Genomic DNA, 57077 nt, shown 5'->3' on the forward strand with positions numbered 1-57077 from the left:
CGAAACCAGCGTCGGCAACTGGCTGGCCTGGCACTGGCTGGCCTTTGTCGTCCTCTTTTTGCGAAAAATCAACCCAAAACCGACTTTCTAAACAGCTTCAATACCGCAACAGTCTGATGTCTGTTCATTATCTTTAACCAGCAAAAAATTGTATTTCCTCCCAACCACACCTTTCAACTCACTGTTATGCGTCTATTCTTACTAGGTTTTTTTACCCTGTGCGCCCTGGCCGGCCAGGCTCAAACCACTGCCCTAGCCGTTCCCGAAAAGGCAACTGCCAAACTGGAAAAGCTGCTGAAACAAACCCGGACCGCAGTGGAAGCTGGCAAGCGCGCCAGCACGCTGCCGGCTGAGACCCGGCCAGTACTCAACCAGATTCTGGTGCAGTCGACCAGGGAATTTCTGGCCATCACGGCCGGCAAGCCCACCAAAGACGCGTACCTGCAAAGCCTGGACGCCGGGCTGGCCCGCCTTGCGCCCCTGGTTCCCCATACCGATGACCGCGCCCAGGTAGCCGAGCACTACCAGGACCTGCTCGACATTGTGGGGCTGGAAAGCTCCGAGGGTCGGTTGACTGCCTTTATGGAAGGCAGCACCATGGCCGCGCGCTAGCCCACCGTTGAACTTTTATGGCAAGGCCAGGCGGATATTCCGCCTGGCCTTGCTGCGATGTATCTTTAGGGGTCACTTACTCCTCCTGCTCCATGCCCTGGCTCACTATTGCACTGCTCTTGCTGTTCGGCCTGCTCTTCATAGCGGTCGAAGTTATTTTTATTCCCGGTACCACCATCGTGGGTTTTGTCGGCTTTGCGCTGCTGGTGGTGGGCGTGTGGATGGGCTACCGCGACCTTGGGAACGAGGTGGGGCACTACGCCCTGCTGACCGTGGCCGTGCTGGCCAGCTTGATAGTGTACGTGGGGCTTCGACCGAAAAACCTGGCCAAAGTGGCCCTAAATACCGTGAACAACGCCACGGTGCGCGACGTGCGCCGGGCCGATGTGGCCTTGGGCACGGTGGGCCGCACGCTGTCGGCGCTGCGGCCGGCGGGCACGGCGCTGTTTGGCGACGAGCGCCGGGAAGTGGTAACGCGGGGCGAATTTGTAGCCTCGGGCAGCGACGTGCGCGTGCTCAGCATCGAGCAAAACCGCATAATAGTAGCGGCCGCATAAGGCGGCGTTAAATTACCTGTTACTTTACGCCATGAATTTCCCCTTTGCTCCCTTGATAATAGCAGCCGTTGTGCTGCTGGTCTTTCTGTACTTTTTCCCGATTAGCCTGTGGGTCACGGCTATCTTTTCGGGGGTGCGCGTCAGCCTGTTTCAGCTGGCCTTCATGCGGGTTCGGAAAGTGCCGCCGTCCCTCATCGTCAACTCGATGATTACGTCGACCAAAGCCGGCCTGCAGCTCACGGCCAACGATTTGGAAACCCACTTTCTGGCTGGGGGCAACGTACCCAACGTTATCAAAGCGTTGATTTCGGCCGATAAGGCCAACATTCCGCTCACCTTCAAGCAGGCCACGGCCATCGACCTGGCCGGCCGGAACGTGTTTGAAGCCGTGACTACCAGCGTAAACCCCAAGGTGATTAACACGCCCAACGTGGCGGCTGTGTCGCAGGATGGCATTCAGCTCATCGTTATTGCCCGCGTCACGGTGCGGGCCAACATTGCCCAGCTGGTGGGCGGCGCCGGCGAAGAAACCATTCTGGCGCGGGTAGGCGAGGGCATCGTGAGCACCATCGGCTCGTCGAAATCGCACAAAGAAGTACTGGAAAACCCCGATAAGATTTCCAAGCTGGTGCTCTCGAAAGGGCTGGACGCGGGCACCGCCTTCGAAATCCTGTCCATTGACATCGCCGACGTCGACATCGGAGAGAACATTGGCGCCAAGCTGCAAATCGACCAGGCCGCTGCCGACCTGCGCGTGGCCGAGGCCCGCGCCGAAGAGCGCCGCGCCATGGCCGTGGCCGTAGAGCAGGAAAACCGCGCCAAAACCCAGGACGCCAAAGCCCGCGTGGTGGAAGCCGAAGCCGAAATCCCCAAAGCCATTGCCGAAGCCTTCCGCAGCGGCAACCTGGGCGTGATGGATTACTACAAAATGCGCAACGTGCAGGCTGACACCGAAATGCGCGACTCAATCGCCAACCCCGGCGGCGGCGGTAATGTGAAGCCCGGCGGCAGCAACCTTACTCCCTGATTATAGTTTCGTGACGCCGGTTGACGCGAAAAGAGGAAGCCGGAATACAATAAAAAAAGCCCCTTGCTGCAAGCAAAGGGCTTTTTTGTTTTAACCTCACCCCCGGCCCCCTCTCCAAAAAAGAGGGGAGTATGACGCCTCTCTTCGGAAATGGCTCCCCTCTTTTTTGGAGAGGGGCCGGGGGTGAGGTTGCTGGCCTTACGGTTACTTCTTGGTGATGGTGAACTCCACGCGCCGGTTCTTGGAGCGGGTGTCTTCCTGGTCGTTGCTGGCAATGGGCTTGCTGCCGCCAAAGCCCTCGGTGGTGATGCGGCCGCCGTTGACGCCGTGGCTGCTGAGGTATTTTTTTACCTCGTTCACCCGGTCCTGGCTCAGCTTCAGGTTGAGGGCGGGGTCGCCCTGGTTGTCGGTGTGGCCCGAAATCTTAATTTCTACCGATGGATACTCTTTCATGATGCGGATGAGGCGGGCCAGCTCCGGATAGGAAGTAGTGTTGAGGTAGTACTTGCTCTGCTGGAAGAAGATGTTGTTCAGCTTCACCGTCTGGCCCACGTTGAAGGGCACCAGGAACAGGTCTTCTTTCTGCTCAGAGTACTTATCCTTGACCGTTACGTCGAGGTTGGTGTTCTCGGCAATGTAGCCTTTGGCTTCGGCGCGCATGCCGTATTGCACGCCGCTGGGCAGCACAATGGTATAGGAGCCATCCACGGGGTCGGTTTCCGTCACGCCGATTTCCTCGCCCGTCAGCAGGTTTTCGTAGTGAATAATGGCACGAATGGGCTTTTTGGTGTTCACGTCGAGCACGCGGCCGGTTACCAGCGTCACTACTTCGGGCTGGAACGCGGGAGCCAGCGAGATGCGGAAAATGTCTTTCGACCCGCCCGTGCCGTTGCGCGACGACACGAGGTAGGCATCCTGGCCCGCAGCCGAAATGGTGTAATAAGCGTCGAAATCGGGCGAGTTCACCACCGGGCCCAGGTTGCGGGGCGTGGTCCAGTTGGTCCAGGTATCGTCGAGGCGCTTGCTGTAAAAAATATCCGACTTGCCGTAGCCGCCGCGGCCTTCGCTGGCAAAGTACAGCGTCTTTTCATCAGCCGCCAGAAAGGGCGCGAAGTCTGACTTGTCGGTGTTAACGTTGGTTCCCAGGTTCTTGGGCTTGGTCCAGGTATTAGGCGAATCCGGCACGGGGAAGCTCACGAACAGGTCCTGCCCGCCCTTGCCTTCCGGGCGTTCCACGGCCATGAGCAGGGCCTTGCCGGAAGTAGCCAGGAAGAAGTCGACGTGCTCCTTGTCTAGGTTCACGAAGTCCTTGATAACCTGCGGCACGGGCGTTGTCCAGCCCATGCGGGTGCGTTTGGTGAGGCTGCAGCCCAGCGGGTCAATGGTGCCGTCGCGGTTGTAGATATTGATGAGGATAGCGCTCTGGCCATTAGCCGACACGGAGGCAATGCCGTTGGGGTCGTCGGGGGTATTCACGGGGCCGCCCAGGTTTTTGGCGGGTCCCCAGGTTTTGTTTTTACCACTGATGAGCGACGAAGCAAAAACGTCCTGCGGGTCGCGGCTGCCGCCCACGTTGAGCGGGTTGCTTTCGCGGGCAAAGTACAGCGTGCGGCCGTCGGGCGAGATGACGGGGTGCGTGTCCACGTAGCGGGTGTTCACATTCGGGCCCAGGTTCACCAGCGTCGAGTCGAACTGCGTGGACAGGACCGCATCGGGGCCTTTGGGCGCGTCAAACTCCTGCTTCACCATGGTAGCGGCCACGTCGGAAATGCCAATGGCATCAATCTGGTTCACCCCTTCCACCTTGGCCGTGTTCATGTACACTTTCACGCCCAGGGTGCGGTACTCGGCCACCGGAAAGCGGATTTCAAGTGTGCGGAAGGCTTCGGGAAGCGGGCCGGGCTTTTCGTTGGTGTACACCTCGTGGCGTCCGCCCTTGGTATCTATCAGCTCCACTTTGGTCACCGAGCCGGGGTTGAAGTTCTCAACAATCGTGACCTGCTGCGCGGCGATGGAACGAGCAAAGCGTACTTCGATAAACTCGTTGGGCCCCTCCTTGCGCGGAATCCAAGCATCGTTGCTGATTTGGCCCAGTGGCAGGGCGTTGGGCGTGCTCAGCACCTGCGAAGGAGCAAACGGGTCTTTGCCGTCGGCTTTTTGCGAAGACACAGCAACCAGCCGAGCAGCCCAGAGAACCCGCTGGGCATGAGCCGCAGGAGCTGCCAGCAGCAGGAGTATAACCACCGGCCCAATAGCCAACAGGCGGGATGCAAAAGAATTAATCATAGAACCAATAGTAGAAAACGTAAACTATCACAGGCACGAGTGAGCCTTGGCGTAAGCAGGGTAGAGGCCCAAACGGCATCACACACAGCTAACCTAATGAAAAAGTATTTCCCGACCTACTCCGGGCCGTGCCGAGCTTTTTCGTTGAGCCCCCGCAAAGTTAAAGTTTTTGAAGCCATTGCCCGCGACAAGGCAATGGGTGTTGGGGTGTTTGGGCAGCAGTCCGGTCCCTTGTTTTGTTTGGCAGCGGCACAGAACAAGGACCAAATTTTGCTGGTAACAGGGGGGGCGTAAGCCCGGCGTATGGGCTGGCAGGTACCATTACCTGGCTTCCGCTTGCGGCGCGGGCCTGGCGGACTGAGCACCTTTAGCGCAAAAAGCCCTTGCGGACGCGACCACCTCGGTAGGGCCGCGCTCGCAAGGGCTTTTTTTGTGCTTGAGGGCCGTTACGGGGCCGAAATTTCCCTTGGCAGCACGGCCAGCAGGTCTTCCAGGCCGGTCAGCAATTCGGAGGTAGCTGCTTTCCGTTCGGTTTCGTTCGAGGTCTGGGATTCTAAATGCTCAAGGAAAGGCACCAAGCCAGCCGCGCCCAGCAGACGCAATGATGGCCGCAGCTTGTGCGCTACTGCGGCGGCGTTGGTCCAGTCGGCCCCCACCAGGGCAGCGCGCAGGTCGCTGATGCTGGCCGGGGTATTGGTGTGGAAGGAGGCCAGAATCCGATTCATAAAGGCGGTCTTGCCATGGGCTGTTTGGTGCAGCAGGGCCAGGTCGTAGAGCGGCGAGGGTTCCATTGAAGTAGCTGCCGGCGCCTCGTGGCTGGCGGCTGCGGGTGGTGCGGCCGCTTCGGGAGCAGCGGCGTCAGCCGTTGCTGCTGTCTCGGGCGCGGCGGTTGCCACGCGGGGCACATCGATGCCGGCAATCAGGGATGTCAGTTTACTCAGTAACTCACTTTCGTCGAAGGGCTTGGGCAGGGTGTCGTTCATGCCCGCGGCGGCGTATTTCTCGGCATCGGCCCGGAAGGCATTGGCCGTGAGGGCCAGAATGGGCGTGGCCGCCCGGAGCGGGTCGACGTGGGCCCGAATGCGTGCGGTGGCTTCCAGGCCGTTCATGCCGGGCATTTGGATGTCCATCAGCACGGCATGGTAGCGGTACTCTTCGAACAGTTCCAGGGCTTCGAGGCCACTGGCGGCCTCGTCTACCACCACGCCGTGGCTTTCGAGCAGCAGCTGGGCTACTTCGCGGTTCACGGGGTTGTCCTCAACCAGCAGCACCCGGCAGCCGCGCACCGCCGCTTCCTGCACCGGCGTCACGGGCGCCATTGCCTGTTGGCGCGCTTCCAGGCTGGCTTTGGGCAGGGTGGTGACGAAGGAAAACGAGCTGCCCTGGCCGGGCTGGCTTTGCACCGAGAGCCGGCCGCCCATCTGGGCCACCAGCGCCTGGCTGATGCTCAGGCCCAGGCCCGTGCCGCCAAACTGCCGGGTAGTATCGGCATAGGCCTGGGTAAACTCCTGGAAGATACTTTCCAGCTTGTCCGGCGCGATGCCGATGCCCGTGTCCGTCACCCGAAACTCAGTGGTGAGGGTGTTCTCGGTTTCGCTCACAAAGTAGCCGCCCACGGCCACCGTGCCGCCCGCTGGCGTAAACTTGATGGCATTCGAGAGCAGATTGAGCAAAATCTGGTTGAGCCGGTAGGAGTCGCCCACTACCCAGGGCAAGGGGCAGGAGTCGCGCAGCAGCGTGCCCACCACCCGAATGCCTTTTTCCCGGGCCTGCACCACAAGGGGCTCAGCGGCCTGGCCCATGGAGTCGCAGAGGTTGAAAACCGACTTGTCCAGTTCCAAGTTGCCAGAAGTGATTTTGGCCATGTCCAGCACGTCGTTCACCACGCTCAGCAAGTGGCGCCCCGAGTGCTGAATGACGGCAGTATAGTTGCGCTGCTGCTCGTTGAGGTTGGTTTTGGCCAGCAGGTTGGTCATGCCCAGCACGCCGTTGAGGGGCGTGCGGATTTCGTGGCTCATGTTGGCCAGGAAGTTCTCGCGGGCAGTAGCTGCTGCTTCCGCCGCGTGCTGGGCGCGCTTGAGGGCGGTTATGTCGGTGCTCACGCCCAGCACCTGGGCGTTGCCGTCGGCCATCACCAGCGGGCAGCGCACGGTCTGGTACCAGCGCTCCTCGCCATTGGGCAACATGACGGAAATTTGAATGGTGAGCGGCTGGCCGCTTTCCAGCACTTGCTGGTCGGCCTGGACCGAGATTTTGAGCTCCTCCTTGTCAATGGCCGCCTCCATCGTCGCGGTGTTGGCCACCGTGCTGACGTGGTGGCGCAGGGCTTTCATTTCCGCGTTTTCAAATACGGTGTGCCCTTCGGCATCGCGCACCCAAATAAGGTTGGGGTTGAGGTCGAGAACTAGGTTGGTGAAGACTTGCTGGGCTTTTACTTCCGATTCGCTCTGGCGGGCGCGGTCCTCGGCCTGGCGCCGGTTGGTGATGTCGTGGCCGTAGCACATCACCTTGCGCAGCACCCCATCGGCCCCAAATACGGGCTGGTAGTAGCACTGCCAGTAGTTGGAGACTTCACCGTTGGCCCCCGGCCACTGCTCTTCCCAGCTCACTACCGCCCGGGTGCTCACCGCGCGGTCAAACAAGCGCCGCCGGCGTACCGCCAGCGCCGGGGGTAGTTTTTTGGCCTCGCAGCGCTCGGCGAAGGTGGTCCCGATGCGCGTCTGTCGTTCCGTGGGGCTGTCGTCGGCATAGGGGTTGATGTAGAGGTAGCGCTGGTCGGGGTCGAGCACTGTTGCCACGGCTGGCAAGTGGTTCAGAATGGTTTCGTAGAACTCACGCATTTCCTGCGCCTCCTGCTCGGCTTGCCACAGGGAGGTCACATCCGTGAGGTAGAGCACGGCGTAGTCGTCCTCTACCATCGGCACTGTGCAAAGATGGTAGTGTATGCCACCGGCCACTATTTGGCTATAGGTAACCTCGCCAGCCCGCAGGGCTTGGGCAACCGCCTTCACCAGCAGCGGCCGCGCGCGCGACGGTCCGGTGGTTTCCAGCTCGTGGGCCAGCACACTAGCTGCCGCGTTGGCAAAAAGCAGCTCTCCCACCATACTCACCCGTAGCACCGGGTTGGGATTGAAGAGCGGGATGCGGCTCAACACCTGCAAACGCGCTGTTTCGGCTTCGGCCTGTTCGCGGCGGGCGCGCTCAGCCAAAAGAAGTTCACGCAGCTCCGTTGGGTCGGTGGGTAGGGCGTCGGCAGTCATAGCACTACAAAGATGTTCGACAAAGAGCAGAGGATAGAGTTTTCTTCCCAAAAAGGGAGCGAAGCAAGCAAGACTTCGTTCCCCGACCGCAAAGACGCTGTTATAGAGCGGACTTCTTGGCCAGCCGCCGCCGCTCCTGGTAGGTGGAAAAGCCAAAAGCCCTCCTTCGGCCAGAAAGGGGGCTTTTAGTTGCTTTTGGCACCAAAGAATTAGTAGCCTCCGTGTGGAGCAGTCCCAAAGCGCTTCAGCGGTACTGATAAAAAACACCAACGCGGCGGAAGAACACCGCCTGAATCCGGTTTTACAGCTCCTTGCGCAGCCGGGCCACCGGAATATTGAGCTGCTCGCGGTACTTGGCCACCGTGCGGCGGGCAATGTTGTAGCCGCGGGCGTTGAGCATTTTTTCCAGCTTGTCGTCGCTCAGCGGCCGTTCCTTGCTTTCGTTGCCGATAAGGTCTTTCAGAATACTCTTCACCTCGCGGCTGCTGGCGTCCTCGCCCGAGTCGGTGGCAATGCCCTCGGAGAAGAAGTACTTGAGCGGATAAATGCCGAATTCCGTTTGGATGGATTTCGAGTTCGCCACGCGGCTCACCGTCGAAATGTCCATGCTAATCAGCTGGGCAATGTCCTTCAGAATCATGGGCCGGAGCTTGCTCTCATCGCCTTCCACAAAGAACTCGCGCTGCAGCTCCACAATGGCGTTCATGGTGCGCAGCAGCGTGTTCTGTCGCTGCCGAATGGCGTCGATAAACCACTTGGCCGAGTCCAGTTTCTGCTTCACGAAGGTCACGGCCTCCTTCATCTTCTGGTCCTTCTTGGCGGCCTTGTCGTAGGTCCGGAACATCTCGGTGTAGGCCGGGCTCACGCGCAGCTCGGGGGCGTTGCGGGCGTTCAGAGTCAGATTAAATACGCCGTTGTCGTTCGTCAGAATGAAGTCCGGCATCAGGTACTGCGTCTTGCCCAGGCCGCTGGGGCCGCTGCCGCCGGGCTTGGGGTTCAGCTTCAGAATCACGTTGATGGCCTCTTTCAGCTCGTCGTCTTCCAAATCCAGCTTCTGCTGAATGCGCGGGTAGTGCTTCTTGCTGAACTCCTCAAACGTGTCGGTCAGGATGCGCTCGGCGTTCACGGTGTTCTCGTCCTGCGGGCGGCGCTCCAGCTGCAGCAGCAGGCACTCGGGCAGGTCGCGCGCGGCAATGCCGGGCGGGTCGAAGCCCTGTACCACGCGCAACACGGCCTCAATCTCGGCCACGGTCACTTCCAGGTTCTGCGAAAAGGCTAGGTCGTTGGCGATGGCCGACAGGTCGCGCCGGATGTAGCCGTCGCCGTCAATGGAGCCAATGAGCTGCTGGCCGATGGCCTCCTGGCGCTCGTCGAGGCTGGCGAAGTGCAGCTGGTCCATGAGCGAGTCCATGAGCGAGCCGCTGGTGTCGGCCAGCGGGGTGTCGCGCTCTTCTTCCTCGCCGGGGCCGTCGCCCTGCATTTTGTAGCCGGCTATCTCGTCGTCGTTGAGGTAGTCGCTCAGGTCGAGGTCGGTGTTGTCGGGGGCAGCTTCGCTGTCGACCGGGCCTTCGTCTTTGGGCATCAGGTCGGGCTCGGGCATCTCGTCGGCCATTTCCTGGTCGCCGCCCCGGTCGTCAAAATCCTCGTCCAGCGTGTTCTCGTCGTTATCGAGGCCGGCGTCCGGGTCGTCCGAATCGTCGCTGTCCTCGTCGCGCTCCATTTCTTCGGGCTCGTCGGCTTCGTCTTCTTCCAACGCCGGGTTCACCTCCATCTCCTCTTTGATGCGGGTATCCAGCTCGGCCGTAGGAATCTGCAGCAGCTTAATAAACTGAATTTGCTGCGGGCTAAGCTTTTGAGAAAGTAGCTGTTTGAGGTCGAGGCGTTGCATAGACACGAAAATACGGAAAGCGCGGGCCGGTGGTCGTTTTTACTAAAATTTGGTCGGAAAAGTTGAGAGCGGGTTTGCCTCGTGTAAGATTGATTTTCACAATGCGACTTTCTGGCGTTGGCGAACTGGCACGGCTGAACCCTGCCGCTGTCAAGTTTTGGCAAGGCTACAACAGCACATCAAACGTCAGCGCTGGCATCAGCAGCAACTTGCGGCGCACGGCCCGCATGCTGCCCTCCGCGTAGCCAGCCTCAAAGCCATTGGCCACCAGCGTGTTGATGCCTAACCGGAAATTTGGGCTGAAGCGCAGATTTACGCCCATGCCACCGCCCAGGTTCACATCCTGCAGGTTTCCCTTATCATACCCCACGTCCCAATGGTAGAGAGAATACACGGCCCCGAGGCCGACACCCGCCTCGATTAGCTTGTTCTTCAGCGGCAGGTAGTAGGTGAGCAGTGCTACGCCACCTCCGCCGTACTCGTTTGCGCGCTGGTAATCGAACTGCTGCACGCCAGCCAACCGGGCGCCGAAATCCTTCAAAAACCGAACTTCCGCCTGTACTCCAATGGCTTTGGGGTTGCCCAGAATGCCCAGCGCAACGCGGTAGGATGGGTAAGGTGGGCTTTTCGCCGGTAAGTCCTGGGCTTGCGCCCCGAAGCTGGAAGTCAGCGCCGCTGTCAGCAAAGCGAACAGGATATTTTTCATGAGATAACGGGCGAGGAAAAATTGTAATTTGGGTAGCAAAGCTACTCGCCGTCATTCCCTTTTTTTCGTCGTCGCGGCTCCTTTCACGGTGATGATTAGGCCGGCTGGCTGGGTGGTGAGCGGCGGTAAGTGCTTAAAAACTGCTGATGAACGAGTGAAGAGTACTACACCCTACCTTTGCTGATTCACCCGCTCCCCCGCAAGTTATGTCCCTCAAACGGTCCACCGTCAAAGAACTTCTGGCCAGCCAGGAGCTCGACCGCGAAGTCCTCGTCAAAGGTTGGGTTCGCACCCGCCGCGGCAACAAATACGTGCAGTTCATTGCCGTGAACGACGGCTCCATTCTCCACAACATTCAGGTGGTGGCCGATGCCGAAAAATTCCCCGAGGAGGACCTGAAAGACGTCACCACCGGCTGCTGCGTGGCCATTCGGGGCAAGCTGGTGGCCTCGCAGGGCAAGGGCCAGACCGTGGAAATTCAGGCCGCTGAAATTACGGTGCTGGGCAAATCGGACCCCGAAGCCTACCCGCTGCAAAAGAAGGCCACCTCGCTGGAACACCTGCGCGAAATCGCCCACCTGCGCCCCCGCACCAACACGTTTGGGGCGGTGCTGCGCGTGCGCCATGCGCTGGCCTTCGCCATCCACGACTATTTTAACAGAAACGGCTTTTTCTACGTCCACACGCCCATCATTACCGGTTCCGACGCCGAGGGCGCGGGCCAGATGTTCCGCGTGACCACCCTGCCGCCCGAGCACCCGCCCCGCACCGCCGACGGCTCGGTGGACTACTCGGAGGACTTTTTCGGCAAGCAAACCAACCTCACCGTGTCGGGCCAGCTCGAAGGCGAGCTGGCGGCCATGGCGCTGGGCAGCATTTACACCTTCGGCCCTACGTTCCGGGCCGAGAACTCCAACACCGCCCGTCACTTGGCCGAGTTCTGGATGATTGAGCCCGAAGTGGCCTTCAACGAGCTCGAAGAAAACATGGACCTGGCCGAGGATTTCCTCCAAAGCCTAGTGAAGTACGCCCTGGAGCACTGCGCCGACGACCTGGCCTTCCTCAACGAGCAGTACGACAAGGAATTGCTGGGTCGCCTGCACTTCGTGGTGGATAACGCCTTCCAGCGTCTCACCTACACCGAGGCCGTGGAAATCCTGAAATCAGCCAAGCAGAAATTTGAATTCCCCGTGGACTGGGGCACCGACCTGCAGAGCGAGCACGAGCGGTACTTGGTGGAGAAACACTTCAAAAAACCCGTTATCCTCACCAATTACCCCAAGGAAATCAAGGCCTTCTACATGAAGCTGGACGAAGACGGCCGCACCGTGCGCGCCATGGACGTGCTGTTTCCGGGCATCGGCGAAATCATCGGCGGCTCGCAGCGTGAGGAGGACTACGAGAAACTCACCACCCGCATGGCCGAAATGCACGTGCCCACCGATGAGCTGGACTGGTACCTCGACACCCGCCGCTTCGGCACCGCGCCGCACGCCGGCTTCGGCCTGGGCTTCGAGCGCCTGGTGCTGTTCGTGACGGGCATGAGCAACATCCGCGACGTGATTCCCTTTCCGCGCTACCCCAAGAACGCGGCGTTTTAGCCCGATAAAAAAGGCGGCCCCACACGGGGCCGCCTTTTTTATTGCTGTTTGGTGCGGGCCGGACTAATCTTTGTCCTTCTTGCCCTTGCCTTTGTACTTGCCGTGGTCTTTGTAATCGTGTTTGCCATGGTCTTTGTACTTGCCGTGGTCGTCTTGGTCATGGCCGTTGTCGTAACGGCGGCGCACGTCGTTCCGGCCATCGGAGTAGCCCTGGCGGTACACCTTCTTAGCTTGGCCGGGGGGCAAGCCACCGTTGCTGGGGTTGCGCTTCTTGCCGTATTTGCCTTGGTATTCATCGTAGCGCGTCCAGGGCTGAGCCCCCACGTAATCGACTATTACCGGATGGAAATTGGCAGTGTTATAGCCCGAAAGGTTGCTGGTGCGAATCCAGCGGCCATCGCGCCGCACCACGTACTGGCGGGCCGGCACGTCGTAGAAGCCGTTGGTTTCGGGAATGAAGTAGTACTGCTGGCCCGAAGCCACAGCCGGGCCCCAGCTTGGTGGGCCAACGTTGATGTTGACCTGGGCGTGCGCGGCCGGGGCCACGGCCAGTGCCACTACTGCTATAAAAGCAAGGCGCAGGGCAATGAGGAGGTTTTTCATGAGAGTTTACGTTAAAAAATCAGAGGTAATGCTGCTCCCATGGCAAGGACAGTGCCAGTAAGCTGGGGGCTGATATGCGAGCATTGGAATGAGGGTTTGCGCGGCGTATTTAGTTACGTGGGCACAAACCATGGCGCATTCCTGTTGTGCACCAACGGGCCGGCCGCAATTGACCACTGCGAAGGCGCCACATTCTTTTCCCATTAGCCTTCGGGCTCCCTTTTTCGTACCTTTGCGCACTTATTCGCTGCGTTTCTGAATGGCCAAAAAATCCACTGCTACCCCGGTTGCCCAAGCCCCCAAAGCCAAAGCCGCGGCCCCAAAAGCACCCGCCAAAAAGGCCGCCACCCCGGCCGCTGAAACCGCCGCCACCGTGCGCGACCTGACCGAGCTGCCCGCTGCCGGCCCCACCACGGCCCACACGCACGGCCAGCTCAACGGCCATAGCCCCGCCTCGCAGCACCTCGAAGCCCCATTTATTGAGGTGTACGGCGCCCGCGAGCACAACCTGAAAAACGTGTCGGTGAAGATTCCGCGCAACCGGCTGGTGGTGTTCACCGGCATTTCGGGCTCGGGCAAGAGCAGCCTGGCCTTCGATACCATTTATGCCGAGGGACAGCGGCGCTACATGGAGACGTTTTCGGCGTACGCCCGCAGCTTCATGGGCGGGCTGGAGCGGCCCGACGTGGACAAGATTGAGGGCCTGTCGCCGGTTATCAGCATCGAGCAGAAGACGACTTCGCGCAACCCGCGCTCCACGGTGGGCACCATCACCGAGATTTACGACTTCCTGCGCCTGCTCTACGCCCGCACGGCCGAGGCCTTCAGCTACGCCACGGGCAAGAAGATGATTCGGCAGAGCGACGACCAGATTATCAACTACATCCTGCGCTATTTTGATGGCAAGAAGCTGGTGGTGCTGGCGCCCGTGGTGAAGGGCCGCAAGGGCCATTACCGCGAAGATTTCCAGAAGATTGCCAAGCTGGGCTTTACCAAAGTGCGGGTAGATGGCGAAATCCTCGACATCACGCCCAAGATGCAGGTGGACCGCTACAAGATTCACGACATCGAAATCGTGATTGACCGGCTGCTGGTGAAGGAAGAGGACCGGTTCCGTCTCTCGGGCTCAGTGCAGAATGCCCTGACGCACGGCAAGGGTACCATGCTGGTGCTCGACCCCGACGCGAAAGGCGAAAAAGGTAAGCCGCAGTTCTTCTCGCGCTTCCTGATGGACCCCACCACCGGCATTGCCTACGACGACCCGGCGCCCAACACCTTTAGCTTCAACTCGCCCTACGGCGCCTGCCCCACCTGCAACGGCTTGGGCGAAGTGCAGGAAATTACGGAGGACAGCGTGATGCCCGACCGCAAGCTGAGCATCAGCCGGGGCGGTATCGCGCCGCTGGGCGAGTACCGCGACATCTGGATTTTCCAGCAGCTGCAGCTCATCCTCAAAAAGCAGAAAGCCACGCTGAACACGCCGCTCGAAAAGCTGCCCGAGGACGTGCTCAAGCGCCTGCTCCACGGTATTACGGAGGACGAGGCCGACGACAGCAAATCCCAGTACACCGAGGCGTTCGAGGGCATTATCCCATTCCTGCGCCGGCAGATGGACTCCGAGTCGGACAACATTCGGGAGTGGATTGCGCAGTACGCGCAGGCCCAGACCTGCCCCGAGTGCCAGGGCTACCGCCTCAAAAAGGAAAGCCTGCACTTTAAGATGGACGGCAAGAACATCGGCGAGCTCTCGGTGATGGACCTGAACGACCTGGCCAGCTGGTTTGAAGGCCTGGAAAGCCGCCTGACGGACCGCCAGAACGTCATCGCTCGTGAGCTGCTGAAGGAAATCCGCAAGCGCATCGGCTTCCTGCTGGAGGTGGGCCTCGACTACCTGAACCTGCACCGCCCGGTGCGCACGCTCAGCGGCGGCGAAAGCCAGCGCATCCGCCTCGCCACCCAGATTGGGACCCAGCTCGTGGGCGTGCTCTACATCATGGACGAGCCCAGCATTGGCCTGCACCAGCGCGACAACGAGCGGCTCATCAAGGCCCTGCAGCACCTGCGCGACATCGGCAATTCGGTGATTGTGGTGGAGCACGACAAGGACATGATTCTGCACGCCGACCACGTGCTGGACATTGGCCCCGGCGCGGGCATTCACGGGGGCCAGATTGTGGCCTCCGGCACGCCGCAGGAGATTCTAAATTCCGGCTCGCTCACCTCGCAGTACCTCAGCGGGCAGAAGCACATCGAAATGCGCAAGAAGAAGCGCAAGGGCGAAGGCGCGGAGCTAGTGCTAAAGGGCGCGAAGGGCAATAACCTAAAAAACGTGACGCTGCGCGTGCCGCTGGGCAAGCTGGTGGCCGTAACCGGTGTATCGGGCTCGGGCAAAAGCACGCTCATCCACGATACGCTGTATCCCATTCTCAACCAGTATTTCTTCAACGCCAAGCGCGAGCCGCTGGCCTACAGCAGCATTGAAGGACTGGATTTGGTGGACAAGGTAATTGAAGTAGACCAGTCGCCCATCGGCCGCACGCCACGCTCGAATCCGGCCACCTACACGGGGGTGTTCACCGAAATCCGGCAGCTGTTTGGCGAGATGGCGGAGGCCAAAATCCGCGGCTACGGCCCTGGCCGCTTTTCCTTCAACGTGAAGGGCGGACGCTGCGAAACCTGCGAGGGCGCGGGTATTCGCACCATCGAGATGAACTTCCTGCCTGACGTGCACGTGCCCTGCGAAACCTGCAAAGGCCGCCGCTACAACCGCGAAACGCTGGAGGTACGCTTCAAGGGCAAGTCCATAACCGACATTCTCGACATGACCGTGGAGAAAGCCGTGGAGTTCTTCGAGTACCAGCCCCGTATTCTGCGTAAAATCAAGACTCTGAATGATGTAGGCCTCGGCTACCTCACGCTGGGCCAGCAGGCCACCACGCTGAGCGGCGGCGAGGCCCAGCGCGTGAAGCTCGCCACGGAGCTCAGCAAAAAGGACACCGGCAAAACTTTTTACATCCTTGATGAGCCCACCACCGGCCTGCACTTCGAGGACATCAACCACCTCGCCGACGTGCTTCAGAAGCTGGCCGACAAGGGCAACACCGTCCTCATCATCGAGCACAACCTCGACCTGATTAAAGTAGCCGACTACGTCATCGACATCGGCCCCGAAGGCGGCGCGGGTGGAGGCATGATAGTGGCCCAGGGCACCCCCGAGCAGGTAGCGAAGTCCGACAAAGGCCACACGGCGCGCTTTCTGGCCGAGGAACTGAAGGTTAGCAAGTATGCCGAGGTCAAGATGGACAAAGTCTGATACAATATTGAAGTAGCAAATAGCTGATTTTGAATCAACACCGCTGGAAACCCCGCTGCCTGGGAGTGTTCAGCGGTGTTTTTTATTGGCAGAACTGAAGAATACCAGTAGATTAGCCGCTCCCTTTTACTTTTTCTGCGAATGATTAAGTCGATACTTTTCTCTGGCCTGCTCGCCGTGGCCATTGCCACGGCCCCACCCAAAAGCACCCGCTGGACGGGCACCATCGGCAACGGCATGAAGGGCGACAAAATCAGCTTTTTGGTTTCGCCCGATGGCAAATTGCTTTCTGACTTGACGTTTGACGGCTACTGGCGGTGTAGCGGCCGGCTGGAGCGCCGGGTGACGGGCCCCCGGGACGTGTTCCCCATCGTGAAAGGCAAAGTGAGCGGCGTGGCCCTCGACCCGCCCACCGGCAGTAACTGGCGCTTCGAGTTGCGGGGCAATTTCACGGGCAAATTCGCCGCTACCGGCACGTTTCGCATGAACATTACCGGCCTGAGCTGCGACTCGAACCAGCTGCAGTGGGCCGCGGCCCCGGTTCGCTAACTTCTGCCCGCCAGCAGCTCAATAAAAGCACACAAAAGCCCACTTGCACGAAGCAAACTACTTGCCCGGGGGCTTATGCACCATCGGGGGGATGGCCTTGTGCGCAGTCGGCAATCATGCTGTCGACCATTTCTTTGACAAGCCCCGCAAACGGGTAAAATGCTGAACGGCGCAGCGCCAGCGGGCCTCTCTACGGCAGGTCCTCAATGGTATCGGCTACTTCCTCGGCGCCGGCCAGCTGCTCCTGCACCGGCGACTGGTACTTGGCCGCAAAGCCGCGAATGTCGCCATCATAGGCATCGTCCTTCATGTCGTCCATGGCGTCCTCGTCCTGCTTCTGGGCTTTTAGGAGCAACTCCATCACGCTCTTGTCAATCTGACTGCCGGCTTTGGTGCTCACCTCGTGGTAGGCAGCCTGCTCGTCGCCGCCCAGGGCGGAAGGAACCACCAGGTTTTTGGCCGCCGCCAGCGCCCGTATGGCGCTTAGCAGCTCCAAACGCTGCTGCACGAGCCGGGTCCCGTAGGCGCGCACAACGGAGGTGGTGGCCCGCGCCTGCGCCAGCTTGCCCAGCTCTACCTCCAGCAGGGCGTTGCTGGTGGTTTTCACCAGGAATTCGGCGTCAGCCTCTTGCTTGGCCGTCACGTCCTCCGCACTTATTCTGCTGTCGTTTTGGGCATTTGCCGCTTCCGTGGCATCATTGCCGCTCCCACCCGAGGAGCAGGACGCCAGCAGCGGCAAGGCCACTGCCAAAGCAAAAAGCAACTGCCGCGAAGGCAGCGTAACGAATGGGAGGTGGAGCATTGGAAAAAGGTTGGTGAGATGCCGCTGGCATATAGTTGACCGGCTATACGAGGGCCCCGGAGGCAGGTTTTTTTAAGCCGCCGATAGTTTTTTGCCGAGACCATTAAACCCGTCTGGTTCGCATGCTTCCAAGGGCCACAAACGCAGTTTACTCGTCCACTTTCATCCTTTTGCCATGCGCACCTCTTCGTTCCGTTTTTTTGCATTGGCATGCCTGGCCAGCGGCGTGCTCCTCACCACCGGCTGCCAGCGCAACGACGTGCAGCCCAACGAAGATGTCACCACGGCCGAAGACCGCAGTGAGGACAACCTGGAAACGGCCTTCAGCGCCGACATCATGACCGCGGCCCGGCCCCAGGACGGTGCCCTCAACAATTCGCCCGCCGTGGCCGGTGCGCTTGAGCTGCGCCGCATCTACGGCACCTGCGCCACCCGTACCTACGACGCCCAAACGCGCGTTCTCACCATCGACTTTGGTTCGGTGAACTGCCTGTGCCCGGATGGCCGCTACCGCCGCGGCAAAATCGTAGTGGCCTTCACCACCGACACGCCTACCCGCCGGGCCGGCGCCATCGTCACCCGCGAAAACTACTTCGTCAACGACAACCAGCACACCGCCACGCGCATCTTCACGGACCTTAGCCTCAGTTCCTTTACCGTGGAAGTGCCCAGTGCCAGCATTGTGCGGGCCAACAACGGCGGCACTCATTCCTGGACCGCCAGCTGGACGTTTACCCGTACCGCCGGCTTCAACACGGCCATCACCGCCGATGACGGGTACAGCGTGACGGGCGCGGCCAGCGGCACCAACCGCCGCGGCACCACCTACACCACTACCATCGAGTCGCCTCTCATCAAGCGCGGCGACTGCTACAAATACTACGTGGCCGGCACCGTGCGCATCACCAACGACCGCTCCAAGGCCATGCTCCTGAACTACGACCCCAGCGGCAGCCAGGCCTGCGACAACACGGCCACTGTCACCATCAATGGCCGCACCAAAACCATCACGCTCCGCTAATCACGGATTAGCACGGATTTCACGGATTTTGTAGTTGAAAGCACAGAAAAAGGCTTGCCGTTTGGTAAGCCTTTTTCTGTGCTTTCTATGTGTTGATGACTGTCCCCGAAATCCGGTAAATCCGCGGTTTACATTCCCTTAAATGTCGGCTTCCGCTTCTCACTGAAGGCTTTTACACCCTCGAAATAGTCCTCCGACTCCCCGGCAATCTGCTGGCAATGTGCTTCGTAGTCCAGCATCTCGTCGAGGGTAGCGGCGCCGGCTTTGTTCAGCATCTGCTTGAGCAGGCCGATAGACTTGGTGGGCGCGGCGGCGTACCGGGCCGCCAGGGCGTAGGTGGCCTCGTCCAGTTGGTCGGGGGCTACTACCTGGTTGACCAGCCCTAGGCGCAGGGCCTCCTCGGCCGGTACTTTGGTGCCCAGGCTGCACAGCTCAAATGCCTTGAGGGTGCCCACCAGCCTCGGCAAAAACCACGACGAGCCCGAGTCCGGCACCAGCCCGATGTTGATGAAAACCTCAATCAGCGAAGCATCGGTGCTGGCCACCAGGGCGTCGCAGGCGAGCGCCAGGGAGCAGCCTGCCCCCGCCGCCACGCCATTCAGGCGACCAATAATGGGCTTGGGCAACGCGCGCATGGCCCGGATAATGGGATTGTAGCGCTTGTGCAGAGAGTCGTAGAAAGAGCGTTTTTCAGCGCCCTGGGCGGCTTTCAAGTCCTGGCCCGAGCAGAAGGCCCGGCCCGCCCCGGTGAGCACCACGGCCCGCACGGCCGCGTCGCGCGCTACCTGCTTCAGCGCATCCTGCAGCTCATAGCTCAGCGGGTCGTTGAAGGCGTTGAACACGTCGGGACGGTTCAGGGTGATGGTGGCCACGCCGTCGGGGCGCACGTCGTAGAGCAGGCTGGTGTATTCCATTGCGTAGGGGAGTTGCACATGCTGTAGCTTGTGCAGGGCGAAAGATGAAATGCAAATAACGCACAAGCTAAAGCATGTGCTACAGGCCCAGCAGCGCTTCTGCCACCACCAAATCTTCGGGAGTGGTGATTTTCAGGTTGCGGTAGTCGCCTTCCACCAGCTGCACGCGGCACAGGTCTTCCACCACCGTCGCGTCGTCGGTGAAAGACGCGAGTTCGGGCATAGCATAAGCCCGGCGCAGCAGGTCGATTTCAAAGGTTTGCGGGGTTTGCATTAGGCGCAGGCGGCTGCGGTTCTGGGCCGCCGAGCCGTGTTGTGATACCAGCCGCACCGAGTCTTTGGGCATGACGGCGGCGGCGGCGGCGGCGTGGGTAGCGGCGGCGGCGTAGGTGCGTTCTACCACCAAGCGCGACACCAGCGGCCGCACGCCGTCGTGCACGGCCACCAGGCCTTCGGGGTGCTCTTTCAATGCGGCCAAGCCGGCTTTCACCGAGGCCCAGCGCGTGGCTCCGCCGGCCACCAGCGTGTGCGCAATGCTCACCTGATGTACCTGGCACAGCTGTTCCCAGGTATCGAGCTGGTTGGCTGGCAGCACCACAATTATTTTTTCTACCGCGAGCGCCGCCTCTGCAAAGCGGCGCAGGGTATGCAACAGCACCGGCTCGCCGCGCAGCAGCAGGAACTGCTTGGGCCGGTCGCAGCCATGCGGCTGCCGCTGCCGCCCGCCACCAGAATGGCATAGCGGTGGACGAGGGACTGGGCAGAGGAGTGAATGGATGGGCGCGGCGAAGCCATGAACAGGAACGTTGGAAGAAGTGCAAATATCCGACAAAGCAAAAGGCCCGGCTGCACATGCAGCCGGGCCTTTCGGGTGTTTAGCAGTTAAACTACAGAATCAGCATGGCATCGCCGTAGCTGAAGAACCGGTACTTCTCCTTGATGGCTTCTTTGTAGGCCTCCATCAGCAGGGGGTAGCCGGCGAAGGCAGCAGCCAGCATGATGAGCGTGCTCTCCGGCATGTGGAAGTTGGTGAGCAGCGCGTTGGCGATTTTGAAATCGTGGGGCGGGAAGATGAACCGGTCAATCCAGCCCTGGGTGGGCTTCATGCGGGCATTGGCCGACACCGAAGCCTCCATAGCGCGGACGGTGGTGGTGCCCACGGCGCACACCCGGCGCTTGGTATCCAGGGCCTTGTTCACCACTTCGCAGGCCGGCGCCGTCACCATGAAGTTCTCGGAGTCCATCTTGTGCTTGGTCAGGTCTTCCACATCCACCGTGCGGAATGTGCCCAGGCCCACGTGCAGCGTCACGAAAGCCGGCTCGATGCCTTTTATCTCCATGCGCTTCATCACCTCGCGGGTGAAGTGCAGGCCGGCCGAAGGAGCGGCCACCGCGCCAATGTTCTCGGCGTAGATGGTCTGGTACCGCTCTTTGTCGGCGGGCTCGGTTTCGCGGTTGATAACTTCCTTGGGAATGGGGGTTTCGCCCAGCTCGTAAAGCGCCTTGCGGAACTCCTCGTCGGTGCCATCAAACAGGAACTTGATGGTGCGGCCGCGCGACGTGGTGTTGTCGATTACCTCGGCCACCATGTCGGACTCACCGAAATACAGCTTGTTGCCCACCCGGATTTTGCGGGCCGGGTCCACCAGCACGTCCCAAAGGCGCAGCTCCTTGTTCAACTCGCGCAGCAAAAACACTTCAATTTTAGCGCCGGTCTTTTCCTTGTTGCCGTAGAGGCGGGCCGGAAAAACCTTGGTGTCGTTGAACGCAAACACGTCGCCCTCAACGAAATAATCCAGAATATCTTTAAAAGAGCGGTGCTCAATTTGGCCGGTGGCGCGGTGCACCACCATCAGGCGGCTTTCGTCGCGGTTGCGGGCCGGATGCAGCGCCACCAATTCTTCGGGGAGTTCGAACTTGAACTCGTGCAATTTCATCGCCATAGGGCAGTATTGGGGGGAAGATACGGAAATTTGGGGAGGCAAAAGTACGGCTTTTATTTGGTATCCTCATTTTGGACACTGCACAGCATCCGGCGGGCCGCGTAGCGAAACGCCTGTAAGCCAATTGGCCCACGGGCAAACTCACCGTGCTTGCGTCACCATTCGCCGCAACTTTGCTGGCATTTTCCGTCTTTTGACTTCGGATACTACTCCTTACGGGTATTCACCCCTTTATGCTGACTCTTCGCCTCACTCTAGAAAGCTTTCGTTTCGCCTGGGACGCGCTCAAGTCCAACTTATTACGCACCATCCTGTCGCTGTTGGGGGTCACAGTAGGTATTTTTTCCATCATCTCCGTCTTCACCATCGTCGATTCGCTGGAGTCCAACATCCGGAGCAGCATGAATTTTGTGGGCGACAAGGTGATTTATGTTGAAAAATGGCCCTGGACGTTCGGCCCCGATTACCCCTGGTGGAAGTATTTCAACCGGCCCGTGCCCTCGGTGCGGGAATTTCAGGCGCTGCGTAAGCAGCTTAGCGCCAATAATAAAGGCATTGCTATTTTTGCCGCCAAAAGCGGCAACACGCTCAAGGCCGGCTCCAACTCGGTGTCTGACTGCGCGGTGCAGGGCGTGAGCTACGACTACCGCGTGGTAAGCAGCGTGCCGCTGGAAGACGGCCGCTACTTCACCAACCAGGAAATGGCGTCGTCCCGGCCGGTGGCCATTATCGGGGCCACCATCGCCGAAAACCTGTACCCGCAGGGTGGTGCGCTGGGCCGCGAGTTCAAGATGCGCGGCCTCTCCTTCGTCATCATCGGCATGATGGAGAAGGAGGGCAAAAAGCTGCTCGATACGCCGAGCAACGACACCAACGTGTTGGTGCCCTTCGACACGTTTGTCAAGATATTCGGGCTGAGCACTACCGGCATGGGTGGCCCTTCGCCCCGCATTGGCGTGAAGGGCCGTGATGAAGACGCCGGGCTGCTCGACCTGGAGTACGAAATGCGGGGCGTTATGCGCAACCTGCGCGGCCTCAAGCCCCGGCAGGACGACAATTTTGCCCTGAACCGCCCCGAAATGATTGCCGGCCAAATCACCCAGTTGTTTAGCGTGATTGGCGTGGTGGGGGGCATCATTGGCTCCTTTGCCATTCTGGTGGGCGGTTTTGGCATTGCCAACATCATGTTCGTGTCGGTGCGCGAGCGCACCAACATCATCGGCATCCAGAAGTCGCTGGGGGCAAAGAACTTCTTTATCCTGTTTCAGTTTCTGTTCGAGGCCGTGTGCCTCTGCCTCATTGGGGGCCTGGCGGGCCTGCTGCTGGTGTGGCTCGTGACGCTGGTGCCGCAGGATGCCCTGCCGCTCGGCATGTCGGCGGGGCGCATCATTCTGGGCCTGCTGGTATCCGTCGGCATCGGCGTGATTGCCGGTATCGTACCGGCCATCATGGCCGCCAACCTCGACCCGGTTATTGCCATCCGGGCCAAATAAGCCGCGCCGCGCACCGGCCGTGGGGCTTTGGCTAAAGAAGTAGTTCGCCCAGGCCCGTATTCACCGACTAAATACTGCCAATCCCTTCCCGGTTGGCCTGACTGCATGACACTTTCCGCGTTTTTACAGTACGAATTTTTAAGCAACACCGTCGGTCAGTACCTGGTGGCGGCGCTCATTTTGCTGGTCGGCAGCGTTTTTCGCCGGCTCTTTTCGCGACTGCTGAGCAAGCTGCTGTTCGCCCTCACGAAGCGTTACACCGGCGGCGTGAGCGAAGACGAACTCCACAGTCTGCTGATCCAGCCGCTTTCGGTGCTGCTGCTGGTGGTTACCCTGCAGCTGGCCGGCGCCACGCTCACGTACCCGCACGGGCCCACGGCCGTGGCTGCCGCCGGCCAGCTGCCGTGGCACGAAGTGCTGCTGCTGCGCCTGCTGTCCCTGGCCTTCATTGTGGCGGCGGCGCAAGTGGCCCTGCGCCTCGTCGATTTTGCGCTGCTCGTGATTTCGCGCCGCGCTACCCTGCGCGTCGCGTCCGGCCCCACCCGGCTGGACAACCAGTTCCTGCCCTTCGCCAAGGATTTGCTGAAGGTGTTTTTAATCATCGTGGCCACGCTGATAGCCCTGGGGCAGGTCTTCAACGTGAACGTGACTGCCCTGGTGGGCGGGCTGGGCATTGGCGGGCTGGCGGTGGCGTTTGCGGCCAAAGAGAGCCTCGAAAACCTCATTGCCTCCTTCACCATCTTTCTGGACCAGCCTTTTGGGGTGGGCGACCTCGTGACGGCGGCCCGGTGAGCGGCACAGTGGAAAAGATTGGCTTCCGCAGCACCCGCCTGCGCACCGCCGAGAAAAGCTACCTCACCGTGCCAAATAAAAGCATGATTGATAAGCCCCTCGACAACCTTTCGCTGCGCACTTCCCGCCGCGTGGGCTTTTCGCTCACCTTCGACCACTGCACCACCAGTGCCCAGCTTCACGCCATCATCGCCGACGCCCTGGAAATCATGAAAGCACATTCCTTGGTTACCCAGGACGTGCAAATGAAATTCAGTGCCCTTACGCCCACTGGCAAAGAAGTAACCGTGCAGTACTTTGTGGAAACCACCAGCTACGATGAGTACCTGGATGTGAAAGAAGACCTCAACTACCGGCTGGTGGAGGTGGTAGAGCACCACGGCGGACTGTTCTCCTCCACGCCAGTGCCCGCTGTGAATGCTGTGAAGAGCTAAGCGCAGAAGTTGCGGCCGGAGCAAGCAGTTGCTCAAACCGACTACATAGCGCACAGAGAAGGCCATTCGAATGAATGGCCTTCTCTGCTCATAGCTCAGAAAGAAGTCTGGTTTATTGGCGTTTGGTTCCGAATAGGATTTAAGACGACAACTCAGTTCAAGTTAGATGGCTTACCGGCCGCCGAGCAGGCCACCGAGCAGGCCGCCCATGCTACCGCCGCCGCCCAACAGGCTGCCCAGGCCGCCGCCACCGGCTTGCCGGGGCTGGGAGTTGGGCTGGCCGCCCAAGCCGCCGAGAATGGACATCATGGAGCCCAGGCCGCCGCTGCCAATGCCCGAGCCTTGCTGGGATGCGGTGTTGCCGCCGCCCATCATGCCGCCCAGCATGCCGCCGCCCAGCAGGCTGCCGAGCATGCCGCCCAGGCCGCTGTTGGCCGCGCCACCGAGCAGGCCGCCCAAGCTACCGCCGCCGCCCAGGCCGCCCATCATGCCGCCGCCCATGCCCTGGCTCTGGCCCCGGCCGCCGCCCATTACACGGGAAATAACCATGGGCGCCACCACGCCCAACAGGCCGCCCAGCAGGGCTCCCTTGGGAATGCCCACGCTGGAAAGCTTGTCGCCGATGCCGCTGAAGAAGCCTTCCTTGGCGGGGTCTTCGGGATTGTGCTGAACCTTGGCCGCCTGGTCGACCACGGTTTCCAGGGTTTGCTGCTGCTGCTGGTTGATGCCCAGGTACTGCGACATCTTAGTAATCATGGCTTCCTCTTCGTTGGCGTAGGAGCCGTCGGCCCGCGCGAAGCTGATGAGGTCGGTGATGAGTGAAAAGCGCAGGTCGCTGCCTTTCAGGGCGTCCAGGTTTTGCTGAATTGTCTGATTGGTGGAGTCTTGCGCGGCGGCCAGCACCTGCTGGGTGGCACCGCCCGATAGCCCGGACTGCTGGGCCAGGGCCTGCAGAAACTCTAGCTCTGCTCCCGACGCTTGGCGGTCGGCAGTGGCTAGGCTTGCAATAGCACTCAGGTAAGCGGTTTTTTCGGTTTCCGAATAATTCTGAAGGAGTTGGGATTCCATGGCAAAGAAAATGTAAGGGATGAGCAAAGGACTTGCCGTGCTTAACGGACCTGTTGAGAATACGTTGCTTTCCGACGAGAGCTACCGGAATCAAATATTTTTTTGCCGACGCTGAGGTGTTTTGTCTGCCTGAAAATGAAATTGTTGCTGCTTCAGGGTCTTTTAAACACGGGAAGCGAAGCCATTAAAAACGAAAAATTGTTTGGTGCTTCCAAAAAGACCCCCCATCTTTGCAATCCCAAATGGAAACAACCACGGGGGATTAGCTCAGCTGGTTCAGAGCATCTGCCTTACAAGCAGAGGGTCACTGGTTCGAACCCAGTATCCCCCACACTGATGAACAGTCACTTAGCAGCAATACTAAGTGACTGTTTTGTTTTTGGTTTAAACATTGGTTTAAACAAATAACCCCGGGAGGTTAGCTCAGTTGGTTTAGAGCGCTGCTTTCACACGGCAGAGGTCGAAGGTTCGAATCCTTTACTTCCCACACCATTCAACAGCCACCCAGCTTCCTGCCGGGTGGCTGTTTTGTTTTGCTGTTATAGCCAGTGCATGCTACTGAGCGGCGCATCTTTGCAGGCAGCAAAGTAGCCCACTGCCGCTGCTGCATTTTTGTGTCTGTGCGCCCTCTGTCCTCCTTTTTTGTTTCGCGCCGGAAGGTGGCTGGCCTGTTTTTCGGACTGCTGGCTCTGCTGGGCGTGGCCCTGCACCGCGACTATGGGATGAGCTGGGACGAGCCCGCCGACCGCCTCAACGCCTTTGTGAGCGCCAAGTACGTGGCCCTGCGGCTGGCGCCCGCCCTGGCCCAGCGCCAGCCGCGGCTGGCCGATATTCCGGACCTGAGCCGGCACCGCGACGCCGACCACGGCGTACTGTTTATGCTGCCGCTGGTGGTGCTGGAGGCCGTGTGGCCCGGCCCGGACCCGGCGGAATGGGCTTACCGGCGGCATTTGGTGGGCTTTCTGCTGTTTGTGGCTGGGGGGTGGGCGGTGTACCGGCTGGGGCGAGAGCGGCTGGCCAGCTGGCGCTGGGGGCTGGTGGGAGCGGGGCTGCTGGTGCTGTCGCCGCGGATTTTTGCGGAGGCGTTTTACAACTACAAGGACGTTGTGTTTCTGAGCCTGTTTGCGCTGGGCATGCTCACGCTCACGCGTCTGCTGCGGCGGCCCACGCTGGGCCGAGCCCTGTGGCACGCCGCTGCTACTGCCGCCGCCGTTGATGTGCGCACCATGGGCGTGCTGCTGCCGCTGCTCACGCTGGGGTTTGGTGCCCTGGAAATGAGCTGCCGGCCGGTGCGGCGGCGGCAGCTGGCCCGGGCGCTGGCGCTGTATGTGCCGGTGCTGGCGGCACTGGTGGTGCTGGGATGGCCGTACTTATGGGAGAGCCCGCTGGCGCATTTCCTGGCCGCTTTGCGCAGCTTTAGCCAGTATGCCAAGCCGCTGGAGGTGTTTTATTGGGGCGAGTTTGTGGCTACTCAGGCGCTGCCCTGGCACTATGCGCCCGTGTGGGTGCTCATCACTACGCCGGTGCCGTACACGGTGCTTTTTGTGGCAGGCGTGGCGGCGCTGGGCAGGCAGGCGGTGCGGGTGGGGCCGGGCCGGTGGCTGCGGCGGATGAGTGCGCGGCGCGACTTGCTGGTGCTGGCGTGGTTTTTCGGGCCGTTGGTGGGGGTAGTGGTGCTGCACTCGGCTATCTATGACGGGTGGCGGCATCTGTACTTTATTTACCCGGCCTTTGTGCTGCTGGCAGTGCGGGGGCTGCGTGCGTTGGTGGCGGTGTGGCGGCGCCATGGGGCGGGGCGGGGCCGGCCGTGGCTGGTGGGCGCGGCAGCGGGCGGGCTGCTGGTTCTAGGCTTGGGCACCGCGCAGGTGGCGTGGCGCATGGTGGCCGAGCACCCGTTTCAATATGCGTATTTCAGCTTTCTGCCCGGCCGGGTTGTGGAGCAGCACTTTGAGCGGGATTACTGGGGGCTGGCCACGCGGCAGGGACTGGAATGGGTGCTGGCGCACGACCCGCGCCCGGTGCTGACGGTGGGTATGGACGAGCGCACGGCGCTCACGCTGCTCATCAACTCGAAAATGCTGGCGCCGGCAGCACGTGCCCGGCTGCAGATTGTGGCGCCGGCCGAAGCGGAGTATTATTTCAGCATTCACCGCTGGCACCCCGGGCCGTATCCGGTGGCTATGGGGCGGCGGGTTCACACCGTGGAGGCGGGCGGCGCTACCCTGCTCACGGTGCTGCGCCGGCCGTAAGCGGGCGGTGGGGTGTTTCTTTGTGGCATCGTTTACAAAACCCGCCCTGGTGCGGGGATGGTAGTTTTGCCCTGCCTTCTGCGTCCTTTCCATGCCGCTACTTGAAGTTGTTGATGCCCGCCTCGCGCGGCAGTTTCTGGATTTGCCCGCGCAGCTGCACGGCAACCAACCGGTGTACATCGGGCCCATGACCGATGAGATAGCCGCGGTGTTTGACCCGGCCAAGAACCTGAACTTCGCCAACGGCGAGGCCATTCGCTGGGTGCTGACAAACGACGCGGGGCGCGGGGGGGGGCGGTGGCTTGGTTTCGTCCAAGGGAGGAGCGTCCATCAGCACGTTCTCCTGCAGATTTTTCTTGGGCTCTTTCGGCATCTTGTCTTTCAGATACTGCGAAATGAGCGGAAAAGAAATCAGCAGCAGAAACAACGCCGTGGCAATAATCAAAGCCCGCGTAACGTGCCGCTGGTACAAGCGGCGCAGCACGTAGGCTCCGTATGCCTTGTTGCGGCCCTCAAAAACGATGTCGTTTAGGCTGGCCTTGGCGATTTGCGAGTTATCCATCATAGGGCGGATTCTTTAATAAGGTCCAGGTCTACTTGAGGAATCTTCACCAATGCATACTTTTTCTGGTTCGTGATGTTCATCTCGTCCAGAATGTCCACCATGTTTTTATACTTGGCGTCAGCGGTTGCTTTGATAAGGATGATAGGCTCCGGCTGCTGGCGCTGGCGCTCCATGATAATCTGACGAATACCGGTAGCCGAGTAGTTCGTAACCTTCAACTCAGGCTTCGGCACGGAAGGGTCGGTCGGCGTGTTCATGCCGTAGTAATAGTAGGCCTTGTTGTCCTTGCCAAGAAGGATGGTCATGGCCTGCGAGTTCTTGATTTTGGTGTCCTCTACGTCGTCCGTCTTCTTCACCGGCATCGTGAGCTGCATCACGTTAGGCTTGGCGAAGGTGGTAGTCAACATGAAGAAGGTGAGCAGTAGAAAGGCCAAGTCCACCATCGGTGTCATGTCGATTCTGGTCGACATTTTTTTGGCCCGCTTCTTCCCACCTTTCCCACCGGAATCGGCTTTTCCTTGAATTTCTCCCATGGGATTTAGTGAAGTGAATGAACTGGATAACGGTTGGCTCGTGCGTGCTGCTGGGGTTTATTTAGCAGCTGCAACGGGCTTATTTTCCAGGTCCGTGATGAGGTTGAAACGGTTGATGTCGCGTTCCTGCAGAAGCTTGATAACTGCCTGCACCGTTGGTACATCGGCGTTGCCATCGCCTTTGATAGCGATATAAGTGGGCTTCTTGAAGAGGGCTTGATTGGCCTTGCGAGCTTCGATTACCCAATCAATGAGCTGATTGTTGAGCGAGTCGATGGGAACGCCGGGTTGCTGCGCGTTTAGCTGCTTGCGCTCCTCTCGCTCCACGTTGAGGTAAGAAGCAAGCTGGCTGATGGGCAAGCCGAAGTTGGGCAGGTTGCCGAACTCCTTGGCTTGCTCCGCGGTGAAGTTGACGCCGTATTTGGCCGACACCTTCTGCAGGGCTTGGATCTTTGTCTTCGTGTCATCGACGCCAAAAAACACGCGCTTTTTGTTGTCAATGGTCAGGGTAATAACGTTGCTCTCGGGCAGCTTAATTTCCGAAATAGACGAGGGCGTATCCACTACGACCGTCTCTTCGGGGGCAAACTTGGTGGTGAGCATGAAGAACGTCACCAGCAAGAAGGCCAGGTCCACCATCGGCGTCATATCGAGCGACGGCGAGGTACGGTGCGGTTTTACTTTAGGCATTGCGAGGTGGGATTAAAAGGGGGCAATTCGTCCTGTTCTACTGAACGAATCGCCCCGCATTTTAGTGCATCAGTAAATGACGGGATTAAACCGTGCGAACCGGCTGGCCAGCGTTGGCATTGTTGCCGTGCTGACCGGCGAAGGTCTGGATGATGCTAAAGCCCGCTTCGTCGATGCTGTAGGTCAGCTCGTCAATTTTGCTGGTGAAGTAGTTGTAGGCTACGATGGCGAGAGCTGACGTACCGATACCGAGAGCCGTGTTAATCAGAGCTTCCGAAATACCGTTTGCCAGCGCTACTGCGTCGGGGCTGCCGGCCTGCGCCAGAGCGGCGAAGGCGTTAATCATACCAAATACGGTACCGAGCAGACCCGTCAGGGTAGCGATAGAAGCCAAGGTCGAAATGATAACCAGGTTCTTCTCCAGCATGGGCAATTCGAGCGCGGTGCTCTCTTCGATTTCCTTCTGGATGGCGAGCACCTTCTGGTCGGTGGCCATGGTGGTTTCACGCGACATCTCGTTGTACTTCATCAGACCGGCTTTCACCACGTTGGCTACCGAGCCTTTCTGCTGGTCGCAGGCAACGAGGGCACCGTTGATGTCGTTGGCATTCAGTTTCTGACGTACGGTGCGCACGAACGACTCAATGCTCTTGCTGCCTTTGGCTTTGCCAATGGTAAGCATGCGCTCGATGGAGAAGGTAATCACCATCAGCAGCATCGACATTAGGATGGGCACTACGAAGCCGCCCTTGTAAACAATGCCGAGGTAATCACCGGGCAGGGGGTTCATCTTGTTGTCGCCGCCCTGAAAGTGGCTGCCATCACCAAAGACATATTTGTAAACGAGAAGGCTGACAATATAGGCTAGTACGATAACCACGACGGAGAACAGCGAGGCGCCACCGCTGCTTTGGGCTTCGGCTTTGGCGGCCGTTGCGGCGGGCCGTGGGCTCGTATTCATGGCATTTTTCTGTTCCATTGTTCTGGAGTGTTTGGGGTTGTTGAGTGAAGTAGTTGAATTGAGTTGGTAAAGAAAAAGCAAAAAATCGGTTAGGGCCGCAGAACCCCGTGAAAGAACAATTGATAAGCCCGTACTAAAGGACTGAAACGGTACTAACCGGAGTCTAAGCTACGCACTGAGCGGTCTTCTGCTGGGCAAACCTAACCAAAAACAGCGGCCTGACCAAAGAAAACTTGGCCGAAGCCAACAGAGAAGACGCGAAAACGTGGTAGAAACGTAGCAACGTTAAGGCGCACTGGAGGGTTGGGCGGGGCGTCCTTTGGCTTGCTCCCAATACACATCCATCTCGGTCAGGGTCAGGTCGGCCAGGCGTTGGCCGTTGGCCGTGGCCGCCGTTTCCAGGTACTGAAATCGGCTGATAAACTTGCGGTTGGTGCGTTCAAGTGCTTCTTCGGGATTGATGCCGGCGAAGCGCGCAAAGTTGACCAGGGAAAATAATAAGTCGCCGAATTCGTCGGCGGCCCGCTCGGCGTTCATGCGCTCGGGTTGGCCGTGGCTGTACTCGTCGCCAAATTCTCCTAATTCTTCCTTTACTTTTTCCCACACCTGCTCCGGTTGCTCCCAATCGAAGCCCGCGCCGCGGGCTTTTTCCTGAATGCGCATGGCTTTCACCAAAGCGGGCAGGGAGGTGGGCACGCCGCCCAGCACCCCGTTCGTATTACCTTTTTCCTTGAGCTTGAGCTGCTCCCAGTTGCGCTTCACGGTGTCTTCGTCGTGGGCCTGCACATCGCCGTAGATGTGCGGATGCCGGTAAATAAGCTTCTCGCACTGCGCGTTGAGCACGTCGGCGATGTCGAAGGCACCTTTTTCGGCGGCAATGCGGGCGTAAAAAAGAAGGTGGAGCATCACGTCGCCCAGCTCCTTTTTCAGGTCCGGCAAGTCGTCGCGCAGAATGGCGTCGCTGATTTCGTAGGTCTCCTCGATGGTGAGGTGGCGCAGCGTTTGCAGGGTTTGTTTTTTATCCCAGGGGCACTCGGTTCGCAGGCGGTCCAGCACGTCGAGCAGGCGGCCAAAGGCGGCCAATTGTTCGGGGCGCCGGGCACTGGTAAGCAGAACACTAGGGGCTGAAGTGGTGTTTTCCATTGTTCCAAAGATAAATGTTGGTACCGCCAACCGGCGGCCAGTGCCTAAATTTGTACTTTCAACTAAGCTACCTCGTGACTCTTATAAAATCAATTTCCGGCATCCGCGGCACCATCGGCGGTCCCGTTGGGCAGGGCCTGACGCCTCTCGACGTGGTGAAGTATGCCGCCGCTTACGGCACGTGGGTGAAGACCCAGGCCACCGACAGCAAGCTTATCGTCATCGGCCGCGACGCCCGCATCTCGGGTGAAATGGTGAGCCGCCTCGTGGCCGCTACGCTCCAAGGCCTCGGCCTGGACGTGTGCGACCTGGGGCTGAGCACCACGCCAACCGTGGAGATGGCCGTTCCGGCCAAGAAGGCGGCGGGCGGCATCATTCTCACCGCCTCGCACAACCCCAAGCAGTGGAACGCGCTGAAGCTGCTGAACTCGGTGGGGGAGTTTATTTCGGAAACTGATGGGCAGCAGGTGCTGGCTTTTGCCGAAAGCGAAGATTTTGAGTTTGCCACCGTTGCGAAGCTGGGCCAGTATAGCACGGACGCTACTTTCCTCAAAAAGCACATCAAAGCCATTCTGGCGTTGCCGCTGGTAGATGTGGAAGCCATTCGGGCCCGGAATTTCCGGGTGGTGGTGGACGCCGTGAACTCGTCGGGCGGCTTTGCCGTGCCGCAACTGCTGGAAGCCCTGGGCGTGACCACCGTGGAGAAGCTGCACTGCGAGCCCACTGGTGATTTCGCTCACAACCCCGAGCCGCTGCCCGAGCACCTGCGCGACATTGCCAAGGTGCTGGAAAAAGGCGGCTTTGACGTGGGCATCGTGGTGGACCCCGACGTGGACCGCTTGGCCCTGGTGAGCGAAAACGGCGAAATGTTCGGCGAAGAATATACCCTGGTGGCCGTGGCCGACTACGTGCTGAAAAGCCTTGGCGGCGGCAACACCGTGAGCAACCTGAGCAGCACCCGCGCCCTGCGCGACGTGACCGAGAAAGCCGGGGGGCAGTACGCCGCCGCCGCCGTGGGCGAGGTGAACGTGGTGACCATGATGAAGCAGACCAACGCCGTGATTGGCGGCGAGGGCAACGGCGGCATTATCTACCCCGAGCTGCACTACGGCCGCGACGCGTTGGTGGGCATTGCGCTGTTTCTCACGCACCTGGCCAAGTCGGGCCTGACCATGAGCCGGCTGCGCAATTCCTACCCCAGCTACTTTATCTCCAAGAATAAGATTGAGCTGACGCCCGAAATCAACACCGACGACGTGCTGGCCCAGATGGAGAAGCGCTACGCCAAGCAGCCCGTGAATACCATTGACGGCGTGAAGATTGAGTTCGATAAGGAGTGGGTGCACCTGCGCAAATCCAATACCGAACCCATTATCCGCATCTACGCCGAGTCTGATTCTAATTCCACGGCAGATTATCTGGCTCAGAAAATCATCGGTGACATCAAGGAAATCATTGCGGTGAAGGCCTAAGCCGCGCCGCAAGCGGGGAGGGAGCAGACCCGGCCGTTGCGGCCGGCTGGAAGTCTCCAGGGCCAGATTCATCAGGTTTCGGCCAAATGTCCGACGTTTGCACAACGCTACATTGGAATTGCCGGGCGCACCCACGTCCGGCAACTTCTGTTCTTACCCTCACCCCATGACCCACGTTGCTCCCGCTGCCCCCGCCTTCGTTTATTTCGACAACGCCGCCACCACGCCCCTCGACCCGGAGGTGCTGGAAGCCATGCTGCCTTTCCTGAGCCAGCACTACGGCAACCCCAGCAGCCTGCACGGTCCCGGCCGGCAGGTGCGCGCGGCCATCGAAAACGCCCGCAAGACCGTAGCGCACCTCATAAACGCCGCGCCGGCCGAAATCTGCTTCACCAGCGGCGGCACCGAGGCGAACAACTACGCCGCGTTCGGCAGCATTCGCACGCTGGGCTTGAAACATGCCATCACCTCGCGGCTGGAGCACCACGCGGTGTTGCACCCTCTGCAGGCCCTGGCTAAAACGGGCGAAATAGAGCTGCATTACTTGCGGCACGATGCCCAAGGGGCATTTGACCTTGGTCATTTGGAGGAATTGCTGGCGGGGCAGTCGCGCACGTTCGTGAGCCTGATGCACGCCAATAATGAGATTGGTAACCTCAACGACGTTGACGCCATCGGGCAGATTTGTGCGCAGCACGATGCTGTGTTTCATTCCGACACGGTGCAGACCATGGGCCACTACCGCCACGACGTGCAGCAGCTGAAAACCCACTTTCTGGTGGGCTCGGCGCACAAGTTTCACGGGCCAAAAGGAGTGGGCTTTTTGTATACCCGCAGCGGCGTGCAGGTAAGCCCGCTCATTCACGGCGGCTCGCAGGAGCGCAACGCGCGCTCGGGCACCGAGAATGTGTACGGCATTGTGGGCCTGGCCAAGGCCCTGGAAATTGCGGTGCGCGACTTGGCGGCACACCAAACGCATGTGCAGGGGCTGAAGGACCGGTTTGTGAACAAGCTGCGCGCCGAAATTGAGGACGTGCAGTTCAATGGCCTTTCGGCGCAGCCGGACCACAGCCTATACACGGTGCTGAGCGTGAGCCTGCCGCAATCGGCCATCAACGAAATGCTGCTATTCAATCTGGACATTAGCAAGGTGGCCGCTTCGGGTGGCTCGGCGTGTACCAGCGGGGCACAGGCCGGCTCGCACGTGCTCGAAGCCTTGGGCTGCGACCCCACCCGGGCATCGGTGCGGTTTTCGATGAGCAAAATGAACACCGCCGCCGAAGTAGACTACGCGGTGGCGCAACTGGCCAAGCTCTACCGCCCGGTAGCGGTGAAGGCATAAAGCGTGCGCTGTTAGGCACGAGTGCAAGCTCGACCTAACGTATTGGTTCAATTTCTCGTAAGCAAGGACATATTTCCACTATGTTTCTTCAACAAAAATGAATCAGTCCCAATCACCTTCCGCCACCACTTCCCGGGCGGCTAATAACCTGCTCGGTCAGGCGCAGCAATGGCTCAAGCAGGGCAACGTGTCCGAGCTGCTGGGCAAAGTGCCCTCGTCGCTGAAAAACGCAGGTAGCTCCACCATCAACGGCTTCAATAAGCTCAGCACCACTCAAAAAGTAGTGGGCGGTGCGTTGCTGGCACTGGGCGCGGGCTACCTCACCGCCCGGAAGCGCAAAGCCAATGGCTCGGCCGCAACCCTAAACGAGTTGCTGTACTTCGTGAACGACCGAATTGAGGGCTACCAGCGCGCCGCCGACGAAACCCAGGACACGCAAATGCGCAGCTACTACAAGCAGCTGGTGGGCCAGAGCCAGCAGTTTGCCAACCAGCTCAATGCGTACCTGAGCCAGCAAGGCAGCAGCCGCCAGGACAGCACCACTTTCAAAGGCAAGTTCTACCGCGTCTGGATGGATGCCAAAGCCGTGGTGACTGGCTACGACGAGCAGGCCATCCTCGGCTCCAACATCTACGGCGAGGAGTGGGCCCTGAAAGCTTACCAGGAAGCGCTGGATGACAAAACGCTGAGCGGCCCCCTGCGCCGCACCGTAGAGCACCAATACAAAATATCGCAGCAGACCTACAAAGAGCTCCAGAGCAAAAAGAGCGACAAATAATTTTGCCCGCCTGAAAAAGGACCCCGCCCAATGCCGTTATCAAGCTGCATTCGGCGGGGTCCTTTTTTTGCCTCAGTGTAGGAAGCGCCGGTGAATGCGCTCAGAACTGACCCGTAGCCCCGGCGCAATCAGGGCGCCCTGGCCGAGGTAGAAATATGTGTAGCGTGAGCCGCCGATTTGGCGGGAGATGTGGAATAACAGGGCAGTTGCGGCCCCAAAGCGCGAAGCACTCCTTCGCGCTACAATAAACTGCGAATCTGCTCCAAAATGACAGGGGGTAAAGAGGATGCCTGTACTCTGTATTCATCCATCATTTTATGGCGGGCTTCTATAGCCCCGCACAAGCAGCGTAAAATGGCTATTTTTCGGCCTGCTTCGTAAGGCGAAGCATCAACCACTTTGCTTTTATGGCGGACATCAACATTCAACGTAAAAAATCAGCGCCTAGTCCCTGGATTCTGGTGCTGCTTGCGGCGGCGGCACTCGCCGTGGCCGGCTATTTCTTTCTGCGCCAGGACCCCGCCGACGAGCCCGCGCCCGGTACCAGCACGGGCATGGCAGCAGCCCCCGGCGATTCCATTGCCACGGATTCCCTGCGCGCCGCCTCGCCTCTGGGCGACCCCGCGGCCGCGCCGCCCGATTCCGTTGGCCTCACCCAAGACGCTACGGATTACAGCCCCGCTACCCTGGCTGCGCAGGCTGCCACCGACCCCAGCGCCCCAACCTATGCCCTGAATGGCCTGCAAAAGCTGTCGGGAATCCTGGTCGCCCTCACCGACCGCAACGAATTCCGCGACCCCACCATCACCGAAAACCGCGACAACCTGACCAGCGCCACCAGTCGTCTGGGTGAGGCCAATGCCAGTCTGCGCCCCGGGTTTGTGGCCGCCGCCTCCCTCATCCGGGCCATGCAGCAGAAAGCGTACCCCGCGCTGGAAGGCACCGCCAACGACTTGGTGCGCCTGTCTGGTGAGCTCTCGGGCCGCAGCGCTACGGCCGCAGAGCAGCAGCAAAACAAACAGTTCCTGACCCAGGCCGCCGCCGCCGTGCGCGTGCTGAGCGAACCCGCCCAACAACCTCTCTAACTGCAAGAACTCATGGCAACCCCCGTGCTGCGCCGCCTGCGCGACCTCACCGATTTTGAAGTAGCCGACGACAACCCCGACGTGCGCGGCTGGGCCGTGCGCGGCAGCGACGGCCGCGCCCTTGGCAGCGTGTACGAGCTGATAGTGGAGCCCGAAGCCCTGAAAGTGCGCTACCTGGACGTGGAGTTGGACGCCCGTTTCCAACGCGGCCCACACGAAAACCACATTCTGCTGCCCATCGGCGTGGCTTCGCTCGATGCCGACGACGACAACGTATTCGTGCCCGCCCTCAACGCCGAAACCGTGCTGCAATACCCGCCCTATAGCGAAATTCAAATCACCCGCGACTACGAAGAAGCCATGCTGCGGGCGCTGGGCCTAAGTGCCGGAACGGATGAGCAGTTCTACGAGCAGAACTCCTACGACGCGGGCGCTTTCTACCGCCGGGGTCGCTAATATCGCGGCGTGCAACCTTTTGTGGGTCAGACAGCTCTTGGCGTTATGAAGCAAATTCTACTATTGAGCTGCGCTGCTAGTGCCCTGAGTGGGTGCGCTGTTACACTTGCGCCCCACGTTCCGTACCTGCCCATGATTCGGGACCGGGGGCAGGCCGAGGCCCGTCTCTCCACCGGCTTCAGTGGCACCGAGTTACAGGCGGGGTACCAGGTTACTGACAAATTGGTGGTGCACACGGCGTTGCTTACGTACGGCCGCGCTCAGGGCAGCCACAAACTACGTTCGGCCGACCTGGGCCTGGGCTATTATTACAACTCGCCGAATGGCTTTTGGCGGCTGGGAATGCACGGCGGCCTGGCTACCGGCGGTGGCAGGTCTGGTAGCAGCGGCGCCAGCTTTGAAGGCAGCGAGGCAACCCCAGCAGTCGACTACCGGGTGCGCTACACGTACGCCTACGTACAGCCCACGATACACCTGATGGAAGACCGCCAAACCTGGAGCTTCGGCCTACGCGTGGGGCGAGCCTACTACCACCGGTTCACGCAGGTGGGCGCCGATACGTTGGGTGGCCCCGTGAATACGGTGGATTATGGCGGCCGGCAGCTTTCGTTCTTGCAGGCCGGATTTCAATATGGCTACCGCTTGTCACCCCGGGTAAACCTGTCCACCACCTTTGGCGCCCAAGCCTTCATCGGCAACGGCGGTCCAGTCGAGGTGGGCATGAGCAGCGGACTGGTGGGGCAAGTGGGGGTGCACTTCACGCTACGCGAGCTGCCCAAGCTGCGCCGTTAGTTCCGCCGAATCATGTCGGCCACAGCGTCCACCCACTGCGGCTCCGAGTTCAGGGAGGGCACCAGCTGCCAGTGCTCGCCGCCCGTTTCCTCAAACAGCTCCTTGAATTCCTCGCCGACCTCAATGGTCGTTTCCAGGCAGTCGGCCACGAAAGCGGGCGAAAAGGCCAGTACGTTTTTAATGCCTTTGGCGGGCATTTCCTTTAGTGCCTCGTCGGTGTAGGGCTGCAGCCAGGGGTCGCGCAGGCGGCTTTGCAGGCGGCTCTGGAAACACACCGTGTATTGGTCGGGTGCGAGGCCCAATTCCGCCGCCACCAAGCGCGACGTAGCAAAGCACTGGGCGCGGTAGCAGTACTGGTTCTGGTCCGTGAGGGTGTCGCAGCAGCTGCCGAAGCGGCAGTAGCTGGTGGGGTCGCCCTTTTTTACGTGGCGCTCCGGAATGCCGTGGTAGCTGAACACGATGTGGTCGTAGTGCTGCTTTTCCATCTCGGCCCGGCCCCGCGCCGCGATGGTGGCAATGAAGCCCGGCTCGGTGGCAAACTGGCTGATGAAGCTGATGCTGGGCACTATCCACCAGTCTTTCACAATGTCCATCACCTTCTCCTGCACCGAGCCCGTGCTGGCCGAGGCGTACTGCGGAAACAGCGGCAGCACAATAATGCGCTCAACGTTGGCAGTCCGCAACTCTTCAAGTGCTTTCTCAACGCTGGGGTTCTGGTAGCGCATGCCAAAGGCTACCACGTAGCCATCGCCCAACACTTCCTGCACCTTTTCCTTGAGGTCGAGGCCGTGAAAGAGCAGCGGTGAGCCACGCTCCGTCCACAGCTCCTTGTAGATTTTGGCCGACTTGGGCGCCCGCAGCGGCACCACCAGCCCCTGAAATAGCGGGTAGCGGATGGCCGCCGGCATGTCCACCACCCGGCCATCGGTCAGGAATTCGTTAAGGTAGCGCCGCACGTCGGGCGTGTTGGGCGAGTCGGGCGTGCCGAGGTTAACCAGCAGCACGCCAATGCGGCGGGCGGTAATGGTGGCGGCCGCTGCGGCTGGGGTGGGCGCGGCAGCAGTGTCGGAGGCAGGAGTGGACGGGTTCATCAAAGCAAAGGTCGGCAGCGCCACGCGGACTACCTGCGGGCAGGTAAGCAACCACTTTAGCACCGGCTAGGTTTGGCACCTTGGGCGCGGGCGCGCCGGCTGCGGAGTCGGGGTAGCGCCGCAGAGTGGCATTCCCAATGCCCATTGCCGGGGCGGGCGGTGGCCGTGTTTGGCCCGGCCATAGCTTTTGCCCTGCAAATTTCGTACCTTTGCGGCCCTGATTATCAAACCCATCCATCGTGAACCCCGAAACTAAACCCCACCGCGCCGGCTTCGTGAGCATCATTGGCAAGCCCAATGTGGGCAAGTCCACGCTCATGAATGCCCTGGTGGGCGAGCGGCTCAGCATCGTTACCAGCAAGGCCCAAACCACCCGCCACCGCATCCTCGGAATTCTCAACGGCGAAGATTTTCAGCTGATTTACTCCGATACGCCTGGCATCATCCAGCCCAAATACGAGCTGCACAACGCCATGATGTCGTTCGTGTACTCCTCGCTGGAAGACGCCGATGTGGTGCTCTTCGTGACCGATATCTACGAGAAGCACGACGAAGAGCCCGTAGTGGAGCGCCTGCGCAAAATGGTGGACACGCCCATCATCCTCTTGGTCAATAAAATAGACCAGGCCAACCAGGAAGAAGTGGAAGCCAAGCTGGCCTACTGGCGTGAGCAGCTGCCCAATGCCGCCGAGGTGCTCCCCATCTCCGCCCTCAACGCTTTCGGCACCGAAGGCGTGCTGGCCATGGTGCTCGAGCGCCTGCCCATTCACCCCGGCTACTACCCCAAAGACGAGCTAACCGACAAGCCGGAACGCTTCTTCGCCGCCGAAATGGTGCGCGAGAAAATCTTCAAACTCTACAAAAAGGAAATTCCCTATAGCTGCGAAGTAGTTATCGAAGAATTTAAGGAAGAGGAAACCATTATTCGTATCCGCGGCATTATATACGTGGAGCGCAACAGCCAGAAGGGCATCATCATCGGCCAGGGCGGCGAGGCCCTGAAAAAAGTAGGCACCTGGGCCCGCGAGGAGATGGAGAAGTTTTTCCAGAAAAAGGTGTTCCTGGAGCTCTACGTGAAAGTGAACGAGAACTGGCGCACCGACCCCAAAGCGCTGAGCCGTTTCGGCTATCAATAAACCACTACAACTGTCATCCTGAGCGCGCGAAGGACCTTATCACCGCAACCCGAGTTGCAGTAATCCAAACCGCGCAAACGTGATAAGGTCCTTTGCGCCGCTCAGGATGAAAGACGATTTTTCCGACCGATTCAAACTAAAACATCCCGGGCACTGCCGAACCTAGGTCGGGTCGGCGGCTGGGACCACATTATATGTCTAAGCAAAACACCATCGCCATCGTGGGGCGGCCCAATGTGGGCAAATCCACGCTATTCAACCGCCTCGTGGGCCAGCGCAAGGCCATCATGGACAACGAGAGCGGCGTAACCCGCGACCGCCACTACGGCTACGGCGACTGGATTGGCAAGAACTTCACCGTCATCGACACGGGCGGCTACGTGCACAATTCGGAAGATATTTTCGAGGGCGAAATCAACAAGCAGGTGAAATTGGCCATTGAAGAGGCCGACGTAATCCTGTTCATGGTGGATGCCGAAGCCGGGGTGCACGGCCTCGACGAGGAATTTGCGCACATCCTACGGCGCTACATCTCCAAAAAGCCTATTTACATGGTGGCCAACAAGGCCGATACCAACCTGCGCGCCAACGGCGTGGGCGAGTTCTACTCGCTCGGCCTCGGCGACGGCGAAATCTACGCCATCAGCAGCGCCAACGGTCACGGCACGGGCGAGCTGCTTGATGCTGTGGTGACCCACTTCGAGGAGCCCGGCGTGGAAGAGCCCGAGTCCGAAATCCCGCGCATTGCCGTAGTAGGCCGCCCCAACGTGGGCAAGTCCAGTCTCGTGAATCTGCTGCTGGGCGAAGACCGCAGCATTGTGACCGAGATTGCCGGCACCACCCGCGACTCTATTTCGGCGCGCTACAATGCGTTCGGCAACGAATTCATTCTGGTGGATACCGCCGGTTTGCGCCGCAAGGCCAAGGTGAGCGAGGACATCGAGTTCTACGCCAACATGCGCAGCCTGCGCGCTCTGGAAGAATGCGACGTCTGCATTGTGATGCTCGACGCCAGCCGCGGCATTGAGGCCCAAGACGTGAACATCATCACCCTGGCCGATAAGAACCGCAAAGGCATCGTTATTCTGGTGAACAAGTGGGATTTGGTGGAGAACAAGGAGACGAACACGGCCAAGGATTTCGAGGCGAAAATTCTGGAAAAGATTGCGCCCATTGCGTACATCCCCGTTATTTTCATTTCCGTGCTCAACAAGCAGCGCGTGCACAAAGCCATTGAAACAGCCATTGAAGTGTACCACAACAAGCGGCGCAAAATCCCAACCTCGCAGCTAAACGACATCATGCTGAAGGAGATTGAGAAGTACGGCCCGCCCGCGCTCAAGGGCAAGATGATTCGCATCAAGTACGCCACGCAGCTGCCCACCCACAACCCCGTGTTTGCGTTCTTCTGCAACCTGCCGCAGTACGTGCAGGCCAACTACACGCGCTACCTGGAAAACCGCATGCGCGAGCATTTCGACTTCACAGGCGTGCCCATCGGCATCGTATTCCGCAAAAAGTAGAACCCTGCGTCGGGTAGCGAAGGCTGCTGCCTGAAAAAAAAGTAAGAGCAGCGGGTTACCTTCTGCCGGGCTGGGTATAAAGCCTCGAATTTGAAGGTTTGCTTCGGCTAGCCTTCAATTCTAGCTTCGAAATTTCAACCCACAATCAAAATAACATCAAGATGAAAAAAGTATTGTTCCTCGCCCTGGCCGCTGCTTCCTTCTCGTTCACTTCGTGCGAGAGCAAGAAAGAAGAAAACATGGAAGCTGCTGCTGACAATGTAGAAGCTGCTGGCGAAGCCAAGGCTGATGCTATGGAAGACAAAGCTGACATGGTGCGTGACTCGGCCGACGCCAAGTCGGATGCTATGGAGAATGCCGCCGACAACATGGCTCCTGCCACCGAAACTCCTGCCGAAGAAGTTAAGCGCTAGTTTTTAGCCAAACGGCAACAAAAAGGCCCCACCGGTAACGGTGGGGCCTTTTTTGCATCTACTCCAGCGTGGTTTCGGGAGCACCCAGCCGGCGGTTCAGCAGGCCGTCTACCACTTCAAAGAGGCGGCGCGGCTCGTAGGTGCGCCAAGGCAGGTCGTCGAGCTGCCCGCCGAAGTTCACGTAATTGTCGACGTTGTACTGCTTCATTTCGCGCTGCACGTGCTCCTGGAAGTTGACGCCCGCAATCCAGCCGTCCTCCACGTCTTCGTACCATTCCTCGTAGTAGTCATCGTCGGAGCCGTGGAAGTTGAACACGTTCTCGCCCACCAGAATAAACTTGCGGATGCCTTCGTGCACGAGCACATCCACGATGTTGCGCTTGAGCTCCATGATGTCGTTTTCGATGGCATCGTTCCACTCGCCAATGAATTCGAGGATGGCAATGCCGTCGTCGTAATCCGCAAAGAGAATTTTCAGAAACAGCGTGTCCGACCCCATGCTATCCCATTGGGGGTGAATGTAGTAGCCGTAAATGGTGTTGGTGTAGGATTCCAGGCTGTTTTCGGCCTCGAATAGGGGCGAGCGGGCGTCTTCGGAAGCCGAATACTGGTCTATCCAGTTGTAATGGGGCTCAATGGTGTGCATGGGGCAGTAGGGTAGTCCAATCGAGCTTCTTTTCGGAAGCAGATTGGCGGAGCAAATGTCTCTTGCTTAAACTCCCTATTCGGCTGCTCGGTTCGCCAATAGGCTGGCCAAGATGGTCGCCCAGAACAACAAGCCCGGAAACGCCGCTATTGCGGCCAGCACGCCCAGCTTTATCCGGCGGCACCGGAAGTACCTGTACGCCAAGCTTGCCAATGCCATACTGTTGGCGGCAAACAGCGCATTGTAAGCAATATCAACCGCCGGAGTGTCGAGCCAGGTGGGGAGGGGCTGATACAATAAAAACAGTAGCCCAAACTGAAGCAGACCCAGTAGCAACAGCCACGCGCCAAATTTGGGGACCACGGTGTGCGCATTCAACCTCATCAGAGGCGTGCTGTGAGGGCGGCTCGCACGCTGCCGTGCTGCTTAAGCAGCTGCGCTGCTTCGGCAGCGTCAATGCCGAGCTCTTCCATCAGCATTCGCTCGCCGCGCTCCACCAGCTTGAGGTTGGATAGCTGCATGTCCACCATTTTGTTGCCCTTCACGTGGCCCAGGCGAATGAAGGTGGCAGTGGTGAGCATGTTGAGCACCAACTTTTGCGCGGTGCCGGCTTTCAGGCGGGTACTCCCGGTAAGGAACTCTGGCCCGGTCACTACTTCTACCGGAAACTCGGCCGCGGCCGCCACGCCCGAGCCCGCGTTGCAGACCACGCAGCCCGTGGCCAGGCCCGCGGCGCGGGCCTGCTGCAGCCCGCCAATGACGTAGGGCGTGCGCCCCGATGCGGCAATGCCCACCAGCGCGTCGTTGGCCGTGATATTGTACGCCTGCAGGTCTTTCCAGGCCTGTTCGGCATCGTCTTCGGCTCCTTCCACCGCCTGGCGAATGGCGGAGTCGCCGCCGGCGATGATGCCCACCACTCGCCCGGCCGGCACGCCAAATGTGGGCGGGCATTCCGAGGCATCTACCACGCCCAGCCGGCCGCTGGTGCCGGCCCCAATGTAGAACAACCGGCCCCCCGCTCCCAGGCGCCCCACCACGGCCTCAACTAGGGCCTCAATCTGCGGCAGGGCTTTGGCCACTGCTTGGGGCACGGTGTGGTCGAGTTGGTTCATGCCCGCCAGCAGGTCGGCCGTGGACAGGGTTTCGAGGTGGTTGAACTGGGAGGCGGACTCGGTAGTCATGCAAAGAAGATTATTTCAGCAAACCTATGACGGAGAAATTGTCGAACACGTGGGCCGTGTGCGGGGCGTCTTTGTCAAGCTCGGCGGTAAGGTCCTGGCCGGCCCAGTGCTCGTAGTGGTTGCCGCGCCGCCACAGGCGCGAGCGGCTCACGTCGTAAATCTGGCCCTGGTAGGCTACCCATATTTCGTCGCGGTCCTGGCCGTTGCGCAGGGCCAGCTGGCTGCGGGTGTACGTTTTGGTTGTCAGTTGCTCGTTGTCCGTTGTCAGGCTCATACTCGTTCCTATATTCTAAAAAAACAAAGACTACTAACTGACAACGAGCAACTGACAACTAAACCCTACCCCAGCAAGGCCTGCAGTCGAATCCAGCGTTGCGGCAGGTCGCCCTGCGACGCGTTCAGGTAGTCTTCGTAGGTGCAGGGCACCACGCGCTTCACGGCGTTGTCGCCTAGGCGCTCCACTTCCATCCACCACTTATCGGCGCGGCGCGATTTGTAGAACACCAGCTTGTCGGGGTTGCCAGGCAGCACCACCGTATAGGTCAGGAAGCGGAAGGTGCCGAAGCCCGTTTCGGGGCGGCGGTGGTAGAATCCTTCCACAAAGTACCACAGCATGGTGGCCACGGTGGCGGCGGCCAGGCCGTGGGGGTCCTGGTCGGCGCGGTAGCCGTAGAGGCCGAAGGAGCTGAGCTGCTCGTTGTGGCCCGCGTACCAGCACAGCTGCGTGGCTTCTTCGTTGCCCAGGCCAAAGGGGTTGGCCGGGTAGTAGCCGGGGGCGTCCTGCCAGCGCAGCGCCGCAATATCCACGCTCATAAACTCGGCTTGCCGGATAAGCGGCTCGGCCAGGCGGCGGTCGGCGCGCACTTCGCCCACGCTCATGGTTTCAAAATGCAGCTTTTCGAGGGCCACCAATACCTCGGGCGGCGTGAGGTACTGCTGGTGGCCCAGGTGCGCCAGGCTGAACACAAAGTTGGGCTCGTGCACCAGCAGGCGGCGCAGGTGGCTGTCTTCGGGCGGGGTGCCGGGGCCGGGCTCGGCCATGTCAGGCCGGGCATCCACCACCGCGAAGCTTATGGCGCGGTCCTGGCTTTCGTAGGCCAGAAACTGTCCGTAGTCCAGGTCGTGGCTGCCGCCGAGCAGCAGCGGCACTGTGTTTTCTTCCAGCAGGGCCCCAATTATTTCGCGCAGGCGCTGGTAGGTGTCTTCCAAGGTAAGGCCGGGGCGGAGGTTGCCCAAATCCACGAACCGAACCGCGCCGGTCCCTTTTTGCAACTGGTAGAAGCGCTGGCGCACCTCGTTGGCGCCGTGGTGCCTGGCGTGGGGCGGGCCGGCGGCACTGCCCCGCCATTCGTCCAGGCCAATGAGGGCAAGGTCGGCGTTGCGCCAGTCGGGGAAGTTTTCGGTGAAGCGGGTGGCGTAGGCGGCTAGCGTGGTGGGCGCAGGCGTAGCAGCAGTCAGCGTTTCCGGCAGCGGGTCAAAAAACAGGGCCAGGTTCATTGGGAGCGGAAAGGCTAGTGCCCAAAATTACGCAGGAAAAGCCCGTAAACACGGGTTTTGGGTGTTTTGGCGGCTGGTTTGGCTTTAATAAAATAAGCCCGTCGTTGCGCAGCGGCAACGGCGGGAGTATCATTGCCCAGAAAAAAGCACTTTATTTAAGCTGAAATTCACCCGTACGCTTTCCCCAACCCACCCATGGACGTTCGTCGCACCTTCGATATCCTGACCCATCAATTAGCAAATTCGCCCAAAAAGGATGCATTTGCGGCCAAAGTTGACGGGCAGTGGGTGCCCACCAGCACCCAGCAAATACAGGATGAAGCCAATCTGGTCAGCCTGGGTTTGGTATCCCTCGGCCTCAGGCGCGGCGACAAAGTAGCCATTATCAGCATGAACCGCCCCGAGTGGATGCTGGCCGATTTCGGCATTGCCCAGATTGGCGCCGTGAGCGTGCCCATGTACCCCAGCATCACTGTTGAGGACTATAAGTACATCTTCACCGATGCCGGCGTAAAGGCCGTTTTTGTGGCCGACCAAAAACTCTACGACAAAGTGCAGGAAGCTACGGTCGGGCTCGATATTCCAGCGAAAAACATCTTTACGTTCGATAAAATCAGCGGCGCCCGCCACTTCGACGAGCTGCTGGAGCTGGGCCGCAAAGGCCAGCCAGCCAGCCTGGAGCCCCTGAAAGCTGCCGTGGTCCCCGATGACCTGCTCACCCTAATCTACACCAGCGGCACTACCGGCAGTCCCAAAGGCGTGATGCTCACGCACGACAACATCCTGAGCAACTGCCGCAGCTCGCAGCCCGCCGTGCCCGTTTCCAAAGAAGACCGTGCCCTGAGCTTCCTGCCGCTCTGCCACATCTTCGAGCGCATGGTGACTTACCTGTATATGATTAACGGCGTAAGCATTTACTACGCCGAAAGCATGGAAGTAATTGCCGACAATCTGCGCGAAGTGAAGCCGCAGATTTTCACGACCGTGCCGCGCTTGCTTGAGAAGGTGTATGATAAAATCGTGGCCAAAGGCCACGAGTTGGACGGCGTGAAGAAAGGGCTATTCTTCTGGGCCCTGGATTTGGGCCTGAAATACGACACCCAAAAGGACCAGGGCTTTTTGTATAATACGCAATTGGCGTTGGCCAACAAGCTCATATTCAATAAATGGCGTGACGCCTTGGGCGGTAACCTGCGCTGCATCGTGTCGGGGGGCGGGGCATTGCAGCCGCGGCTGGCGCGGGTGTTCTGGTCGGCCGGCATCCCCGTGATGGAAGGCTACGGCCTCACCGAAACGTCGCCCGTGATTGCCGTGGGCGGGTACGAGAAAGAGAACAACATGATTGGCACCGTGGGCCCGGTGGTAGAAGGCGTGCAGGTTAAAATTGCGGCCGATGGCGAGATTCTGACCAAATCGGCTTCCGTCATGAAAGGCTACTACAACCAGCCCGAGCTCACAGCCAAGGAGTTTGACGAAGACGGCTGGTTCCACACCGGCGACATTGGCGAGCTGGTGAATGGCAAGTTTCTGAAAATCACCGACCGCAAGAAGGAGATGTTCAAGACGTCGGGCGGCAAGTACATTGCCCCGCAAGTCATTGAGGGCAAGCTGAAAGAAGACCCGCTCATTGAGCAGGCCATGGTGGTGGGCGCCGACCAGAAATTCCCCTCGGCCCTCATCGTGCCCTCCTTCGCCGACCTCAAGGGCTGGTGCAAGCGCAACGGCGTGGCCGACTGCCCCAACGAGGAGCTCGTCAAAAACGAGCGGGTAGTGGAGCTGTACGAAGGCCTGGTGAAGAAGTACAACCAGAGTTTTGCCCAGTGGGAGCAGGTGAAGCGCAGCGTGCTGCTGCCCGAGCCTTGGACCGTGGAAACTGGTGAAATGACGCCCACCATGAAGGTGAAGCGCAAGGTGATTTCCGAGAACAACAAGAGCATAATCGAAGGCCTGTACCATCAAAACGAGAAGCGCTAGCCCGTGCTGCCGGCGCACGCAACCACTAAGGTCTGAGCACGGATGAGTAGTTGGGGAGCCTTGGGCATTGCCTGGGCTCCCCAACTTTTTTTATTGTAAACTAGTATGCAAGCCTAACAAATCTTTCGTAAGTTTACTGCCCTTACATCCCGCTTATGAAACCAGAAGAAACCGTCGATTATAACATCAAAGTGGCCTGGCACGCCATCTCGCGGATGTACAACACCCAGGCGGCGCAAAACGACATCACGACCAGCATCGGGTTTGTGCTGCTTAACGTCGACCAGGAGCGGGGCACGCCGGCCACCAAAATTGCGCCGCTGCTGGGCCTCGAAACCCGCAGCCTGACCCGCATTCTGCGGAGCATGGAGGAAAAGGGCCTCATCTATAAGCAGGCCGATGCCGTGGACAAACGCTCGGTGCGCATCTTTCTGACGCCGCTGGGACTGGAGAAGAAAGAGATATCCCGCCAGACCGTGCGGCACTTCAATCTGAAAATGCGGGAAAAAATATCCCAAAGCCAGCTCGATGTCTTCTTCAAAGTCTCAGCTCAGATTACGGGCATGATTGAAGGCAAAGGTCTGTTTGAAGGATTTGAATTGAAGCCGCTGCGGCACGAAGCATCGGCGTAGTTGCCGACACGGCGCGTTGCGACGCCCCGATGCTGTGCTTCTGTCTAGACCATTAGTAACCAAACACCCCATCGTTCACCGAAACGCGAAGTTCCGCTTCGCGCTACCTCATATGAATCGAACTATCAAGAAAGTTGCCGTGCTGGGTTCCGGCGTCATGGGCTCGCGCATTGCCTGCCACTTCGCCAACATTGGCGTGCAAGTGCTGCTGCTCGATATTGCGCCCAAAGAGCTGCTGCCCGCCGAGGAGAAAAAAGGCCTGAAACTGGACGCGCCGGCGGTGAAGAACCGCTTGGTAAACGCGGCGTTGCAGGCCGCCATTGTTTCCAATCCCTCGCCCCTCTACCGCAAGGCCGATGCCAGCCGCATCAAAACCGGCAACTTCGACGACAACCTGAAGGAGATTGGCGGCTGCGACTGGACCATTGAGGTAGTGGTGGAGCGGCTGGATATTAAACTGAGCCTGTTTGAGCGGGTGGAAAAATTCCGCAAGCCCGGCACCCTCATCACCAGCAACACCAGCGGCATCCCGATTCACTTGATGACGGAGGGCCGCTCCGACGATTTCAAGAAGCACTTTTGTGGCACGCACTTCTTCAACCCGCCGCGCTACCTGAAACTGCTCGAAATCATCCCGACGCCGGATACTGACCAATCGGTGGTTGATTTCCTGATGCACTATGGCGACTTGTTCCTGGGCAAAACCACGGTGCTGGCCAAAGACACCCCGGCGTTTATCGCCAACCGGGTGGGCGTGTTCGCCATCATGGACGTGCTGCGCATCATGCAGGAGCTGGGCCTGACGGTGGAGGAAGTGGATAAGCTCACCGGCCCCGTTATTGGCCACGCCAAGTCGGCTACATTCCGCACCTCGGACGTGGTGGGGCTCGATACGCTGATGAACGTGGCCAATGGCCTGGCCCAGGGCTTGCCCGACGACGAAGCCAAGGACGTGTTTCAGCTGCCCGAATTCCTCAAGAAAATGGGCGAGAACAAGTGGCTGGGCGATAAAACGGGTCAGGGCTTCTACAAGAAGGTGAAGGGCGAAGGCGGCAAGTCGGAAATCCAGGCGCTGGACCTGGGCACGCTGGAATACAAGCCGAGCGCCAAGGTGAAATTCGCCACGCTGGAGCTCACCAAAACCATGGATGCCCTGGCGCCGCGCTTCGCGATGCTGGTAACGGGCAAGGATAAGGCCGGTGAATTCTACCGCAAGAGCTTCGGCAGCCTGTTTGCCTACGTGTCCAACCGCGTGCCCGAAATCACCGACGCGCTGTATAAGATTGACGATGCCCTGCGCGCCGGTTTCGGCTGGGAAATGGGTCCGTTTGAAACCTGGGATGCCCTGGGCGTGCAAAAAGGCGTGGAGCTTATGACGGCCGAAGGCAAGCAGCCTGCCGCCTGGGTAACCGAAATGCTGACTGCCGGGCACACCACGTTTTACAAAGTGAACGCGGCCGGCAGCAAAGAGTACTACGACGCCGAAACCAAGAGCTATCAGCCCGTGCGCGGCGTGGAGAATTTCATCATTCTCGACAACCTGCGCGGCACCGGCAAAGTGCTGTGGAAAAACGCGGGCGCTTCCGTTATCGACCTCGGCGACGGCATCCTGAACGTGGAATTCCACTCCAAGATGAACTCGCTGGGCCAGGACGTCATCGAAGGCTTGCTGAAGGGCGTGGACATGGCCGAAGCCGGCTACCGCGGCCTGGTGATTGGCAACGACGGCGCCCAGTTCTCGGCCGGTGCCAACCTGGGCCTGGTGTACATGCAGGCGCTTGAGCAGGAGTTTGATGAGCTGAACATGATGATTGCGCAGTTCCAGAACGCCATGATGCGTATGCGCTACAGCAGCATTCCGGTGGTGGGCGCGCCGCACGGGTTGGCGCTGGGCGGCGGCTGCGAAATCAACCTGCACTGCGACCGCGTGGTGGCGGCCGCTGAAACCTACATGGGCCTCGTGGAATTTGGCGTAGGCCTGATTCCGGCCGGCGGCGGCACCAAGGAAATGACCTTGCGCACGGCGGCTAAGTACGAAGAAGGCGAGCCGGAGTTCAATATGCTGCGCAACACCTACATGACCATCAGCACGGCCAAGGTTTCAACCTCCGCCGCGGAGGCGTTTGACCTAGGCTTCATGCGCCGGGGCGACGAGATTGTGGTGAACAGCAACTGCGTGATTGCTGCTGCCAAGGCCGCCGCCCTCGATTTGGCCGATGCCGGCTACACCCAACCCGTGCCAAAGACCAACATCAAGGTGCACGGCAAAGGCGCGCTGGCCATGTTCAAAACCGGCGTGTACGCCATGCAGCAGGGCAACTACATTTCCACGCACGACCAACTCATCGCCGACAAGCTGGCTTACGTGATGTGCGGCGGCGACCTGAGCGCCCCCACAGAAGTGAGCGAGCAATACCTGCTGGATTTGGAGCGCGAAGCCTTCCTCAGCCTCTGCGGCGAGCGGAAGACACTGGAGCGAATTCAGAGCATTTTGACGACAGGTAAGCCACTACGTAACTAAAAAATATTTCGCACAGAGGTCACAGCGTTTCACAGAGAAAACTCCTTTAACGCTGTGAACTCTGTGCGAGAAATCCCCTAACTCATGTCGAACAACACTGCATATATCGTAGCCGGCTACCGCACGGCGGTGGGCAAAGCCACCCGCGGTGGTTTCCGTTTCACCCGACCCGACGACCTCGCGGCCACCGTTATCAAGCATCTGGTAGCGCAGGTTCCGGCCCTGGACCCCACGCGCATCGACGACGTAATCGTCGGCAATGCCGTGCCCGAAGCTGAGCAAGGCCTGCAAATGGGCCGCCTGATTTCGCTGCTGGCGCTGCCCATCAACGTGCCCGGCCTCATCGTGAACCGCTACTGCGGCTCCGGCGTGGAAACCATTGCCATGGCCGTGGGCAAAATCTCGGCCGGCATGGCCGATTGTATCGTCGCCGGTGGTACCGAGAGCATGAGCATGGTGCCCACTGTGGGCTGGAAAACCGTGCCTAACTACAACCTGGCCGTGAAGCACCCCGACTACTACATGGGCATGGGCCTCACCGCCGAGGCCGTGGCCAACGACTACAAAATCAGCCGCCAGGACCAGGACGAATTCTCTTACAACTCGCACCAAAAGGCCATCAAGGCCATTGAGGGCGGCAAGTTTAAGAAGCAGATTGTGCCCGTGACCGTGGAGGAAACCTACGTGGACCAGGCCACCGGCAAGAAGAAAACCCGCTCTTTCGTGGTAGATACCGACGAAGGCCCCCGCGCCGATACTTCCGTAGAAGCCCTCGCCCGGCTGCGTCCCGTGTTCGCGGCCAACGGTTCCGTGACTGCCGGCAACTCTTCCCAAACCTCCGACGGCGCCGCATTCGTGCTCGTCATGTCGGAGCGCATGGTGAAGGAGCTGAACCTGGAGCCCATTGCCCGCATGGTGAACTACGCCTCCGAAGGCGTAGACCCGCGCATCATGGGCATGGGCCCCATCAAAGCCGTGCCGAAAGTGCTGAAGCAAGCCGGCATGAAGCTCGAAGACATCGACCTATTTGAACTGAACGAGGCCTTCGCTTCGCAGTCGCTGGCCGTAATGCGCGACTTGAACATGGACCCCGAAAAAACCAACGTGAACGGCGGTGCCATTGCCCTCGGCCACCCGCTGGGCTGCTCCGGTGCCAAACTCAGCATCCAGCTGTTTGACGAGCTGCGCGAGCGCGGCAAGAAGTACGGCATGGTCACGGCCTGCGTAGGCGGTGGCCAGGGCGTCGCCGGCATCTACGAGCTGCTGAAGTAATCGGCGTTATCATGCTGAGCATAGCGAAGCATCCTTTCATTGCTGTGCTAATCGCATGGGCAGGCTAGGTTGATTGGCTGGGCTGAGTACTACAGAAAAGAAAACCCCGCTCATGTGGGGTTTTATTTCGACAAAGTAGTAGGCACGCCTAACATATTTTTTGTATCTTGCAACACAAATCGCCGGCCGACTGTTTTCCTAAATAGTAGGCGTGCCTAACACTTTTCAACCTCAAACCCCATCCCCACCGTCATGGAAGTATCGCAAAAACCGACCCTCAAAGGCGGTGAGTTCATCATCAAGCCGACCGACGCGCAGGACGTGTTCACGCCCGCCGACTTTACCGAAGAGCAGAACTACATGCACCAGACATGCCTCGACTTCGTGGCTTCCGACGTGCATCCGCTGCTGGAGCGCCTCGACAACCACGAGGAAGGCCTCATGCGCGGCCTGATGGAGAAGGCGGGTCAGCTGGGCCTGTTCGGCGTGAGTGTGCCGGAGCAGTTTGGCGGCCTGGACATGGACTTTCCTACGGCGCTGCGCGTGACCGAAGGCGTGGGCGGTGGCCACTCGTTTCCGGTGGCATTTGCGGCGCACACGGGCATTGCCCTGCTGCCCATTCTGTACTTCGGCAACGATGAGCAGAAGGCGAAGTACCTGCCCGGCCTCACCGATGGTACCCTGATGGGTGCCTACTGCCTCACCGAGCCCGGCTCCGGTTCCGACGCCCTGGGCGCCAAAACCAAGGCTGTGCTGAACGCCGAAGGCACGCACTACGCGCTGAACGGCCAGAAAATGTGGATTACGAACGCCGGCTTCGCCGATGTGTTCATCGTGTTTGCTCAGATTGACGGCGACAAGTTCACCGGCTTTATCGTGGACCGGGATACGCCCGGCCTGACGCTCGGCAACGAGGAGCACAAGATGGGCATCAAAGGCAGCAGCACCCGTCAGGTGTTCCTGGCCGATGCGCTGGTGCCGAAAGAAAATGTGCTGGGCGAAATTGGCAAAGGCCACCTCATCGCCTTCAACGTGCTCAACATTGGCCGCATTAAGCTGGCCGCCGCTTGCCTGGGCGCTACCAAAATGGCTGCCAACCTGAGCGTAAAATACGCCAACGAGCGGGTGCAGTTCAAGCTGCCCATTTCGAAGTTTGGTGCCATCCGCTACAAGCTGGCGCAGCAGGCCGTGCGGATTTATGCCGTGGAATCGGCGATTTACCGCGCTGGTTCCGACATCTACCGCATGGAGCAGCAGCTCATGTCCGAAGGCAAAGGCTCCAACGAAGCGCTGCTGGGCGCGGCCCGCGAGTTTGCCGTGGAGTGCGCCATGCTGAAAGTGGAAGGCTCAGAAGTGCTCGACTATGTGGTGGACGAAGGTGTGCAGATTTATGGCGGTTACGGCTTCTCGGCCGACTACCCCATGGACCGCGCGTACCGGGATTCGCGCATCAACCGCATTTTTGAAGGCACCAACGAAATCAACCGCCTCCTGGCCGTTGACATGATTCTAAAGAAGGGCCTGAAGGGCGAAATCGACCTGATGGGCCCCGCCCAGGCCGTGCAGCAGGAGCTATTGAGCATCCCGAGCATGAGCCAGGACGAGGAAACCGGCCTGTTCAGCAAGGAGTTCAAGACCATTGCCAACCTGAAAAAGGCCATCCTGATGGTGGCCGGCTCTGCTGTGCAGAAGTTCACCGCCACCCTGGCCAAGGAGCAGGAGCTGCTGATGAACATCGCCGACATGTCTATCAAGGTGTACATTGCCGAAAGCACGCTGTTGCGCGTGGAGAAAGAGGCTGCTGCCAAAGGCGAAGAGGCTTTGGCCGCCGAAGCCGACATCGCCCGCATCTACCTGACCGATGCCGTGGACATTGTGGAGAAGGCCGCCAAAGACGCCATCGGCAGCATGGCTGAGGGCGACGAGCAGCGTCTGTTGCTCATGGGCCTGAAGCGCTTCACTAAAACCGAGCTGCTGAACGTGAAGGAAGCCCGCCGCCGCGTGGCGGCTAAGCTGATTGAAGCCAATGAATATATCTTCTAGCCTTCTATCTGCAAAAACAAAAAAGCCGCTCCTTATTCAGGAGCGGCTTTTTTGTTGGTAGGGGTGAGTCCCAACCGAGGGCTGATGCCGCGTTATCCGCAAGGGTTATTTGACCACAATCTTCTCCAATTGCAGCGCGGCCGATTTCTTGCTGGGCCGGCTGACGCCGATGATGGTTTTTTCGCCCAGCCACGTCGTGAAGTCTTTCACATAGGCCAGCTGCTGGTCGTCGGCCACGTTCAGCTTTAGGCGTTCGGCCGGGCTCACCACGCCGGTCTGGGCATTGATGCGGCGCAGGTAGAGGTCGGACTTTTTGTTGAGGGTTTCCAGCGTGATTACCTGAACGATGTTGCCAAACACGGCGGCCCGAAACCCGATGCCGGTGTAGGCGTCCACCGCCGGTGCCTTTTGGTCTTTGGCTATGATGCTGTTCCAGGTGGGTTGGCCGTACTCATTGTAGCCAAACACGTGCAGCTCCCGCGCGTGCACCGGAGATTCGCCGCCGCCTTCTTCAAAATGTTTTTCCGCGATTACCACCAGCTGCTTTTCCGGAGTCAGCAATAGGTCGCCCAGGTAGATGTCGTCCAGGCGCTTCACGTCGAGGCCGGTGGCTTTGGCTGCCTCGGCCAGATAGGCGGGGGTGAAGCGGAACTCCGGCGAGAACTTCATGTCGCCGGACCCACTGAAGTCGTACTTCACCACTTTCAGGCTGTAGTACTCGCCGGTTTGGTAGTCGGCGCAGAGGGCAGCGGCGTAGAGGCTGCCATCGTTGAGCACGGTAAACTTCGTGTCCCGGATGGTTACGGCCCTGCCCCCGAAGGTGCCGCCCACGGGCACGCCCAATACCTTGATTTCGGTGGAGGGGCCCGCTGGGTAGCGGCGCACCGTTAGCTTCTTCATCCGGTCGCTGACCATGGTCACGTACTGCGTTCCGTCATTGGCCACGTGCACGGCGGGCGAGAAAAAGTCGCCCTGGTCGCGGAAATCGTACGCCTTTTCCTGCAGCTGCGCCAGGTTCTGGTCGAATAGCGTGGCCGCAATGCTCTTTACCTGCTGCTCCCGCGTGAAGTAGCGAAACGCCAGCAGCCGGGTGCCGTCGGGGGAAATGGACACGCCCGGGCGGCGGTCGCGGGCGGGGGCAGCCATCACCAGTTTGATGGGTTCCTTCTGGCCATTTTGAAGGTTGACCGGTACCACGCTTAGGTTCTGGCTGCTTTCGTCTTTGTGGTGCAGCACCACCCAAGCCTGCTGCGGCCCGCGCCCAAAAGCTTCAAGGCTTTCGCCGGGCCCCACGGGAATGGAGGTGCTCCATTGCTTTTTGAGGTCAGTATCATAGCGTTCTACCGCGTAGCCGCCCGCACTTTGGTGGGCCAGAATGACAAAGCCCGAACCATCGGCCAGGGCCAGGGTCTTGCGCGGTACCCGCATGTCGTAACGGTCGGGTCCCTGCTCGGGGAGGTAGTTGAAAGGGGCCGACTTTACCTTCTGTGCCATGGCAGGGGCCGCGCTGCCGGCCAGGGTCAGCAATCCAAACAGCAAGGCTTGGCGTATCATAAGATTAGGGCGTAGTTGAGACATATACAAAAAATAGGAAGCGGCTTAATGGTCCAAAAGTACCAACTGGGACGCCGTGAGCGCCACCAGCAAGAGCCGGCAAGCTAAATTGTGTGAGGCAGGCAATAAAATCGTAGCATAAGCATAACACTCCGCGCGACACTTCCGTACAGGGGAACCGTTAGAGCTTCATACACAGATAAGGATGCTATGCCAGAGGACTTAAGCTCAATACTTTTCACCTACAGTATTCGACGCTTTATCAAATAGATTCAACGAGTTTTTGACCCTTTTTAACGCCTCTCTTCACCAGCCCGCTCTCGCCTCACCTACCTTTGTATTACCCCTACATTATATAAACTATGAAATCTCTACTCAAATTTACCCTTTTAGCTGCCTTAATTATCAGTGGCAAACTCACGAAACAGACGTCTACTGCATCCGCTGCCCAGACTATTGAAACCAAAACAACTCCAAATACTTTGATGGTATTTGTGAACCAAACCACGGCGCTCGAGCCAACCAAAACCAACGACGAAAAGAGCACCAAGCAGCAGAGCAACGCCGGGCTGTTGGCTGATATGTTTTAAGAATACCAGATTAGGTTGACCCGTAACAGCCTGCTTGCAGGCTGTTTTTTTGCCCTTTCCGCTCGGCCCTGCTTGTCTAGCTAATCCTACTCCAGTTTACCGCCGTGGCTGGCAGGCTCTCAATGTGCCGGCGGATGTTGCCATTGGCAAGCTGTTCTAGGTTAGGGTCTTCCGTGAGCAGGGTCTGGGCGGCTGCCCGGCTTTCGCTCAGAATGCGGCCGTCCTTGGCCAAGTCGGCAATGAGTAGGTCAAGCACGCCGCTTTGCTGGGTGCCCATGAGGTCGCCGGGGCCGCGCAGCTTCAGGTCGATGTCGGCAATTTCAAAGCCGTTGTTGGTCCGCACCATGGTTTCGAGGCGGGTGCGGGCGTCCTTACTCAGCTTGAAGCCCGTCATCAGAATGCAGTAGCTTTGGTCGGCGCCCCGGCCCACGCGGCCCCGCAGCTGGTGAAGCTGCGACAGCCCAAACCGCTCCGCCGATTCTATCACCATCACGGAAGCGTTGGGTACGTTCACGCCCACCTCAATCACGGTAGTGGCCACCATTATCTGGGTTTCCCGGTTGATGAAGCGCTGCATTTCGAAGTCCTTCTCTTCGGCCTTCATGCGCCCGTGCACAATGCTGATTTGGAACTCCGGAAAGGCCCTACTCACGCTCTCGTAGCCATCGGTCAGGTCCTTGTAGTCCATCGTTTCCGATTCCTCAATCAGCGGGTACACGATGTATACCTGCCGCCCGATTTTCACCTGGTCGCGGATAAACTCAAATACTTTCAGGCGGTTGGTGTCGAAGCGGTGCACCGTCACAATGGGTTTGCGGCCGGCGGGCAGCTCGTCAATCACGCTCACGTCGAGGTCGCCGTACAGCGTCATGGCCAGCGTGCGGGGGATGGGCGTGGCCGTCATCACCAGCACGTGTGGGATGATATGCGGGTTTTTCTGCCATAGCTTGGAGCGTTGCGCCACGCCAAAGCGGTGCTGCTCGTCCATGATGGTCAGGCCCAGGTTGCGGAACTGCACCACGTCTTCGAGCAGGGCGTGGGTGCCCACCAGCATGTGCATAGTGCCATTGCGCAGGGCCTCGTGCAGTACGCGCCGCTGGGCGGTGCGGGTGCTGCCCGTGAGCTTCCCAATGCTGATGCCCAGCGCATCGGCATATACTTTCAAACCGGTGTAGTGCTGGTCGGCCAGAATCTCCGTGGGCGCCATGATGCAGCTTTGCGCGCCGTTGTCGGCGGCCATGAGCATGGCGATGAAGGCCACAATGGTTTTGCCCGAGCCCACGTCGCCCTGTAGCAGGCGGTTCATCTGCTGGCCGGTGCAAAAATCCTTGTAGATGTCGTGAATAACGCGCTTCTGCGCGCCGGTGAGGTCAAATGTGAGGTGGTTTTTATAAAAATCCACCAGCGTGGGCACTTGGCTGAAAATCTGACCTGCCAGGGTCACCTTGCGCTGGTCGCGCTGCCGCAGCAGCTTGAGCTGCACGTAGAACAGCTCCTCAAACTTCAGCCGGAACTGGGCCGCGGCCAGCAGCTCCGGGCTTTGCGGGAAGTGAATCTGCTGCAGGGCCTGGGGCTTGCTCATCAGGGCGTACTGCTCAATCAGGGCGGGCGAGAGCGACTCCACCACGTGCGACTGCGCCAGCTTCAGCAGCTCGGCCACCATCCGCATAATGGCCTTGCTATCGATGCGGTGGTAGTTCTTGAGCTTTTCCGAGGTGTTGTACACCGGCTGCAGAAAACTCTGGCCGGGCTTGGCTTCGGTCACTTCTTCCAGTTCCGGGTGGGCCATCTGCGGCCGCCCGTTAAACATCGTCGGCTTGCCGAAAACGATGTATTCCTGGTTGTTTTTTGTGTACTGCTGCACCCACTTCACGCCCTTGAACCAGACCAGTTCCAGCTCGCCGGTACCATCGCCCACTTTGGCCGTCAGGCGCTGCTTGGGGCCCTCACCAATCAGCTCCTTGTTGCGCAGCATGCCCTTTACCTGCACGTACGGCAGGTCGTCATGCAGGTCGGCCACCTGGTACACCTGCGTCCGGTCGAGGTACCGGAAGGGGTAGCGCTGAATT

At 59.5% G+C, this 57077-nt stretch carries 50 protein-coding genes and 2 tRNA genes (1 of these 52 running past the window's edge); 29 read left to right on the forward strand and 23 right to left on the reverse strand.

Annotated features, from left to right (window positions below):
• Positions 1-186 precede the first annotated feature (186 nt).
• The 3 genes from BEN47_RS16345 (at position 187) to floA (ending at position 2196) form a co-directional block, all read left to right on the forward strand.
• On the forward strand, positions 187-612 hold the full coding sequence (locus tag BEN47_RS16345; protein WP_070729773.1) for a DUF4844 domain-containing protein: 426 nt from the start codon (positions 187-189) through the stop codon (positions 610-612).
• Positions 613-704: 92 nt separating this feature from the next.
• Positions 705-1169, forward strand: a complete 465-nt coding sequence (locus BEN47_RS16350; protein ID WP_070729775.1) for an NfeD family protein — start codon at positions 705-707, stop codon at positions 1167-1169.
• A 31-nt stretch (positions 1170-1200) separates the two neighbouring features.
• Positions 1201-2196 (forward strand): flotillin-like protein FloA, encoded by a 996-nt coding sequence (floA, locus tag BEN47_RS16355; protein ID WP_070729778.1) that lies wholly within the window; start codon positions 1201-1203, stop codon positions 2194-2196.
• A 204-nt stretch (positions 2197-2400) separates the two neighbouring features.
• On the opposite strand, the gene BEN47_RS16360 is transcribed toward floA, so the two are convergent.
• Positions 2401-4482, reverse strand: a complete 2082-nt coding sequence (locus tag BEN47_RS16360; RefSeq protein WP_083322505.1) for an OmpA family protein — start codon at positions 4480-4482, stop codon at positions 2401-2403.
• A 96-nt stretch (positions 4483-4578) separates the two neighbouring features.
• On the opposite strand from BEN47_RS16360, the gene BEN47_RS21085 reads away from it, so the two are divergent.
• On the forward strand, positions 4579-4776 hold the full coding sequence (locus BEN47_RS21085; RefSeq protein ID WP_125921731.1) for a hypothetical protein: 198 nt from the start codon (positions 4579-4581) through the stop codon (positions 4774-4776).
• 152 nt (positions 4777-4928) lie between these two features.
• Here BEN47_RS21085 and BEN47_RS16365 read toward each other — a convergent pair whose 3' ends face one another.
• The 3 genes from BEN47_RS16365 to BEN47_RS16375 all read right to left on the reverse strand — a co-directional run bounded on the left by BEN47_RS16365 (position 4929) and on the right by BEN47_RS16375 (position 10336).
• Entirely contained in the window at positions 4929-7742 is a 2814-nt protein-coding gene (locus BEN47_RS16365; RefSeq protein WP_070729780.1) for a response regulator, read from the reverse strand.
• Between the two features lie 301 nt (positions 7743-8043).
• On the reverse strand, positions 8044-9630 hold the full coding sequence (gene rpoN, locus BEN47_RS16370) for an RNA polymerase factor sigma-54 (protein WP_070729781.1): 1587 nt from the start codon (positions 9628-9630) through the stop codon (positions 8044-8046).
• A gap of 166 nt (positions 9631-9796) precedes the next feature.
• Complete coding sequence (locus tag BEN47_RS16375; protein WP_070729784.1) at positions 9797-10336, reverse strand: hypothetical protein; 540 nt, start codon at positions 10334-10336, stop codon at positions 9797-9799.
• Positions 10337-10542: 206 nt separating this feature from the next.
• Here BEN47_RS16375 and asnS point away from each other — a divergent pair, with 206 nt between their 5' ends.
• Complete coding sequence (gene asnS / locus BEN47_RS16380; RefSeq protein WP_070729786.1) at positions 10543-11937, forward strand: asparagine--tRNA ligase; 1395 nt, start codon at positions 10543-10545, stop codon at positions 11935-11937.
• Between the two features lie 63 nt (positions 11938-12000).
• Here asnS and BEN47_RS16385 read toward each other — a convergent pair whose 3' ends face one another.
• Positions 12001-12540: a hypothetical protein gene (locus tag BEN47_RS16385; protein WP_070729788.1), complete on the reverse strand. Its 540-nt coding sequence runs from the start codon at positions 12538-12540 to the stop codon at positions 12001-12003.
• Positions 12541-12799: 259 nt separating this feature from the next.
• Between BEN47_RS16385 and uvrA the strand changes: the two genes are divergently transcribed.
• Positions 12800-15853 (forward strand): excinuclease ABC subunit UvrA, encoded by a 3054-nt coding sequence (gene uvrA / locus BEN47_RS16390; protein ID WP_239691643.1) that lies wholly within the window; start codon positions 12800-12802, stop codon positions 15851-15853.
• 141 nt (positions 15854-15994) lie between these two features.
• A complete protein-coding gene (locus tag BEN47_RS16395) occupies positions 15995-16402 on the forward strand; it encodes a hypothetical protein (RefSeq protein ID WP_070729790.1) in 408 nt (135 codons plus the stop codon).
• Positions 16403-16592: 190 nt separating this feature from the next.
• Here the strand turns inward: BEN47_RS16395 and BEN47_RS16400 are convergent, their stop codons facing one another.
• A complete protein-coding gene (locus BEN47_RS16400; protein WP_070729793.1) occupies positions 16593-17204 on the reverse strand; it encodes a DUF4142 domain-containing protein in 612 nt (203 codons plus the stop codon).
• A gap of 175 nt (positions 17205-17379) precedes the next feature.
• On the opposite strand from BEN47_RS16400, the gene BEN47_RS16405 reads away from it, so the two are divergent.
• Positions 17380-18225, forward strand: coding sequence for a hypothetical protein (locus tag BEN47_RS16405; RefSeq protein ID WP_070729795.1), 846 nt, complete (start codon positions 17380-17382; stop codon positions 18223-18225).
• A 128-nt stretch (positions 18226-18353) separates the two neighbouring features.
• Here BEN47_RS16405 and BEN47_RS16410 read toward each other — a convergent pair whose 3' ends face one another.
• The 3 genes from BEN47_RS16410 to queA form a co-directional block, all read right to left on the reverse strand.
• On the reverse strand, positions 18354-19139 hold the full coding sequence (locus tag BEN47_RS16410) for an enoyl-CoA hydratase-related protein (RefSeq protein WP_070729796.1): 786 nt from the start codon (positions 19137-19139) through the stop codon (positions 18354-18356).
• Between the two features lie 79 nt (positions 19140-19218).
• On the reverse strand, positions 19219-19797 hold the full coding sequence (locus BEN47_RS16415) for an IspD/TarI family cytidylyltransferase (RefSeq protein ID WP_317039528.1): 579 nt from the start codon (positions 19795-19797) through the stop codon (positions 19219-19221).
• 229 nt (positions 19798-20026) lie between these two features.
• The gene (gene queA, locus BEN47_RS16420; RefSeq protein WP_070729798.1) at positions 20027-21076 is read right to left on the reverse strand and encodes a tRNA preQ1(34) S-adenosylmethionine ribosyltransferase-isomerase QueA; all 1050 of its coding nucleotides are present in this window, start codon (positions 21074-21076) and stop codon (positions 20027-20029) included.
• Positions 21077-21315: 239 nt separating this feature from the next.
• On the opposite strand from queA, the gene BEN47_RS16425 reads away from it, so the two are divergent.
• From BEN47_RS16425 to BEN47_RS22540, 3 genes are all read left to right on the forward strand, one after another.
• Positions 21316-22575 (forward strand): ABC transporter permease, encoded by a 1260-nt coding sequence (locus BEN47_RS16425; protein WP_070729800.1) that lies wholly within the window; start codon positions 21316-21318, stop codon positions 22573-22575.
• A gap of 105 nt (positions 22576-22680) precedes the next feature.
• Positions 22681-23367, forward strand: coding sequence for a mechanosensitive ion channel family protein (locus BEN47_RS22535; RefSeq protein WP_070729802.1), 687 nt, complete (start codon positions 22681-22683; stop codon positions 23365-23367).
• Complete coding sequence (locus BEN47_RS22540) at positions 23364-23801, forward strand: mechanosensitive ion channel family protein (protein WP_070729804.1); 438 nt, start codon at positions 23364-23366, stop codon at positions 23799-23801. The genes BEN47_RS22535 and BEN47_RS22540 overlap by 4 nt, the downstream gene beginning before the upstream one ends.
• 171 nt (positions 23802-23972) lie before the next feature.
• Here BEN47_RS22540 and BEN47_RS16440 read toward each other — a convergent pair whose 3' ends face one another.
• On the reverse strand, positions 23973-24869 hold the full coding sequence (locus tag BEN47_RS16440) for a TerB family tellurite resistance protein (protein ID WP_070729979.1): 897 nt from the start codon (positions 24867-24869) through the stop codon (positions 23973-23975).
• 256 nt (positions 24870-25125) lie between these two features.
• Here BEN47_RS16440 and BEN47_RS16445 point away from each other — a divergent pair.
• The 3 genes from BEN47_RS16445 (at position 25126) to BEN47_RS16455 (ending at position 27118) form a co-directional block, all read left to right on the forward strand.
• Positions 25126-25200 (forward strand) — tRNA-Val (locus BEN47_RS16445).
• An 81-nt stretch (positions 25201-25281) separates the two neighbouring features.
• A tRNA-Val gene (locus tag BEN47_RS16450) sits at positions 25282-25356 on the forward strand.
• A 133-nt stretch (positions 25357-25489) separates the two neighbouring features.
• The gene (locus tag BEN47_RS16455; protein WP_125921732.1) at positions 25490-27118 is read left to right on the forward strand and encodes an ArnT family glycosyltransferase; all 1629 of its coding nucleotides are present in this window, start codon (positions 25490-25492) and stop codon (positions 27116-27118) included.
• A 97-nt stretch (positions 27119-27215) separates the two neighbouring features.
• Here BEN47_RS16455 and BEN47_RS16460 read toward each other — a convergent pair whose 3' ends face one another.
• From BEN47_RS16460 to mazG, 5 genes are all read right to left on the reverse strand, one after another.
• Positions 27216-27683 (reverse strand): hypothetical protein, encoded by a 468-nt coding sequence (locus BEN47_RS16460; RefSeq protein WP_125921733.1) that lies wholly within the window; start codon positions 27681-27683, stop codon positions 27216-27218.
• Positions 27680-28216 carry an ExbD/TolR family protein gene (locus BEN47_RS16465; protein WP_070729811.1) on the reverse strand — a complete coding sequence of 179 codons (537 nt, stop codon included), beginning with the start codon at positions 28214-28216 and terminating at the stop codon, positions 27680-27682. Before BEN47_RS16465 ends, BEN47_RS16460 begins: the two co-directional genes overlap by 4 nt.
• A gap of 57 nt (positions 28217-28273) precedes the next feature.
• Positions 28274-28906 carry an ExbD/TolR family protein gene (locus BEN47_RS16470; RefSeq protein ID WP_070729814.1) on the reverse strand — a complete coding sequence of 211 codons (633 nt, stop codon included), beginning with the start codon at positions 28904-28906 and terminating at the stop codon, positions 28274-28276.
• Positions 28907-28991: 85 nt separating this feature from the next.
• Positions 28992-29885 carry a MotA/TolQ/ExbB proton channel family protein gene (locus tag BEN47_RS16475; RefSeq protein ID WP_438830506.1) on the reverse strand — a complete coding sequence of 298 codons (894 nt, stop codon included), beginning with the start codon at positions 29883-29885 and terminating at the stop codon, positions 28992-28994.
• Between the two features lie 267 nt (positions 29886-30152).
• On the reverse strand, positions 30153-31010 hold the full coding sequence (gene mazG / locus BEN47_RS16480) for a nucleoside triphosphate pyrophosphohydrolase (protein ID WP_070729816.1): 858 nt from the start codon (positions 31008-31010) through the stop codon (positions 30153-30155).
• A gap of 74 nt (positions 31011-31084) precedes the next feature.
• Between mazG and glmM the strand changes: the two genes are divergently transcribed.
• The 6 genes from glmM (at position 31085) to BEN47_RS16510 (ending at position 36935) form a co-directional block, all read left to right on the forward strand.
• Complete coding sequence (glmM, locus tag BEN47_RS16485; RefSeq protein ID WP_070729982.1) at positions 31085-32482, forward strand: phosphoglucosamine mutase; 1398 nt, start codon at positions 31085-31087, stop codon at positions 32480-32482.
• Between the two features lie 166 nt (positions 32483-32648).
• The gene (locus BEN47_RS16490) at positions 32649-33824 is read left to right on the forward strand and encodes a cysteine desulfurase family protein (RefSeq protein WP_070729818.1); all 1176 of its coding nucleotides are present in this window, start codon (positions 32649-32651) and stop codon (positions 33822-33824) included.
• Positions 33825-33921: 97 nt separating this feature from the next.
• On the forward strand, positions 33922-34602 hold the full coding sequence (locus BEN47_RS16495; RefSeq protein WP_070729820.1) for a ferritin-like domain-containing protein: 681 nt from the start codon (positions 33922-33924) through the stop codon (positions 34600-34602).
• A 407-nt stretch (positions 34603-35009) separates the two neighbouring features.
• Positions 35010-35687 carry a hypothetical protein gene (locus BEN47_RS16500; protein ID WP_070729822.1) on the forward strand — a complete coding sequence of 226 codons (678 nt, stop codon included), beginning with the start codon at positions 35010-35012 and terminating at the stop codon, positions 35685-35687.
• Positions 35688-35699: 12 nt separating this feature from the next.
• Positions 35700-36143, forward strand: a complete 444-nt coding sequence (locus BEN47_RS16505; RefSeq protein WP_070729825.1) for a PRC-barrel domain-containing protein — start codon at positions 35700-35702, stop codon at positions 36141-36143.
• A gap of 45 nt (positions 36144-36188) precedes the next feature.
• Positions 36189-36935, forward strand: coding sequence for a hypothetical protein (locus BEN47_RS16510; protein WP_125921734.1), 747 nt, complete (start codon positions 36189-36191; stop codon positions 36933-36935).
• On the opposite strand, the gene hemH is transcribed toward BEN47_RS16510, so the two are convergent.
• Positions 36932-38026 (reverse strand): ferrochelatase, encoded by a 1095-nt coding sequence (hemH, locus tag BEN47_RS16515; RefSeq protein ID WP_083322524.1) that lies wholly within the window; start codon positions 38024-38026, stop codon positions 36932-36934. The genes BEN47_RS16510 and hemH overlap by 4 nt on opposite strands.
• A 239-nt stretch (positions 38027-38265) precedes the next feature.
• On the opposite strand from hemH, the gene era reads away from it, so the two are divergent.
• From era to BEN47_RS16530, 3 genes are all read left to right on the forward strand, one after another.
• Complete coding sequence (gene era / locus BEN47_RS16520) at positions 38266-39162, forward strand: GTPase Era (protein WP_070729829.1); 897 nt, start codon at positions 38266-38268, stop codon at positions 39160-39162.
• A 194-nt stretch (positions 39163-39356) separates the two neighbouring features.
• Entirely contained in the window at positions 39357-40685 is a 1329-nt protein-coding gene (der, locus tag BEN47_RS16525; protein WP_070729831.1) for a ribosome biogenesis GTPase Der, read from the forward strand.
• Between the two features lie 161 nt (positions 40686-40846).
• A complete protein-coding gene (locus BEN47_RS16530) occupies positions 40847-41098 on the forward strand; it encodes a hypothetical protein (protein ID WP_070729987.1) in 252 nt (83 codons plus the stop codon).
• Positions 41099-41156: 58 nt separating this feature from the next.
• Here BEN47_RS16530 and BEN47_RS16535 read toward each other — a convergent pair whose 3' ends face one another.
• The 5 genes from BEN47_RS16535 to BEN47_RS16555 form a co-directional block, all read right to left on the reverse strand.
• Positions 41157-41744: a hypothetical protein gene (locus BEN47_RS16535; protein WP_070729833.1), complete on the reverse strand. Its 588-nt coding sequence runs from the start codon at positions 41742-41744 to the stop codon at positions 41157-41159.
• Between the two features lie 75 nt (positions 41745-41819).
• Positions 41820-42122: a hypothetical protein gene (locus tag BEN47_RS21210; RefSeq protein WP_139147387.1), complete on the reverse strand. Its 303-nt coding sequence runs from the start codon at positions 42120-42122 to the stop codon at positions 41820-41822.
• Positions 42123-42127: 5 nt separating this feature from the next.
• Complete coding sequence (murQ, locus tag BEN47_RS16545) at positions 42128-42925, reverse strand: N-acetylmuramic acid 6-phosphate etherase (protein WP_070729836.1); 798 nt, start codon at positions 42923-42925, stop codon at positions 42128-42130.
• A gap of 10 nt (positions 42926-42935) precedes the next feature.
• A complete protein-coding gene (locus BEN47_RS16550) occupies positions 42936-43199 on the reverse strand; it encodes a cytochrome b5 domain-containing protein (RefSeq protein WP_070729838.1) in 264 nt (87 codons plus the stop codon).
• A 65-nt stretch (positions 43200-43264) separates the two neighbouring features.
• On the reverse strand, positions 43265-44422 hold the full coding sequence (locus tag BEN47_RS16555; protein ID WP_070729841.1) for an arginase family protein: 1158 nt from the start codon (positions 44420-44422) through the stop codon (positions 43265-43267).
• Positions 44423-44617: 195 nt separating this feature from the next.
• On the opposite strand from BEN47_RS16555, the gene BEN47_RS16560 reads away from it, so the two are divergent.
• From BEN47_RS16560 to BEN47_RS16580, 5 genes are all read left to right on the forward strand, one after another.
• Positions 44618-46396 carry an AMP-dependent synthetase/ligase gene (locus BEN47_RS16560; RefSeq protein ID WP_070729843.1) on the forward strand — a complete coding sequence of 593 codons (1779 nt, stop codon included), beginning with the start codon at positions 44618-44620 and terminating at the stop codon, positions 46394-46396.
• A gap of 155 nt (positions 46397-46551) precedes the next feature.
• Positions 46552-47028, forward strand: a complete 477-nt coding sequence (locus BEN47_RS16565) for a MarR family winged helix-turn-helix transcriptional regulator (protein WP_070729845.1) — start codon at positions 46552-46554, stop codon at positions 47026-47028.
• 112 nt (positions 47029-47140) lie between these two features.
• Positions 47141-49549 carry a 3-hydroxyacyl-CoA dehydrogenase/enoyl-CoA hydratase family protein gene (locus BEN47_RS16570; protein WP_070729847.1) on the forward strand — a complete coding sequence of 803 codons (2409 nt, stop codon included), beginning with the start codon at positions 47141-47143 and terminating at the stop codon, positions 49547-49549.
• 84 nt (positions 49550-49633) lie between these two features.
• On the forward strand, positions 49634-50821 hold the full coding sequence (locus tag BEN47_RS16575) for an acetyl-CoA C-acyltransferase (RefSeq protein ID WP_070729849.1): 1188 nt from the start codon (positions 49634-49636) through the stop codon (positions 50819-50821).
• Between the two features lie 252 nt (positions 50822-51073).
• Positions 51074-52864 (forward strand): acyl-CoA dehydrogenase FadE, encoded by a 1791-nt coding sequence (locus tag BEN47_RS16580; RefSeq protein WP_070729851.1) that lies wholly within the window; start codon positions 51074-51076, stop codon positions 52862-52864.
• A gap of 105 nt (positions 52865-52969) precedes the next feature.
• On the opposite strand, the gene BEN47_RS16585 is transcribed toward BEN47_RS16580, so the two are convergent.
• Entirely contained in the window at positions 52970-54418 is a 1449-nt protein-coding gene (locus BEN47_RS16585; RefSeq protein ID WP_070729853.1) for a hypothetical protein, read from the reverse strand.
• Between the two features lie 362 nt (positions 54419-54780).
• On the opposite strand from BEN47_RS16585, the gene BEN47_RS21090 reads away from it, so the two are divergent.
• The gene (locus tag BEN47_RS21090) at positions 54781-55008 is read left to right on the forward strand and encodes a hypothetical protein (RefSeq protein WP_125921735.1); all 228 of its coding nucleotides are present in this window, start codon (positions 54781-54783) and stop codon (positions 55006-55008) included.
• 76 nt (positions 55009-55084) lie between these two features.
• Here BEN47_RS21090 and recG read toward each other — a convergent pair whose 3' ends face one another.
• Positions 55085-57077 carry the 3' portion of an ATP-dependent DNA helicase RecG gene (gene recG / locus BEN47_RS16590; RefSeq protein ID WP_070729855.1) on the reverse strand. It continues 107 nt past the right edge of the window, so the window shows 1993 of its 2100 coding nt (coding positions 108-2100); the start codon falls outside the window, past its right edge; its stop codon occupies positions 55085-55087.

The organism is Hymenobacter lapidarius (assembly GCF_001816145.1).
GTDB classification, from domain to species: Bacteria; Bacteroidota; Bacteroidia; order Cytophagales; family Hymenobacteraceae; genus Hymenobacter; species Hymenobacter lapidarius.

Bases quoted from the DNA above. Each gene is read 5' to 3' on its own strand.
- BEN47_RS16470 (WP_070729814.1), bottom strand. From the start codon at position 28,906: ATGCCTAAAGTAAAACCGCACCGTACCTCGCCGTCGCTCGATATGACG.
- hemH (WP_083322524.1), bottom strand. From the start codon at position 38,026: ATGAACCCGTCCACTCCTGCCTCCGACACTGCTGCCGCGCCCACCCCA.
- BEN47_RS16365 (WP_070729780.1), bottom strand. From the start codon at position 7,742: ATGACTGCCGACGCCCTACCCACCGACCCAACGGAGCTGCGTGAACTT.
- BEN47_RS16475 (WP_438830506.1), bottom strand. From the start codon at position 29,885: ATGGAACAGAAAAATGCCATGAATACGAGCCCACGGCCCGCCGCAACG.
- BEN47_RS16400 (WP_070729793.1), bottom strand. From the start codon at position 17,204: ATGCTCCACCTCCCATTCGTTACGCTGCCTTCGCGGCAGTTGCTTTTT.
- BEN47_RS16570 (WP_070729847.1), top strand. From the start codon at position 47,141: ATGAATCGAACTATCAAGAAAGTTGCCGTGCTGGGTTCCGGCGTCATG.
- uvrA (WP_239691643.1), top strand. From the start codon at position 12,800: ATGGCCAAAAAATCCACTGCTACCCCGGTTGCCCAAGCCCCCAAAGCC.
- BEN47_RS16535 (WP_070729833.1), bottom strand. From the start codon at position 41,744: ATGCACACCATTGAGCCCCATTACAACTGGATAGACCAGTATTCGGCT.
- BEN47_RS16575 (WP_070729849.1), top strand. From the start codon at position 49,634: ATGTCGAACAACACTGCATATATCGTAGCCGGCTACCGCACGGCGGTG.
- BEN47_RS16460 (WP_125921733.1), bottom strand. From the start codon at position 27,683: ATGATGGATAACTCGCAAATCGCCAAGGCCAGCCTAAACGACATCGTT.
- BEN47_RS16585 (WP_070729853.1), bottom strand. From the start codon at position 54,418: ATGATACGCCAAGCCTTGCTGTTTGGATTGCTGACCCTGGCCGGCAGC.
- asnS (WP_070729786.1), top strand. From the start codon at position 10,543: ATGTCCCTCAAACGGTCCACCGTCAAAGAACTTCTGGCCAGCCAGGAG.
- BEN47_RS16495 (WP_070729820.1), top strand. From the start codon at position 33,922: ATGAATCAGTCCCAATCACCTTCCGCCACCACTTCCCGGGCGGCTAAT.
- BEN47_RS21090 (WP_125921735.1), top strand. From the start codon at position 54,781: ATGAAATCTCTACTCAAATTTACCCTTTTAGCTGCCTTAATTATCAGT.
- rpoN (WP_070729781.1), bottom strand. From the start codon at position 9,630: ATGCAACGCCTCGACCTCAAACAGCTACTTTCTCAAAAGCTTAGCCCG.
- BEN47_RS16580 (WP_070729851.1), top strand. From the start codon at position 51,074: ATGGAAGTATCGCAAAAACCGACCCTCAAAGGCGGTGAGTTCATCATC.
- BEN47_RS16405 (WP_070729795.1), top strand. From the start codon at position 17,380: ATGCGCACCTCTTCGTTCCGTTTTTTTGCATTGGCATGCCTGGCCAGC.
- BEN47_RS16440 (WP_070729979.1), bottom strand. From the start codon at position 24,869: ATGGAATCCCAACTCCTTCAGAATTATTCGGAAACCGAAAAAACCGCT.
- BEN47_RS22535 (WP_070729802.1), top strand. From the start codon at position 22,681: ATGACACTTTCCGCGTTTTTACAGTACGAATTTTTAAGCAACACCGTC.
- BEN47_RS16510 (WP_125921734.1), top strand. From the start codon at position 36,189: ATGAAGCAAATTCTACTATTGAGCTGCGCTGCTAGTGCCCTGAGTGGG.
- mazG (WP_070729816.1), bottom strand. From the start codon at position 31,010: ATGGAAAACACCACTTCAGCCCCTAGTGTTCTGCTTACCAGTGCCCGG.
- queA (WP_070729798.1), bottom strand. From the start codon at position 21,076: ATGAAATTGCACGAGTTCAAGTTCGAACTCCCCGAAGAATTGGTGGCG.
- der (WP_070729831.1), top strand. From the start codon at position 39,357: ATGTCTAAGCAAAACACCATCGCCATCGTGGGGCGGCCCAATGTGGGC.
- BEN47_RS16360 (WP_083322505.1), bottom strand. From the start codon at position 4,482: ATGATTAATTCTTTTGCATCCCGCCTGTTGGCTATTGGGCCGGTGGTT.
- BEN47_RS16395 (WP_070729790.1), top strand. From the start codon at position 15,995: ATGATTAAGTCGATACTTTTCTCTGGCCTGCTCGCCGTGGCCATTGCC.
- BEN47_RS16425 (WP_070729800.1), top strand. From the start codon at position 21,316: ATGCTGACTCTTCGCCTCACTCTAGAAAGCTTTCGTTTCGCCTGGGAC.
- BEN47_RS16345 (WP_070729773.1), top strand. From the start codon at position 187: ATGCGTCTATTCTTACTAGGTTTTTTTACCCTGTGCGCCCTGGCCGGC.
- BEN47_RS16555 (WP_070729841.1), bottom strand. From the start codon at position 44,422: ATGAACCTGGCCCTGTTTTTTGACCCGCTGCCGGAAACGCTGACTGCT.
- BEN47_RS16375 (WP_070729784.1), bottom strand. From the start codon at position 10,336: ATGAAAAATATCCTGTTCGCTTTGCTGACAGCGGCGCTGACTTCCAGC.
- floA (WP_070729778.1), top strand. From the start codon at position 1,201: ATGAATTTCCCCTTTGCTCCCTTGATAATAGCAGCCGTTGTGCTGCTG.
- BEN47_RS16410 (WP_070729796.1), bottom strand. From the start codon at position 19,139: ATGGAATACACCAGCCTGCTCTACGACGTGCGCCCCGACGGCGTGGCC.
- BEN47_RS16385 (WP_070729788.1), bottom strand. From the start codon at position 12,540: ATGAAAAACCTCCTCATTGCCCTGCGCCTTGCTTTTATAGCAGTAGTG.
- BEN47_RS16505 (WP_070729825.1), top strand. From the start codon at position 35,700: ATGGCAACCCCCGTGCTGCGCCGCCTGCGCGACCTCACCGATTTTGAA.
- BEN47_RS16550 (WP_070729838.1), bottom strand. From the start codon at position 43,199: ATGAGCCTGACAACGGACAACGAGCAACTGACAACCAAAACGTACACC.
- BEN47_RS16530 (WP_070729987.1), top strand. From the start codon at position 40,847: ATGAAAAAAGTATTGTTCCTCGCCCTGGCCGCTGCTTCCTTCTCGTTC.
- murQ (WP_070729836.1), bottom strand. From the start codon at position 42,925: ATGACTACCGAGTCCGCCTCCCAGTTCAACCACCTCGAAACCCTGTCC.
- BEN47_RS16350 (WP_070729775.1), top strand. From the start codon at position 705: ATGCCCTGGCTCACTATTGCACTGCTCTTGCTGTTCGGCCTGCTCTTC.
- BEN47_RS16490 (WP_070729818.1), top strand. From the start codon at position 32,649: ATGACCCACGTTGCTCCCGCTGCCCCCGCCTTCGTTTATTTCGACAAC.
- BEN47_RS16560 (WP_070729843.1), top strand. From the start codon at position 44,618: ATGGACGTTCGTCGCACCTTCGATATCCTGACCCATCAATTAGCAAAT.
- BEN47_RS16500 (WP_070729822.1), top strand. From the start codon at position 35,010: ATGGCGGACATCAACATTCAACGTAAAAAATCAGCGCCTAGTCCCTGG.
- BEN47_RS21085 (WP_125921731.1), top strand. From the start codon at position 4,579: ATGAAAAAGTATTTCCCGACCTACTCCGGGCCGTGCCGAGCTTTTTCG.
- BEN47_RS16465 (WP_070729811.1), bottom strand. From the start codon at position 28,216: ATGGGAGAAATTCAAGGAAAAGCCGATTCCGGTGGGAAAGGTGGGAAG.
- BEN47_RS16565 (WP_070729845.1), top strand. From the start codon at position 46,552: ATGAAACCAGAAGAAACCGTCGATTATAACATCAAAGTGGCCTGGCAC.